A 54,616-nucleotide genomic window follows, 5' to 3' on the forward strand; every position below is an offset into this window, starting at 1 on the left:
CGGTCCTGCTCGCCGAGGGTCTGCTGGCCCGCTACGAGGTGCTGGCCTACAGCGCCGGCTTCCGGTCCCCCACCACCGCGCTCCCCGAGGGCGTGCCCTACGCCCGGGGCGCGGCCGCCGACCGTCCCCCGGGCGCCTACCTGGTCTATCTCGACGGCATCGGCAAGCGCCGGGTCCGGGACACCCGGGACGGCGGCCAGCTGGTGAAGGCCGTGATCGCCGGGGCGCCGGAGCTGCGGGTGCTGGGACAGGTGCAGCCCTACTCGCCGCTGGCCGACCCGCTCGCGGACCGTCCGGTGTGGGCGTGGCTGCGCCGGCACATCGGGCTGCTGCTGTTCCTGCACAACGTCATGCAGATCTTCGTGGCCGCCGACCACCGCTACCGCCCCCTGTACAACCGGGCCGTCGGCTCCCAGATCGCCGCCCAGCTGGAGCTGGCCGGCTACCGGCCCGACAGCGGCATCCTGGTGGTGCTGCTCAGCTACAGCGGCGGCGCCCAGGTCGCCACGGGAGCGGTGGACGAACTGCACACCCGGTTGCGCTGCCCGGTCGTGGTGATCACGCTCGGCGGGTTCCACAACGGAGCCAACGACCTCACCCATGCCGAGCAGGTGCACCAGCTCACCAGCGCGTACGACCGGATCGAACGGGTCGGCACCTGGATCTTCCCGCAGCGCTGGCGGCTGCTGCGCCGCAGCGGATGGAACCGGGCCCGCCGCGCCGGGAAGATCACCGTGCACCGGCTGGACCCGGCCACCCATCTGGGCCCGCGCAGCTACATCAGCCCTGAGGAACGGCTGCCGGACGGCCGCAGCCACCTCGACCGCACGACCGACACCGTGATCACGCTGATCCGCGCCCGGCGGCACGGGGCGACCGCGACCGCCCCGGCCACCGACCACCCGGCGCCGTGAGGGCACGGTGCGTTACGAGGTCGCTGCGACGCTACGAGGTCGCGGCCCGGTCGTCGTCGAGGCCGGCGACCAGGCCGCGCAGCAGCGGGCCGTACTCCGGGTGGGCGAGGGCGGACGCCATCTGGGCGACCAGGTAGTCGGCCGGGTTGCCGGTGTCGTACCAGCGGCCCTTGATGACCTGCCCGTACACGGCGCGGGTGGCGGCGTAGGCGTTGATGGCGTCGGTCAGGTAGACCTCGCCGGTGCGGTGCTCGTACCAGCGGCGGGTCTGCTCGCGCAGTTCGTCGATGATGCCGGGGGTGACGACATAGCCGCCGATGGCCGCGTACGCCGACGGGGCGGCGGCGGGCTCGGGCTTCTCGACCAGACCGGTGATCCGCAGCTGGCCGTCCCCGAGGTCCTCCTTGACGATGGGCACGCCGTAGCGCTGGGACTCGGTGGGGTCCATCGGCAGCAGGGCCAGTACCGGGCAGCCGGTCTGCTCGTAGGCGCGGATCAGCTGCTGGGCGCGCGGGACCTCGGCCACGAAGACGTCGTCGGGCCACAGCACCAGGACCGGCTCGTCGCCGAAGGAGCGGGCGGCGTTCAGCACGGGGGTGCCGTTGCCGTACGGGCCGTACTGGTCGAGGTAGGTGATGTGGCCCTGTCGGGCCAGTTCCGCGACCTCCTCCACGGCGTCGGCGTAGGCCGTCTTGCCGTCGGCGCGCAGCTGGTCGACGAGGGCGGGGTTGGGCCGGAAGTGGTCCTGGATGAGGCTCTTGCCGCCGGAGACCACGATGGTGATGTCGGTGATGCCGGAGTCCACCAGCTCCCGCACGGTGTGCTCGATGACCGGCTTGTCACCGACCGGCAGCATCTCCTTCGGCGTCGCCTTCGTCAGCGGCAGCAGCCGGGAGCCGAGCCCGGCGGCGGGAATCACGGCCCTGCGAATGGTCGGGGACATCAGATCTCTCTCGGTCGGGGGTCACACCGCGCCGACGGCCACGGCGCAGGGTCGACGCTACCAACGCCTGCGAACGGGGTCTGCCGGGCGGTCGCGGCGCCCTGTGGCGGCGCCCCACCACGCCCGCTTGTAGCCTGGTCGTTCAGAGCTGGAGGACATTCATGCGTGCCGAGGACGACACGGGTTCCCTCGACCGGGCGGCGGAGCAGTTCATGGCGGCGCGCCCTCAGCTGTTCGGCATCGCGTACCGGATCCTCGGCAGTGCGGTGGAGGCCGAGGACATCGTCCAGGAGGCGTGGGTGCGGTGGCAGAGAACCGACCGCGCCGGGATCAAGGAGCCGGCCGCGTTCCTGGCGACCGTCACCTCCCGTCTGGCGATCAACCTCGCCCAGTCCGCCAGGATGCGGCGCGAGTCGTACACCGGTCCCTGGCTGCCGGAGCCGGTCGACACCCGTGCCGATCCGCAGCTGGGCGCCGAACGGGCCGAGGCGCTGGACCTGGCGGTGCTCCTGCTCCTCGAGAAGCTCAACCCCGTGGAACGGGCCGCCTACGTGCTGCGGGAGGCCTTCGACTACCCGTACAAGCGGATCGCGGACATCCTGGAGACGAACGAGGCCCATACCCGCCAGTTGGTGACCCGCGCCCGCAAGCATCTGGCGGCGGAGCGAAGGCAGCCGGTCGGCGACGGCGTTCACCGGCGTCTGCTGGAGGTGTTCCTGGACGCCGCCCGGACCGGCAGCCTGTCGGTGCTGGAGGGTGTCCTCGCGGACGACGTGGTCAGCTACACCGACGGCGGCGGGATGCGCGGGGCGTCCAGGATCCCGGTGGTCGGGCTGCCACGTGTGTCCAAGTACCTCGCCGCCTTCGCCCCGCGGTTCTGGCCTGCGACCGAGGTCCGCTGGGTCGAGGCCAACGGCCGGCCCGCCGTCCTCGTCACGGCCGGGGGCAGCCCGGTGGCCCTGCTCTGCGTCGACGTCTCGGTCCGGGGCATCGAACGCATCATGTGGGTCATGAATCCGGACAAGCTGGCTCCGTACGTGGAGTCGCTGACCGACTGAGTCCACCCGACCGTCGGCGAGCCGGTCGCGCACCCCGCTCGTCGGGCGTAGCGGCTGTCACAAAGCGGGTGACTTGTCGGTCAACCAGCTGTCCCGGCCCGGGGACTCCCCTACGCGGCGAGGTGCATCGACCATGAGCGAGCCGTTCGGGCTTCCCGACCTGTCCACCGAGAAGGACTACGTCGGCGAGGCCTTCGCCCCCATCTACACCACCACGGTCACGGTGAGCGGCGGACCGGCGGGTCACGGGCGGGCCTCGGGGCGGGCGCGCTCGGCCGACGGCGTCCTCGACATCGACCTCCGCATGCCCGCCGAACTGGGTGGGGACGGCCGGGGGACCAACCCCGAGCAGCTGTTCGCGGCCGGCTTCGCCGCCTGCTTCCACGGCGCTCTGAGCCTGGTGGCACGGCAGGAGGAACTCGACCCCGCCCCGATCCGTGTGGCGGCGACCGTGGCCTTCGGCCGGGATCCCGAGGACGGCGGCTACCTGCTGCACATCGACCTGGTGGTCAGGTGGCCGGACATCGACCCGGAGATCGCCGCCCCGCTCCTGGAGCAGGCCGATGCGCTGTGCCCGTACGCGCGGATGGCATGGCGGGGGACCCCGACGACGATCACGCTGGCGACCTGACCGCGCCCCCGTCCCGCCTGCGCCGACGCCGGGCGTACCGCAGGATGAGAAGGCGCGTGGTGCGTGCGTCGGCGACGGACGTTGTCACAGATCCGGCGGTCAACCGGTCGTACTCGGTGACAACCCCGTGATCGGAGTACACCGTGGCTCTCACCGAACAACGTCTGTCCACCATGGTGCTGGTGATCGGCACCGGAGGTGCCGGTCTGCGCGCGGCCATCGAGCTGGCCGAGGCCGGTGTCGACGTCCTCGCGGTCGGCAAACGCCCCAAGGAGGACGCCCACACGGCGCTGGCCGCCGGCGGCATCAACGCGGCGCTGGCCACGATGGACCCCGAGGACAGCTGGCAGCAGCACGCGGCGGACACGATCAAGGAGAGCTATCTGCTCGCCGACCCACGCACCGTGGAGATCGTCACCCAGGGCGCCGCCCGGGGCATCGACGACCTGGAGCGCTACGGCATGGCCTTCGCGCGCGAGGAGGACGGCCGTATCTCCCAGCGGTTCTTCGGCGCGCACAAATTCCGGCGGACCGCCTTCGCCGGCGACTACACCGGTCTGGAGATCCAGCGCACGCTCATCAGGCGCGCCCGGCAGCTCGACATCCCCGTGCTCGACGGGGTCTACATCACCCGGCTGCTGGTGCACGACGGCGCGGTCTTCGGGGCGTACGGCTTCGACCTCGCGAGCGGGCGGCGGTATCTGATCCACGCGGACGCGGTCATCCTGGCCGCGGGCGGCCACACGCGGATCTGGCGGCGCACCTCCTCGCGGCGCGACGAGAACACCGGTGACTCCTTCCGGCTGGCGGTGGAGGCCGGCGCCCGGCTGCGGGACGCCGAGCTGGTCCAGTTCCACCCGTCGGGGATCATCGAGCCGGAGAACGCGGCCGGCACGCTGGTCAGCGAGGCGGCCCGGGGCGAGGGCGGAATCCTGCGCAACGCCCTCGGGGAACGGTTCATGGCCCGCTACGACCCCGATCGCATGGAGCTGTCGACCCGTGACCGGGTGGCCCTGGCCTCCTACACGGAGATCAAGGAGGGCCGTGGCACGCCCAAGGGCGGCGTGTGGCTCGACGTCTCGCATCTGCCCCGTCAGACGATCATGAACCGGCTGCCCCGCGTCTACCAGACGATGCTCGACCTGCAGATGCTGGACATCACCCGCGACCCGATCGAGATCGCACCCACCGCGCACTACTCGATGGGCGGTGTGTGGGTGCGTCCCGAGGACCACAGCACCGATGTTCGAGGGCTGTACGCGATCGGGGAGGCGTCGAGCGGGCTGCACGGGGCCAACCGCCTCGGCGGGAACAGCCTCATCGAGCTGCTGGTCTTCGGCCGTATCACCGGGCGGGCGGCCGCCGCCTACTCGCGGTCCCTGACCGCGCAGCACCGCTCGGCGGCGGCCGTCGCCGAGGCCCGCGCCGAGATCGACGACCTGCTCGCGGCGGACGGGCCGGAGAACGTCCGCGCCCTGCAGCGCGCCATCCGCAACACCATGACCGAGCACGTCGGCGTCGTACGGGACGAGGAGGGCCTGCGCGCGGGGCTGGCGGAGCTCGCGGTGATCGAGAAGCGGATGGCGGACGTCGGCGTCCACCCGGACATCGCCGGATTCCAGGACCTCGCGCACGCCTTCGACCTGAAGTCCGCGGCGCTGGCGGCCCGGGCCACCCTCGAATCGGCTCTGGAGCGCCGCGAGACCCGCGGCTGCCACAACCGCAGCGACCACCCGGAACCGGATCCCGCTCTGCGCGTGAATCTCGTGTGGTCCCCGACCACCGGTGTCACCCGCGAGAGCATCCCGGAAGTTCCGGACGAGATCTCCGCGCTGATGGCGGACATCTCGACCGAAGGAAAACTCGTCGAATAGCCCCGCCGGGCACCTGTCACAGGCGGAGCCCCTGTCCGGTCTCTCCTGGTGCGGACCGAATCTGTCTCCGAACCGAATCTTTCTCCGAGAGGAATCCGTCATGAAGATCGTAGTGATCGGTGGAACCGGGCTCATCGGCTCGAAGCTGGTCGGCAAGCTCGAAGAGCACGGGCACGAGGCGGTCGCGGCCGCGCCCAACACCGGTGTCAACACCCTGACGGGCGAAGGTCTCGCCGAGGTCCTTGAGGGCGCGTCGGTCGTGGTCGACGTGTCCAACTCGCCCTCGTGGGAGGACGACGCCGTCATGAACTTCTTCCGGACCTCCACGACGAACCTCCTCAAGGCGGAGGCCGAGGCCGGGGTGACACACCATGTGGCGCTGTCCGTGGTCGGCACCGACCGCCTCCAGGAGAGCGGGTACTTCCGGGCCAAGCAGGCCCAGGAGGACCTGATCAAGGAGTCCGGCATGCCCTACTCCATCGTCCACGCCACCCAGTTCTTCGAGTTCATCAAGGGGATCGCGGACATCTCCACCGACGGCGACACCGTGCGGCTGGCCCCGGCGAAGATCCAGCCCATGTACTCCGACGACGTGGCCGCGGCGGTCGGCCGCACCGCGGTCGGCTCGCCGGTGGGCGGCGTGGTGGAGGTCGCGGGCCCCGACGTGTTCCAGCTCGACGAGCTCATCCGCGAGACGCTGGCCGCCAGCGACGACCCGCGCACGGTCGTCACGGACCCGCGGGCGCCGTACTCGGGTGCCGTGCTGCAGGAGACCACCCTCCTGCCGGGGCCGGACGCGCAGATCGCGAAGACCAAGCTGTCGGAGTGGCTCGCGCAGCAGCAGTGAGAAGGGCTGAGATGTGGCCCCTGCCCGTGGGACGGGCAGGGGCCACACCAGATCTCAGTGAGAAGGCGAGAGAAACAGCCGTCGGTGCGCGACCGCGTCCACCGGCTGCCGGCGCCGGTTCGCGGTGAGACGGTCCTGGGCGCGGGAGACCTGCTGCCTCGCGTTGGCCACCGCGATGCCCAGGAACCCGGCGATCCGGTCGTACGGGCAGCCGAACCCCTCCCGCAGGACGTACGCGGCACGCTGGGTCGGCGTCAGCGTCTCCATCAGCAGGCGGACCGCCCGCTCGACGGCGTCGTGCCGCTCGGCCACCGCTTCCGCGGTGGTAGCGAGGTCCGGTGGTTCCGGGAGCCAGGGAGTGACACAGGACTCGCGGCGTTTTCCAGGCGGACTGGACGAGGTTGAGGGCCAGCCGGACGGTTGTCGTCCTGAGCAGCGCCGACGGGTTCATGACCGGCTCCTCCGCTCCGTGGGTCGGCGGCCTGAAAGGCGGCCCGAACCAGCATCGCGCCGGGAGACGGGCGACCGCGCCCTGGGATGCCGTAGGCGACCCCGTGGTCCGCGTGGCCGGTGCGTGGCGGGGCCGACGTGGGCCGCGTCACAATGTTTGCGCCTGCCCGGTCTCCCTTGCAGGAGAGGGAGGGTGCGGTATGGCGAGTGCGGACGACGCGGTGCCGATCGCGGAGCTGCTCGAAGAACGGCGGCATCTGCTGGATGTCGCGTACTGGATGCTGGGCAGCGGCCGTGAGGCCGAGGGCGTCGTCGACGAGGCCTACCGGCGGTGGTTCGAGCTGCCGGAGGCGGAGCGGGCGCGGATGACGGCGCCGCGGTCCTGGCTGGCGAAGGCCGCGGGAGGCATCTGTCTGTCCCGGCTGGCCCTGCCGGGTCGGGACCGTGCTCGGGCCGCACAGGCGGGCACCGGCGGCGAGGTGCCGCGGGGCCTGCCGGCGGAGGAGATCAGCACGGTCCTGCTGGACGCGCTGGACTCGCTGTCCCCGGCCGAGCGAGCGGCGTTCGTCCTGGGCGACGTGTTCGGGATGTCACCGACCGCGGTCGCCGACATCGTCAGGCGGACCGAGCCACAGTGCGGCGAGCTGGCCGACCGGGCCCGTCGCAGTCTGCGGGCACGGCGCGCGCGGCCGACGCCGACCGAGCGGCACGACGAGGTGGCCCGCGCGGTGCGTCAGGCCTGTGTGACGGAGGACGAGGCGCTGCTGGCGTCCCTCCTGGCGGCCGACGCGACGGCGTTCTTCGACGGTGGCGGCAAGGTGCGGGCGCTGATCAGGCCGGTGCACGGCGACATCCGGGTGGCCCGCAGCCTGCTGACCCTGCTGGCCCGGCATCCGCGGACCACCTTGGACACCCATCCCGTCAACGGCCGGACCGGGCTCGTGGTGCGCTACGGCCGTCAGGTCGCCGCGGTCGTCAGCCTCGACGTCGCCGGTCCGCACGTCGTACAGGTCTGGGTCACCCTCAACCCCGACAAGCTACGCGTCTGGAACATCCCCGGCCCCGCTCAGCCCTGAGCACGGGAGCCCGAGCCGAGGAACGCGGCGATCTTGCTCGGGTTGAACACCCACATCAGCTGGTGAATCCCGGCCGGCGAGGCGGCCAACGTCATGAACGTCGCCGGCGAACCGTCCCGGTAGAGCAGCACTCCGCCGCGCCCGTTGGCCTCGACACGGCGGACGTCCGCGCCACTCCAGAACCGCCGTGTGGCGGTCGCGAGGTTCGCCACCCGCGTACGGCCGAGCACCGGGACGCGCGCGGCGCCCCGGATGCCGTTGCCGTCCGACAGGCTGACGGCGTCCGGCGTCAAGAGCGACTCCAGGGAGGCGACGTCCCCGTTCCGCGCCGCGGAGACGAAGGCGTCGAGGAGTTGTCGGTGCGCCACCGTGTCCACGGTCTCCCGCTGGTCGGCCGCGAGATGCCTGCGGGCCCGGCTCACGATCTTGCGGACGTTGACGACGCTGAGCTGAAGGATGTCCGCGATGTCGGCGTAGGCATAGTCGAACGCCTCCCTCAGGACGTACGCCGCCCGCTCGGTGGGGTTCAGCTTCTGCAGCACGAGGAGCAGCGCGAGCTCCAGCGCCTCGGCCCTCTCGGCGCCCACCTCGGGATCGTTGCTGGTGTCGACGGGCTCGGGCAGCCACGGGCCGATGTAGGTCTCGCGGCGCACCCGGGCGGACTGGGCGACGTTGATGGCCAGCCGAGTGGTGGTGCTCGACAGGAAGGCCACCGGGCTGACCACCACCGAGCGGTCGGTCTTCTGCCAGCGCATCCAGACTTCCTGCACCACGTCCTCCGCCTCGACCGCGCTCCCCAGCACCCGGTACGCGATGCCGAAGAGCCGCCGACGGAGCCCTACGAAGACAGAAACGGCGTCGTCCAGGGTGCTTTCCGTGGGGGACGTCTCAAGATGCATGATCCCGCTGTCTCCGTTCCTCCGGTCGTCCACCTCCTTGACCGGACGCCTCCCCGTTCTGTGACAGGGAGGCGTTGCCGAGAACGGCGTCACCCGGCGCGCGGCGGCCGGTCCGGCGCTCAGGCCCAGGCGGTCAGTTGGCGCAGCCGATCGCGATGCGCTTCTCGACCGGGTGCGGTGAGCGCAGGTAGCGGCAGAACCAGCGAAAGGCGTCGGCCTGGACGCTCCTTGGTGTGACTTCGTCGGCTCGGCTCCGCCGGTACCCAGCTCAGCGCGGGCCTCTCCGTCAGCCGAGCCCAGCAGTACGCCCGCGAACACGCCGCGCAGGAAGCCACCGGCATGGACATAACTGCTACCGCCGAGGATCTCGTTCCACTGGGACCATCCCCGCGCGTGCGGGGATGGACGTGTGGATGTCCACCGCATCCGAGGCGTACTGCCCCCTCCAGAGGCCACATCGAACCAGCCTTCGGCCAGCTCGCCCAACCGCCCAGACAGACCATCGCACCGGCAGCACCGCACCACAGCTTCGTGCTTCCGCGAATTACTCCGCTACCGACAGCACCTGGCCACGCGCGGCGGATCCGGGACGCTGCCTGCTGCGTCAGCACCCGATCGGCCTCACGGGCAGAGGCCCAGCATGCGATCTGCCGACCACCGGGTTCGGCGCGCCCGGACCGAAGCGACGAGCGCGTTCCAGCGCGACGGCGACCGGGCAGCAGTGAGAGCGGACGAAGACGGCCTTGCACCGGGTGGGGCCCTAGAGCTGCTGCGGGAGAAGGAACAGCTCGAGCAGGCGGCGACCGCCGTGCAGGCGTGGCAAGCCGGGCAGGAAACGCGGATCGCCGCCGTCTGCAAGCTGACTGAGACGACACCCGGGGGCCGTGCCGGTGTACACAGCACGGGCCCCCTTCTCTCAGCCCCGAACGATGTTCTGCGCCTGCGGTCCTTTCTGCCCCTGACCGATATCGAAGGTCACGTGCTCGCCCTCGGTCAGTTCGCGGTACCCGCTGCCCTTGATTTCGGAGTAGTGCGCGAACACGTCCGGGCCCCCGCCATCCTGCTCAATGAAGCCAAAGCCCTTCTCAGCGTTGAACCACTTCACGGTGCCACTGGCCATGCCGTCAATCCTTCGTTTCTTGCGCGAGAACAGCCCACTTACCGGGCATGCTCCAGCTCCTGCAACCACACGAGCCACAGCCGTTCTACCCCGAACCACTCCGCTTATCCGACGGATGACACACCCGGCTCGCACGCGACGCCGAACTCGGGAGGCCGCACCCCTGACGCGAAGACCGCAAGGCTGCAGGCTGCCGAAGTACCCCCTGTTCCGGCCGGTTACGCCCCAGCGATTCCTGACCACATCGTTTCAACGCCACAAAAGCGGCAACTCCATAAAAATGGACCTAAAAGTGCATGTTAGGGGGCCTGCCGATGTCAACAGGGACACTTCTGGCGATCATCATTCCCATCGCGGTGTTGATCGTCGTGGTAGCCGTAGCGGCCTCATTGATCCGGCGACGCCGGAAGCTGCGCGAGCGCTTCGGTCCGGAGTATGAACGCACCATCGAGGACTCCGACAGCCGTATGGCCGGCGAGCGTGAGCTCAGGTCCCGCGAGAAGCGGCATGACTCGTTGGACATCAAGCCGCTGGACGGCACTGTCAGAGATCGGTACACCAGGGACTGGACCAGCGTGCAGGAGGAGTTCGTGGACCGGCCAGAAGATGCCGTGCACCACGCCGACCGCCTGGTGACTGATCTGATGCACGAGCGTGGCTACCCGACCCAGGACTTCGAGCAACAACTCAAGGACCTCTCGGTTCAGCACAGCCGCACGCTCGAGCACTACCGGGCCGCCCACGATGTCGACGTGCTCAGCACCCGGCACGAAGCGACCACCGAACAACTGCGGGGCGCCATGGTGCACTACCGGGCCCTCTTCGACGAACTTCTCGCCGACGGCGGCGAGCCCCGCCGCACAGCACCGGCCTGAGACAGCCACCCGGTCGGCCGGTCCGGGTAACTGCCCCAGGTCACCGGAAGCGGAGGAACAATGCAGAGCAAAGACACACCAGACAGCGCCGCCGCGAGCGGTCTGTCCACCGATGACATCGCCCAACCTCGCGACAGAATCGCACCTGGCGGTCCGGCGAGCACTCCGAGCGAAGACGCACCCATGTTTCCCGGCGAGAGCACGCCCACACCGAGCCAGAGCGCCGAGGACGAGGCCGCGGTAGCGGGCTCGAGCACCCGGGACGAGATGGTGGAGGCCGACTCCAGCGAACAGTCCCAGGCCACGGGCCAGGACGGCGATGAGGAGGACGAGGCGCCGCGGCTGCTCACTCCGGAAGACGAAGAAGGCTTCCGGACACGCTGGGAGCAGGTGCAGAACAAATTCGTCGACGACCCACGCGACGCCGTGCACACCGCCGACGCCCTCGTCGCCGACGTGATGCAAAAGCTGGCCACCACGTTCGCCGACCACAAGCAGGAGCTGGAAGGGCAGTGGAATCGCGGCGAACAAGCGAACACCGAGGACCTGCGCCAAGCGCTGCGCCACTACCGCTCGTTCTTCAACCGCCTACTGGTCACCTGACCCAACCCACCCGCCCGCGCAGCGCGCAGGCGGTGTGACGCACCGATCTGCCGGAGGCTGTCATGCTTCTCATCGGCGTCATCCTGCTGATTGTCGGCATCATCACCGGCATAGGGATCCTGTGGACAATCGGAATCATCCTCACGGTCATCGGCGCGGTCCTGTGGATCATGGGCTCCATGGGACACGCTGTCGCCGGCCGTCGCCACTATTGGTGACTTCTCTCTGAACCAACGCCTTCGGCGACGCGCCGCCCGCCGAACCGGGCGGCGCCAGCCATGACAGAGAGCTGCAGCGTGCGTACAGACGCTTTTCGCCGCAAGCCGTTCTGCTGACGGACCCTGGCTGTACTCCCAATGATCACAGGCCGAAATGAACGGTGGCGGGCATCTCGCGGTGGGCTGCGGGAGAAGGCGACAGCGCGGCGGGCTCAGCCGTTCACCAGGCTGTCGCCGCGCAGCATGGTGCCGACTCACCCGGCGGCGTTCCCGCAGGATGAGGATCTCCCGACTGGACACCGAGCCTGGGCCGACGGCACCAGAGGCGGGTGCTGCGTCCCCGCCTCACCCGCCCGGAACGTCCTCGCAGGGCTGCGCATTGCGACGGCCACCGGCCCCGCCGGGCGCAAGCTCGTCCTTCACTCCCGCACAACGAGCGCAACGCCGCTAGCGCTGTCGGCCGGACGGAGGGCTGGCCATAAGGCCTTGCTTGCAGGGCATCTGCTCAATGGCTCACAGCGGTCCTATCGCCCCGGCCGCTCAGTCCGCCGGGTGGTTCCGTGCACTGAGTGGATGGGGGATTCCTCGGCGACGTACTGATGGCATTGAGGGTTGTGGCAGGGCCCCGCGACCCAGACCGGCACATACACGCCCATGGTCTTGTGCCGCTCCACAACGGTGTCGACCGGCTGCTTGCATGAGCGACAGACGTGGCCGGGGTTGGACGGCGAGACCTCTGTAGGTTTCCGCTCCTTCATAGCAGGATTTTACGACTGTTTTGCGTTCCTTTGGGAGTATTTTGGGCTGGTGAATCCTCTCAAGCCCACTGGCGGCGACGCCGTCCGGTATGGGTCACCCGATCTAGGAGGGTGGGGTTCTGCTCTGCGGATCGGACGACTCAGGCTCAGCACCACCGGCGGGATTGGAGTCGGCGGAGCGGCCGGCGTCCGCGACGGGTGACGTCTCGGCATCCTCTGGCGGTGGGCGGAGCACGCTGAGTGCGATGGAGACGGTCAGGATGGCGGCGATGACGACGAGGCTGACGGGCGAGGGGATCTCCGGTACGGCCGTGCTGATCGTTTTGTGAGAGGCCTGGAGAATGAGCTTGACGGCGATGAACGACAGGATGAGCGCCAGGCCCTTGCTGAGGTAGTGGAAGCGGTCGAGCAGGCCGGCGAGCATGAAGTACAGAGCGCGCAGTCCCAGGATGGCGAAGGCGTTGCTGGTGTAGACGATGAAGGCGTCGCTGCTGACGGCCAGGACGGCAGGCACGCTGTCAACGGCGAAGACCAGGTCGGCGGCCTCGATGGCAGCGACGACAGCGAGCAGCGGTGTGGCGACCCGTCTCCCGGCTTCCTTGACGAAGAAGTGGGTGCCCACGTACTCGTCCCGCACCGGGATGGCCTTGCGGAGCAGCTTGACGGCAATGCTCTTGCCCGGGTCGAAACTGTCGTCCTCCTCCTTGAGGATCTTGTAGGTGCTGTAGAAGAGGATGGCGGCGAACACGAACAGGACGGCGGTGAAACGGCTCACCACCGCCACCCCGGCAGCAAGGAAGATGCCCCGGAAGACCAAGGCGCCCAGGACACCGAGGAAGAGAACACGGTGCTGGTAGGCACGGGGCACCTTGAAGTAGCCGAAGATCAGCGCGAAGACGAAGAGATTGTCGACCGACAGGCTCTTCTCCAGCATCCAGGCGGTGGTGTACTCCACGCCGGCGGTCGTACCGACCACAAGGAAGACAACGGCGCCGAAGACCACGGCCAGGCCCACCCAGACCGCGCTCCAGGCGGCGGCCTCCCGAAAACCGATGACGTGAGCCTGCCGGTGCGCGAGCAGATCCACCGCCAACGACACCAGCACGGTGGCGGCGAACACCATCCACAGCCAAAACGGCACGTCATGCACGGGCCCGACCCCTTGCGCGATCGACGGGCTCCCTCTCTTGAGTCTGAGGCATGCCCAAGGATGCTGTCTCGCGCAGTGCTGCCCAAGTTCCGGACGCATGTGGCCCTCCGTCCGGCGGGCGGACAGCCCCGAACTGGGGGGCGGGCCTGCTGCCGCCTTCCATCCGCCCGTGCGCCGGACGGAGGCTGCGCCAAAACAGCGTCGCGCTCGCTAGCGCCGTCGTTGGCCGCCCTCACCGCTGCGCCGGCAACCGGGTCGCGCCAGATGTCGACCCAGTGCACCTGACGGGCGCGACGGCCCAGCCGGATGCGCGGTCGGATGCAGTATTTGCAGCCTGGCCGCCAGAAGACGACCGGCCGGCCGTCGACCGCGCTGCGGTGCTGTGCCTCCAGCGCGCCGATCGACCTCGGGAAGACCAGAGGCGAGTTCACGCCTGCGAGCAGCACAAGACCAGCAAGAGGACTGCGGCTGTGCCGGGGGTCCCGCTGACGATCAGCCCGGCCGCAAGGACTGAGCCGCAGAGCACCAGCAGCATCGGCAAGATCCAGGCGCGCATCATGAGGATGAAGGCTGTCGATGAGTCGAAACAGGCCTCGCACAAGGCCACCCGCTCCGCATGGATCGACCACACCGGCGAGCTCCCCATCATCGAAGGCGCGCTGATCCGCGTCCAGGTCGGCCGCCTGCTCGGCGGAGGTGACCCGCTCCCGCTCTGACTCGGTCATCCGCCACCGGCCCGAACAGCGAGGACGTCGACGTGCGCTGACACGCGTTCCTGAGGAGCTTCGGCATCGAGCATCCCTTCAGGCTGATGAAACAGACACTCGGACGGACCCGTCCGAAGCCGCGCACCCCCGAGGCCGGCGAGCGCTGGACTTGGCTGATCATCGCCGCGCACACCCAGATCCGCCTTCTGCGCGGGGCAGCCGCCGACTTGCGGCGGCCGTGGGAGAAACCCGTCGAACCCGGCCGGCTCACCCCGGACCGGGCAGGCCACTCGCTCCGAAGAACCGGCGGCCCGCCACCCGCCACGACGTGGGCAAGACCGTGGAACGACCCGAGAGCATCACCGAACGAAACCGACCCAGACCAAACCAAGGGTCGCCATGGCCCGCGTCCAACCGTCGTGAGGCGCCTTCCCACGACATCGGCGCGCCAAGCCACGCTTCACTATCGGACCGTCTGCGCGGCGGCAGCCGCCTGTAGTCAGCGACAGGTCAGCACGAGGTTGCCCCGCATGTGGCGACCGGCCAACTCCGCCGGCGACGCCGGGCCCCTTTCCCTCAGCGTTGGTACTGCTCGTGTACCGCCAGGAGACCAAGAACCCGCTGGCACCCAACGCAGTCCGACCAGGCGCCGGCGTGACCAGACCCGATGACTCCTTCCCCTTGGCCCAGTGCACAACCAGTGCACACCGGGCCGGGAACTCCTGGGAATTCGTGGGAAGTGGACGGAAGTGCTCCGCAACCGACACCACAATTGCCCAGCTCAGCAAGGGTGCAGCTCAGGCCCAGGATGTGACTGGCGTGAACGAGCTGTCCCGCCTGAACAGATCGGTCCCGTTCGACCGCTCCACCCGCAGCTCGTAGTTGTAGTGCCGCAGGTAGTAGCCGGGGTAGTTGTACGACTCGAAGCGGATCGAGCCGCTCGCCGTGCCCGTACGTGCTGTGAACGTGGCGTCCTTGGCGAACGTCGACGTGCCGTCGTTGGTGTCGAAGCGGGCCCGGAAGCCCCAGTGGCGCAGATACCTGCCGGAGGAGTCACGGAAGGAGTAGCCGTTCGCGTCGGCGAGGCCGGCGACGACCGTGAAGGTGGCGGCCTGCTTCTCGGCGGTCGTGCTGGAGCTGGTGACCACCGGGAGGTTGAGCAGGGAGGACTGCACCTGCCAGTGGCGGGTGGTGTAGTTGACCGACCGGAAGGACCGGGTGACGTTCCTCGCGAGGGCCGGGCCGCCCGAGACGGTCTCCTTGATGACCGTGAAGTGACGGGCCGTGCCGGAGACGGCGGGCAGGGCGGCCGGGGCCGACCAGGTGGCGAAGGTGTCGTAGCTGTCGCTGTAGTAGTAGTTGCCGTCGCCGTAGCCGTCGAAGAAGAGCCGCCAGCCGCCGTTGTCGAGCTGGACCAGCGCGGGACCTTCGCGGTAGCTGCCCCAGCCCGCCCAGTCGCCGGTGCGGGAGATCGTGTAGGGGCCGGCGAGGTTCGACGCCGTCGCGTACTCGATGTACTTCGTCGTCTCGTTCTTCGTGAAGGCGTGGTAGGTCGAGCCGATCTTCACGATGAAGGTGTCGATGTGGTTGGCGCCGATGCCGGACAGCGCCACCGGTGAACTCCACGCCGTCAGCGACGAGTTCGTCGCCTTCAGCAGATACGGCGTGAAGATCCACTCGTCGTTGGTGGTCGAGCAGGACACGATGACGTTCACGCTGCCGTCGCTGTCGACGAAGAACTCCGGCGCCCAGGCCCGGGAGAGGTTGGCGATCGGGACCGTGTAGTCGTACAGGAACGTCCAGTTGACCAGGTCGGTGCTGCGCGCGAAGCCGATGGTGGTGCTGGTGTCCTGCCAGGTGTGCGTCGTGTAGGTGATGTAGTAGTAGCCGTTGCTGTGCTTGAAGATGCTCGCGTCGCGGATCCGGTTGCTGGGCGGCGTGTACGCGGAGGCCTTGGCCAGCCGGAAGTCGGTGGCGTCGTCCGACTGGTAGACGTTCACGGTCCCGTCGTTGCTGTTCAGGAACGGCACGATGGTGTAGCGGGTGGCCGAGCCGCTCGGCGGTGCGGCCGCCAGCGCGGTGCCGAGCAGGCCGGGGGCCTCGCCCAGGACCAGTGCCGAGGCGGGCAGGACGGCCATCGCGCGCAGCAGGGTGCGGCGGGACGGGGTGTGGGGACGTCTGGTCACGGGCGGTTCTCCCTCAGCGTTCGCTCGACATAGTGTTCGGAATGTCGAACGCAGTTCGGAACTTCGATCAGAAGGTAGGGGTGAGGCACGAGCCCGTCAATGGTTTGCGCAGCGAGAACCGGGACCCGGGAGAAACCTGTGGTGAACCTGGGAGCCGCACCGGGCGAAACCGTTCCGCAGCCGCCCCCTGGAGGTTACCGTTCGGTAGACAATGTCGTCCCGGAGGTGCTCCGTATGACACCCGACCGTGCCGCAGGCCTCGCCGAGTCCGCCCGAGCGCTGGCTGGCGGGGAGGTGACGTCGCGGGGGCTCGTCGCGGAGGCACTGGCGCGGATCGAGGCGACCCAGGGGTCCCTCAACGCCTTCCGGGTGGTCCGGGCCGAGGCCGCCCTCGCCGAGGCGAAGGCCGCCGACGTGGCACTCGCCGCCGGGGTACGCAAGCCCCTGCTGGGCGTGCCGGTCGCGGTGAAGGACGACATGGACGTGGCGGGCGAGCCGACCGCGTTCGGCTGTTGCGGTGAGTTCCCGCCCGTCGCCGAGGACGGCGAGGCGGTACGGCGGCTGCGCGCGGCCGGCGCGGTGATCGTCGGCAAGACCAACACCTGTGAGCTGGGGCAGTGGCCGTTCACCGAGGGCCCCGCCTTCGGCGCCACCCGCAATCCCTGGCACCCGGACCACACGCCGGGCGGCTCGTCCGGCGGTTCGGCTGCGGCCGTCGCCGCCGGTCTGGTGCCCGCCGCGCTCGGCTCGGACGGCGCCGGTTCGGTGCGGATCCCCGCCTCCTGGACCCATCTGATCGGCATCAAGCCCCAGCGTGGCCGCATCTCCACCTGGCCGCGCGGCGAGTCCTTCCAGGGCATCACCGTCAACGGCACCCTCGCCCGTACGGTGGCCGACGCGGCCCTGCTGCTGGACGCGGCGGCCGGCAACCACGAGTTCGACCCGCACCGCCCGCCGGCGGTCAACGCCTCCGAGGCCGTGGGCCGCGACCCCGGCCGACTGCGCATCGCGCTCTCCCTCAAGCCGCCGTTCACCGCCGTACCCGCCCGTCTCCAGCCGGAGGTGCGGGCCAGGGTGGTCCGACTCGCCGAGAAACTGGGCGCGTTGGGGCACTTCGTCGAGGCGGCCGATCCGCCGTACGGCCAGATCGGGCTGACCTTCGTCCCGCGGGCGACGGCCGGTATCGCCGAGTGGGCGAGCGACGCCCCCTTCCCCGCACTGCTCGACCGGCGCACCCGGAGCTCCGCCCGGCTGGGCCGGCTCCTGCGTGGGGCCCCGCTGCGGGCGGCCCGGCGCGCGGAGGCGGTGCTGCACCGGCGTGTCGGCGCGTTCTACGAGTCCTACGACGTGATCCTCGCGCCCACAACTGCCGCTCCCCCGCCCCGAGTCGGCGCGATGCTCGACCTCGGCGGATTCGCGACCGACCGGGCGATGATCGCGGCTTGCCCGTACGCCTGGCCGTGGAACGTCCTGGGCTGGCCCGGCGTCAACGTCCCCGCCGGGTTCGTGGACGGGCTGCCCGTGGGCGCCCAGCTGCTCGGCCCGGCGAACAGCGAGCCGCTACTGATCTCGCTGGCCGCCCAGCTGGAGGCGGACCTGCGCTGGCACGAACTGTGGCCGCCGCAGCAGGGAGAGACGGTACCGGCCCCCGTCGTCTGATCCGACAGGCCCTAGGGTGCCCCCGTGAGCACGCTTACCGACGAGAACGTCCCGGGCCGCCACGGCCCCACCGCCACCACCGAGGCCGACCCCCGCGCGGTCGGCAAGGTCCGCACCGAGTACTCGCCCGCGCACGACGGCGACCCCGACCCCGGCGAGATCGTCTGGACGTGGGTCCCCTTCGAGGAGAACGACGGCAGGGGCAAGGACCGCCCGGTGCTCGTGGTCGCCCGTGAGCCCGGCGGTACCTTCCTCGCCGTGCAGCTGTCCAGCAAGCGTCATGACGGGGACCGTGAGTGGGTCGCCATCGGCAGTGGGCCGTGGGACCGGACGGGCCGCGACTCCTGGGTGGACGTGGACCGCATCCTGCGGCTGCACGAGCAGGGGATGCGCCGGGAGGCCTGCGCCCTGGACCGTGGGCGGTTCAACCTGGTCAGGCACCGGCTGCACGAGCGCTACGGCTGGACCTGACGCGACGGCTGGGGCCGGCGTTGCGGAAACGCGCGTACGAACGCTGCTCGCACCGGGCTGTCCGGCGTACGGTCCAGGATGCCGAACACCACGTGCTCGAAGGCCCCGGCGAACCGCCCGCCGGGCGCGAGCAGTGCCCGGAACGCACCCGCCACCTGCGCCGGGTCGTTCTGGAACACCCCGCAGCCCCAGGCGCCCAGCACCAGCCGCCGGTACCCGTGCGCCACGGCCGTCTCCAGCACCCGCTCGGCCCGTACGGCCAGCGCGTGCGGCAGCTCGGCCGTGCGCTGCGGGGCCGTACGCCGTACGACACCCGCGTTGGGCGCGGCGGCGGTCAGGAAGCCGACCGGGTACGGCTCGTCCAGCAGTCGGCCCCGGTCGTCGCGGAAGACGGGCACGCCGGGTGAGTGGATGACGCGATCCGTGTAGAACGGGTCGCGGTGGGCTCGGTGGTGGTCGTAGAACGCGCGGGCTTCGAGCAGGCAGGTGTACAGCGCCGAGGCCCGGCACAGGGCCTCTTCCTGGGCCTGGGCCCCGTTCAGGAAACCGCCGCCCGGATTGCGGGCGGAGGCGAAGTTCAGCACGGCGGTGCCGTCGCCGAGCCGGCGGGCCGCCTCCAGGCTGCTCTCGCCGGTGACCTCGAAGAACGTCTCGGCGTCGGAGGTCCGCGGCACCGGCACCGGGTCCGGCCCGTACATCCGGGTGCCTTCCCGGGCGGCCGCGACGGCCGCCGCGATCGACACCTCACGCCCGTCGGACGTGCGGTACGCGCCCGCCTCGACGATCTGCTCCGTCTGCTGTGCGACACCGCGCAGACGCGCGCTCATGGCGCCACCCCCGTGCGCGCCATGAACGCGCTCCGCGCGATCTCCCCCGTCGTGCTCATGCAACGATCCTGGGTGATGCTGGTGATGCGGTGCAACGGAGTTTCCCGGCCCCGCGGCAGAGCGCGAACGGCCGGGAAATCCCCTGCCAACGGCCGGAGAGCAGAGGTTACCGACCCGGAACGTGCCGGTACGCACCCTTGTGCGAAGCGACACGAGCGTCTTGGGTGGGACGAGTGTGCCGGCCCGCCCACAAGATCCGGGCCGGGCGGCATCACGGACTCTCAGGAGGATCCCGACATGTCAGATTCGGTGAGTGACTGTAAGGAGCAGCCTCGCACCGCAGTCACCGAAGCCGAGGTGGAGGCCCTGGTCAAGGGCATCTGCTTCAAGACCGGCCCGCCCCGCACCCTCGGGGTCGAAGTGGAATGGCTCGTCCACGAGCTGCGCGGCCCGCAGCTCCCCGTGACACCCGAACGACTCGAAGCGGCCTACGCCGCACTACGGACCGTGCCCCTGAGGTCGGCGCTCACCGTCGAGCCCGGCGGCCAGCTGGAACTGAGCTCGCCGCCCGCCGCCTCGCTGATGGAGTGCATCGGTACCGTCTCCGCCGACCTGGATGCCGCCCGCTCGGTACTGCGCGAGCACGGTCTCGGTCTGGTCGGCATCGGCAACGACCCCTGGCACCCGCCCCGCCGGTTCCTGCGCCAGCCGCGCTACGACGCGATGGAGGCCTGCCTGGACCGGGCGGGCCCGGCCGGCCGCGCCATGATGTGCACCTCGGCCTCCGTGCAGGTGTGCCTGGACTCCGGATACGAGGAGCCCGGCCCGCTCGGGCACGGACGGCGCTGGTGGCTGGCCCACCAGCTGGGCGCGGTCCTGGTCGCCGCCTTCGCCAACTCCCCGCTGGCCGGGCGTGAGCCCACGGGCTGGCTCTCCACCCGGCAGCTGCTGTGGATGGAGATCGGCGCGGGCCGCGCGGGCGCACCCCCGCTGGACGGTGACCCGCGAGCCGCCTGGGCCCGGCATGTGCTGGACGCGCCGGTGATGTGCGTACGGCGGGACGGTGGCCCGTGGGACGTCCCGGACGGGCTGACGTTCCGGGAGTGGACCCGCTCGGGGGCGCCGAGACCGCCGACGCGGGAGGACCTCGACTACCACCTCACGACGCTGTTCCCGCCGGTCAGGCCCCGTGGCCATCTGGAGCTGCGCATGATCGACGCGCAGCCGGGAGAGGACGGCTGGATCGTGCCGCTGGCCGTGACGGCCGCGCTGTTCGACGACCCGGAGGCCGCCGAGACCGCGTATCGCGCGGTGAAGCCGCTGGCCGAGCGCGCCCTGTCGGTGCCCGCGCCGCACAATCCGCTGTGGATCGACGCGGCCCGCTCGGGCCTCGCCGACCCCGAACTGCGGGAGGTGGCGGACACCTGCTTCGCGGCGGCGCTGGAGGCGCTGCCCCGGCTGGGGGCCACTACCGAGGTGACGGACGCGGTGGCCGCGTACCGGGACCGCTGTGTCAGCAGGGGCCGCTGCCCCGCCGACGATCTGCTGGACGAGCTCTACGGCACGGAACGCACCCTGCACGGGAAGGACGACCGGACATGACCGACCCCGCCCACGACGCCGAGACGCTCCGCGAGCGGGCTCTGACTACCCTGACCACCGCCCGTGCCCGCACCACCCTGCTGACCTCTTGCGTCGAGGACCCCGACCTGACCGCCCAGCACTCTCCGCTGATGTCCCCGCTGGTGTGGGACCTCGCGCACATCGGCAACCAGGAGGAGCAGTGGCTGCTGAGGACGGTCGCGGGACGGGAGGCGATGCGGCCCGAGATCGACGGCATCTACGACGCCTTCGAGCATCCGCGCGCCGAGCGCCCCTCGCTGCCGCTGCTGCCGCCGACCGAGGCCCGGCACTACGCGTCCGAGGTGCGCGGCCGGGTCCTGGACCTGCTGGAGAGCACCGCGTTCCACGGGACGCGGCTGACCGAGGCGGGCTTCGCCTTCGGGATGATCGCCCAGCATGAGCAGCAGCACGACGAGACGATGCTGATCACCCATCAGCTCCGCAAGGGCCCGCAGGCCCTGCACGCCCCGGACCCGGAACCGGCGCCCCTGCTCACGGGGCCGTCGGAAGTGCTGGTCCCCGGCGGCCCGTTCACCATGGGCACCTCGACCGAGCCGTGGGCGCTGGACAACGAGCGTCCGGCACATCGGCGCGAGGTGCCCGCGTTCCACATCGACACCGCCCCGGTGACGAACGCCGCTTACCAGGCGTTCATCGACGACGGCGGTTACGACGACGACCGCTGGTGGGCGCCGGACGGCTGGGCGCACATCCGGCAGCACTCGATCCACGCCCCGCTGTTCTGGCGCCGGGACGGCAGGCAGTGGCTCAGGCGCCGCTTCGGTGTCACCGAGGTGGTGCCGCCCGACGAGCCCGTGCTGCACGTGTGCTGGTACGAGGCCGACGCCTACGCCCGCTGGGCCGGGCGCCGGCTGCCCACCGAGGCCGAGTGGGAGAAGGCCGCCCGTCACGACCCGGCCGGCGACCGCTCGATGCGCTACCCGTGGGGCGACGCCGACCCCGCGCCGGAGCACGCCAACCTCGGTCAGCGGCATCTGCGGCCGGCCCCCGCGGGCAGCTATCCGGAGGGCGAGTCACCGCTCGGTGTACGGCAGTTGATCGGTGACGTGTGGGAGTGGACGGCGAGCGACTTCCTGCCGTACCCGGGGTTCCAGGCGTTCCCGTACAAGGAGTACTCGGAGGTGTTCTTCGGTCCCGAGTACAAGGTGCTGCGCGGCGGTTCGTTCGCCGTGGACACGGTGGCCTGCCGGGGCACCTTCCGCAACTGGGACTATCCGATACGTCGGCAGATCTTCTCCGGCTTCCGCACGGCCCGCTCCGCGGGGGACGCCTGATGTGCCGTCATGTGGCTTATGTGGGCCCCGAGGAGCCGCTCGGCAAGCTCCTCGTGGAGCCCCCGCACGCCCTGTACCGCCAGTCGTGGGCGCCGCGGCGGCAGCGGCACGGGACGGTCAACGCCGACGGTTTCGGGGTGGGTTGGTACGCCGAGGGGGACCCGGTGCCGGCGCGGTACCGCCGGGCCGGGCCCATCTGGGCGGATCTGTCCTTCGCCGATCTGGCCCGGGTGGTGCGGTCCAGCACACTGCTCGCGGCCGTACGGGACGCGACCCTGTCGGGCGCCGACGCCGAGGCCGCGGCGGCGCCGTTCGCCGCGGGTCCCTGGCTGTTCAGCCACAACGGCGCCGTGAAGGGCTGGCCGGACTCGCTGGCGCCGCTCGTGCCGACCCTGCCCGCGGTGGACCTGCTGTCGATGGAGGCCCGCAACGACTCGGCGCTCGTGTGGGCACTGGTCCTCGCGCGGCTGCGTGGTGGGGACGACGAAGCACAGGCGCTGGCCGACACCGTCCTGGAGGTCGCCGAGGCGGCCCCCGGCTCCCGGCTGAACCTGCTGCTCACCAACGGCGAGACGATCACCGCGACCGCCTGGGGCGACACCCTGTGGTATCTGGCCCGGCCCGGCGGCGGCACCGTCGTGGCCTCCGAGCCCTACGACGACGATCCGCACTGGCAGGAGGTCCCCGACCACACCCTCCTCGCGGCGAGCCGCACCGATGTGCTGCTCACCCCGCTCAAGGACCCGAGCGACGACCCGACCACGGCACCCGCACCACCGAAGGAGCCCAGCACGTGAGTCCGTTCCTTCTCACCCGCACCCTGCCCGAGGACGCCACCGACGCGGCTCTGCGCGCCGACGTCCTGAAGGGCCTGACGAGCACGCCGAAGACGCTGCCGCCGAAGTGGTTCTACGACGCGCACGGCAGCGAACTCTTCGAGAAGATCACCGAGTTGCCCGAGTACTACCCGACGCGCGCCGAGCGCGAGATCCTCGTCGGCCGGGCCGGCGAGATCGCCGCGGCCTCCGGCGCCCGCACCCTGGTCGAGCTGGGCTCCGGCTCCTCGGAGAAGACGCGGTACCTCATCGACGCGCTGACCGGGCTGCACACGTACGTCCCCGTCGACGTCAGCGAGAGCGCGCTCACCCAGGCCGGGCAGGCGCTGATCGGGGAGCGGCCGGAGCTGGACGTGCATGCCCTGATCGCCGACTTCACCGGCGGCCTGGTCCTGCCGGACACGCCGGGTCCGCGGCTGGTGGCGTTCCTCGGCGGCACGATCGGCAATCTGCTGCCGGCCGAGCGCGCCGCCTTCCTCGCCTCCGTCCGGGCCCTGCTCTCCCCCGGTGACGCGCTGCTGCTCGGCACGGACCTGGTGAAGGACGAACGGGTGCTGGTCGAGGCGTACGACGACGCGGCCGGGGTGACGGCGGCGTTCAACAAGAACGTACTGACCGTGATCAACCGCGAGTTGGGCGCCGACTTCGACCCCGGCGGGTTCGAGCACGTGGCGCTCTGGGACGCGGACCGGGAGTGGATCGAGATGCGGCTGCGCTCCCGTACGGCGCAGACGGTGAAGGTGCCCGCGCTGGATCTCGCCGTGCACTTCGCCGCCGGTGAGGAGATGCGCACCGAGGTGTCGGCGAAGTTCCGCAGGGACGGCGTCCGCGCGGAGTTGTCGGCGGCCGGCCTTGAGCCGACGCACTGGTGGACGGACGGTGCGGGCCGGTTCGCGCTGTCACTGAGCGTGGCGCGGTGACGGACGGCTCGCGCGTCGCCCCGCCTTGGGGCACCGTGGAGTGACGCGTGTGAGAGGAGCACCCACATGTCGAACCACACCTACCGGGTCACCGATATCGTCGGCACCTCGCCGGAGGGCGTGGACCAGGCCATCCGCAACGGGATCGAGCGTGCCTCGCAGACCCTGCGCAACCTGGACTGGTTCGAGGTGACCGAGGTACGCGGCCAGCTCGAGGAGGGGCAGATCGCGCACTGGCAGGTGACCATGAAGGTCGGCTTCCGCCTGGACGACGCCGGCTAGCGCGCCGACGGGGCCCTCAGGTCCGCCCCTCCCGCTCCTGCGCCTCCTTCAGCGCGGCGGACGGGGCGGTCCAGCGCGCCCGTACGACGGCGAAACCGGCCCGTTCGGCGTCCTCGCAGACCAGTTCGTCGTCGTCCACCAGGACCCGGATCTCCCGGGTGCGGGCGAGGCGGCTGAGGATCTCCAGCTTGGTGCGCCGGGCGGGCCGCCGGTCGTCGTTGCGCCGCATGTACACCCGCCCCTCCGGCAGCCCCTGCGCGGCGAGCCACTCCAGCGTGTCCGGTCGGCAGCGCTCGGGCCGCCCGGTCAGATAGCGGACCTCGCACTCCTTCGCGCTCTCCAGGACCAGCGCGATGCCCTCCGCAAGGGGCGGGTCCTGCGGCGCGGCCGCGAAGAACCCGTTCCAGTCCCGCGGCCTGCTCTCCAGGAAGTGCTGCCGGTGTGCCGTGTCGGCGAGGGTGTTGTCCAGGTCGAACACGGCGAGCGGGCGATTGCTGCTGTCAGTCACACGACTCACCCTAGACGGGCCCCGCACCCCGGCAACCTCCGCCCGCCGGGCGGCCACTGCTGTGCGACATGGCACGCAGACGGAGGCGGGAGGCCCCGATGGGCGGCACAGCGAGCGGTATGCGGTGGACGGCGATCCGGACGGCGGCGGCGATGGTGGGAGCGGCGCTGGTGACGCTGCTGGCCCCGGCGGGCGAGGCGTCCGCCGCGACGACCCTGGTCGTGGCGACCGACGGGAACGACTCGGCCCCGGGCACCCTGGCCCAGCCGCTGCGGACCATCCAGCGGGCCGTGGACCTGGCGCGGCCCGGCGACGTCATCGCCGTACGCGGCGGCACGTACACCCTGACCGACAACATCACCATCGCCGCCTCGGGCACCGCCTCCCAGCCCATCGGCCTCGGCGCGTACCAGGGCGAGCGCGTCGTCGTCGACGGCGAGCGGCTGCCCGCCAGTCACACGCCGGTCGGCGGCAGCATCCCCCGGGCCGAACGCGGGACGATCCACATGGAGGCCTCGCACTGGCGGATCTCCGGCCTGGAGCTGGTGAACGGCCCGTACGGGATCTATTGCGACGGCTGCAACGGCAACATCTTCTCCAGGCTTTCCACACACGACAACTACGAATCCGGTTTCCAGCTCCAGGGTTCCTCCAGTGACAACCTGATCCTGAATCTGGACAGTTACGGCAACCGCGACCCGCGCAAGAACGGCGAGAGCGCCGACGGGCTGGCCGTCAAGGAGGGCAGCGGAACCGGCAATGTGGTGCGGGGTGCCCGATTGTGGAACAACGTGGACGACGGGTTCGACGCCTGGAAGTTCGCCTCGCCGATTCTGATCGAGAACACGGTCGCGTACGGCAACGGCTTCAACCGCTGGGACTTCCCGGACTTCGCGGGTGACGGCAACGGCTTCAAGATGGGCGGCGGCACCCCGGCACCGGCGGTCGGGCACACCCTGCGCAACTCGATCGCGTTCAAGAACGCCGCGCACGGCGTCACGGACAACGGCAATCCCGGCGCGCAGACCCTGACCCGCAACACGACCTGGGCCAACGCCGGTACCGGCTTCGACGCCGACGTCCCGGGCGGCACCGCGACCCTCACCGCCAACCTGTCCGTCGCCGACGGTCGTGCGGCCGCCGTCGGCTCGGGGACGACGGCGAGCGGCAACTCATGGAACCTGGGCGGCACTTGGAACGCCGCCTCGGTGCTCAGCACCGACCCGGGCGCCCTGACGGGCCCACGCTCCGCCGACGGCTCACTGCCGAAGGCCCCGGCCTTCCTCGTGCCCCGCAACGGCGCTGCTGTCGGCGCCCGGTTCTGAACTGCCCGGCCGGGCTGCCCCCTGTGCGTCACATTTGAGACAGCCCGGCCGAAAGAAATGGTCCGGACTATTTCCCGGAGGTCCTTTCCTCGCAGGCCGCACAAGATCGCAGGCTTATCACGAGGGGCGCGAACGCGCCACCGGAGCACGGAAATTCACCTCTGCGGTTGATTGTTCAAAGAGCCCGCTGACATACTCCGGCTTCCGGCTTTCGCCGTCACCGCATCCGTCCCCCCACCAGCCCGCACCCACCAGTGTGTGTTCGGCATGACGCAGCAAAGAAGGTGCGCCTGTGCCCGATTTTTCACCATGGCACGACAATTCGCTCACATACAGCCCGCCGAATAGCGAACCCGCGCCGTCGCGGCGCATATCTGAAGACCCCGAATTTCACTCCCTGCGCCGCGCCCAACGCCGCTTCGGCGTCCGTGCGACGCTCCTCTCGGTAGGCGGGTTCCTCCTGTACGTCCTGCTGTCGCACTCGTTCCCCGGCCTGATGAACCAGCGCCTGCCCGGGAACCTCACGCTCGGCCTCGCCCTGGGGCTCGGGCAGTTCGTCGTGATGGGCGTGACCGCCTGGTGCTACGTCAGGTACATGCGCACCCGGGTCGACCCGCTCGCCCGCGGCCTGGGTTCCCGACTGGAGCAGCACGAGGCCAACTCGCTCCGCACCGCCGCGCCGAACGGCGAGGCCGGACAGGCCTTCCGGCCGGGCAGCGCCAGGGGGTTCCGCACGTGGTGACCGTGTCCGAGGGCATAGTCGACAGGTTCAGCCTGAACCTGACGTTCGTGCTCTTCCTGTCGGTGGTCGTGGTCACCCTGTTCATGGCGCTGCTGACGGCCCCTCAGCGCGACGAGATCAGCGAGTTCTACCTCGGCAACCGCACCATGTCCCCGTTGCGCAACGGCCTCGCCATGTGTGGCGACTACATCTCGGCAGCGACCCTGCTGGGCAGTACCGGACTGGTCGCCCTGACGGGATACGACGGGCTGCTCTACCTCGGCGGCACGGTCGTCGCCTGGATGATGGTGCTGCTCCTGGTCGCCGAACCCCTGCGCCGCGCGGGCAAGTACACCCTCGGCGACACCCTCGCCCTGCGTCTGACCCGGCTCCAGCGGCCGGCCAGGCTCGCCCTCGCGGTGTGCACCCTCGCCATCACCACCCTGTATCTGGTGGCCCAACTCGTCGGCAGCATGGCCCTGCTGACCCAGTTCACCGGCGAGCCCAGCGCCGCGACCCGCACCCTGTGCGTGATCGTGATCGGGACCATCGTCATCGTCTACGCCGCCATCGGCGGGGCGCCCGGCGCCACCGTCATCCAGATCATCAAGGCCGTGATGCTCATCGCGGGCGTGACGGTCACCGCCGTCATGGTGCTGCACCACTACGACTGGAACCCGGGCGCCCTGCTCTCCGCGGCCGCGAACCACAGCGGTACCGGCACCCAGTTCCTCGAACCCGGACTGCGCTACGGCGTCAGCACCACCAGCAAGCTCGACTTCTTCAGCCTGGAACTGGCGATCGTCCTGGGCCTGGCCGCACTCCCCCACGTCCTGATGCGCCTGCTCGCGCCGCGCAAGGTCGACGTGCTGCGCTCCTCTCTGGTGTGGGCGGTCGGCCTGGTCGGCCTGGTCTGCCTCGCGGCCGGCATCCTCGGCCTCGGCGCCACGGCGGTCGTCGGCCGGGAGACCATCGCGGAGACGGACCACAAGGGCGACTCCGCGGTCCTGCTGCTCGCCAACGCCCTCGGCGGCGGCATCCTGACGGCCCTGCTGTCCTGCCTCGCCTTCGTCACCCTGCTCGCCGTCGCGGCCGGCCTCACCCTCGCCGCCGCCTCGTCCCTCGCCCACGACCTCTACGGCGAGGTGATCCGCAAGGGCCGCGCGAGCGAGACCGAGGAACTGATGGTGGCCCGGCTGTCCGCCGCCGTCATCGGCGTCCTCGCCATGATGCTCGCCCTGATCTCCTGGGGTGCCAACACCGCGACGCTCGCCTTCCTCGCCTTCGCCATCGCGGCGTCCGCGATCCTGCCGACGATCGTGTACACCCTCTTCTGGCGCCGCTTCACCGGCGAGGGCGCACTGCTCAGCCTCTGGGGCGGCCTGATCTGCTCGGTCCTGCTGGTGCTGTTCTCCCCCGTGGTCTCCTCCACGTCGGGCTCGTTCTACCCGGACGCCGACTTCGCCTGGTTCCCGCTGCAGAACCCCGGAATCGTCTCCATTCCGGCGGGCTTCTTCCTCGGCTGGCTCGGCACGGTGCTGAGCGAGCGGCAGGGAGCCAAGGGGGATGCCGCCTACGAGGAGTTCGAGGTCCGGATGCTGGTGGGCAGCAAGGAGTAGCTCGAGTTCATCCGGCCGCGGGACGCCCGGCTGCGCGCACGCCGCCGACCCCGCGGCCGGGCAACGACATCACGGCAATTGTTAATGGGATCCATTTTCATGTAGCGTCCTCGGTGTTCACCCACCGAGGAGGTCCGTCATGGCTGTCCCCAAGCGGAAGATGTCCCGCAGCAACACCCGTCACCGCCGCGCCCAGTGGAAGGCGAGCACACCGCAGCTCGTCCCCGTCACCGTCGACGGCGTCAGCCACCTCGTGCCGCAGCACCTGGTGAAGGCGTACGAGCGCGGGCTGCTGCGCCCCGAGGGCTGACGGGGATGCCGTACGAACGTCGACTGCCCGTCACCGTCCTGTCCGGCTTCCTCGGGGCCGGCAAGACGACCCTGCTCAACCACGTCCTCGGCAACCGCGAGGGACTGCGGGTGGCGGTGATCGTCAACGACATGAGCGAGGTCAACATCGACGCCGCCCTGGTGCGCGGCGGCGAGGCCTCCCTGTCGCGGACCGAGGAGCGCCTGGTCGAGATGACCAACGGCTGCATCTGCTGCACCCTGCGCGACGACCTGCTGGAGGAGGTCGACCGGCTGGCTCGCGAGGGCCGCTTCGACCATCTCCTCATCGAGTCGTCCGGCATCTCCGACGAGATGCCTTACTGGATGTACCAATAGGAAGGCCCTGCCCATCCGCCACGGGGGTAACGGACAAGCAGGGCCGGTCAGGATTGAGGTCAGCAGCCGCAGTTGGCGATGCCCCAGGCGACAGCGCCACCAAGGACGACCAGGACAGCGATGTATCCGATCATCAGACGCCGTTCGCGGTTCGTCATCCGTCCTCCTCGCCGACGCGATCAGCGTCGACTTCGATCGGCTCGTGCGGTGAGCGGTCCGCCCCGGCGGGGGAGCCAGGGGCGGACCGCGTACCTCCCGCTACCGGCGCGGTCGGCGTCGCGGCCGGGAGCGGTGCTGGGGTGTCGACGCGAGGACGACAACTCGTTCCGGAGCCGACTGACGCGGCTTCCGCGTGCACCACTGCGGGCAGACGTATATCTCGGAGCCGGGCCCGGAGGCCCCCGGGTTGCTGATCACATCGCAGCGGCCAAGGACGATCGGCCTGTCACAGCGTGCGCAGTTCATCCGTCCCCCTCGCCGCCGGCAGCAGGAGCCACCTCGGCGCGGCTCGCCTCGTACGCCGCAACGTAGACATCGCCGAGCCGCTTGCCCTCGTCGCAGAAGTCGCCGCCGCTCAGGATCCGGTCGTTGCACTGCCGGCAGTCGGACAGGTGAGCGCCGTAGGCCTGGAACGCTGCCTCGGCCCTGGTGGCGGGGGTCACGACGACGCGCTGTCGCCCGGGTGCCGCGCCGCGCCCGCTCTCTGCCCACTGGTGCTCGATGTCGCTCACGCTTCCAGCTCCCCGCCCACCAGGTCGCGCGCGGCGCCGATGAGCCGGCCGACGAGGAGCGGGCTGCACAGGGTGGCGGCCGATTCCATGGGCACCGACCAGTACGAGGCGCGCTGCTGCGGGTCGCACTCCACCGCATCCACCCTCGGCACACCCAGATAGCTGTGACGGCCCAGGCACTCGATGTCGGCCTTGCGCCAGTCGTCCAGCTTCTTCTTGCTGGTTGTCCTGGGGGTGCTGGCGGGCACGAGCGCGTAGTACCGGGTCCCGTGCGGGTCGCAGATGACCGGGCCGCCCTGGAGGACCTGGGCGAGGAAGGCGTCCAGTTCGTCCGCCTCGGTGCTGGCGGTCAGGGCCACCACCAGATACCCGGGAATCCGTATGGCGGAGAACAGGGTGCCGAGGGGCAGCATCGCCACCCCGAGCTCCTGCCACTCCTCACGGGCACGGTCCCGTCCGGCTTCCGGGAGCGTCGACAACAGCCAGTGCTCAGTCGCCAGGCGCCGGTCTGCGGCGGTGTGTACGAGCACGCCGGGCTCAGTCTCGACGGGCCTCCGGGCTCTTGATTCTTGTGCAGCGCTCACAACGGCTCCCCGCATCAGTGATCGGTACATCACTGACCGTAAGGGCGCGTGGTGAGTGCAACGGGTACAGTCCCTACCCCCTTGTTCAGGGGTAGGGTTCCTACCCCCTAAACGATCACAGGGGCACGCCGAGATCGACGGCCAGGGCGCGGGCGTCGTCACGCACCAGGCGCGGCCCGCTCTTCGCCAACTCCGGCAGGACGCTTCGCGTGTGGAGGTTGAACCGGATCGTCTCCAGCGACTCCTGCCGCGCCTTCCCCAGCAGCGATACCGCGGCCACGCTCTCGCCCAGCAGGTTGTAGGCCCGGGCGGTCTCGATCAGGTGGTAGGAGCGGCGCGTTGCCGAGGGAATCTTCCTCAGCTCGAGAGTTTCGGCGACCTCAAGGGCCTTGTTGGGCTGCATCAGGTCGTTGTGGATCGTGATGGCGTAGCCGTCGACGATGCCGCGCCCGAAGATCAGGTAGGGGTGGGCGTAGTTCTTGCCGAGCGTCTTGGCGGCGTCGTCGGCCTTGTCCCAGTACCGCCATGCGTCGCCGGCCTGCCCTGTCTTGGCGTACGACAAGGCCACGGCGAGGTAGAGGAGTCCGCGGCGCGCGATGTGCTCGGCGTCCTCCTGGTCGGCCAGGAGCGCGGCGGCTTGCTCGGCCAGGTCGACTCGTGCCTCGGCGGCCTCGCCGGCGTCCCGGTGAACGTGGTTCACGTACCAGGCGGCGCCTGCAATGGCCTTGGGGCTGTCCGCGTTCTGAGCGGCCGCCATGGCGCGGTCACCGGTGAGGGTGACGAGGTCCGGTACGGGCTGGAAGGACAGGTACAGCTGAACCAGGTGGTACGTCTCGACGAGTGCCACCAGGGCGCGCCGGCGGTCGGCTCCGTCCAGGACGCGAGCGGAGTGCTGAGCGTCCGCCAGGAGCGCTGGAAGGAGGTTCGCGATCCGGGACCGGTGGCCTTCGACCTCGCGGCGTACGGGGTGTTCCTCGTCGCGGGCGTGCCACAGCTTCCACACAGAGCGGACGCGGGCGGCGAGGACGTCGGCGGATTCCGGTTCACGGTCTGCGGGCTGCAGCTGGTAGGTGGTCAGCGCGCGCTTGATGGTCGGCAGGTCGCCGTGGGTGGCCTTGGTGTAGGTAGCCGCGGCGATGCGGTCATCGCCGGTGAGTTCGGTGATGTCCTCGAGGCCGAGGGCTTGTGCGAGCTTGATGAGTTTGGGGAGGCGAGGCATTGCGATACGGCCTGTCTCAATGGCCTTGACCCACTCCACCGACTGGTCGACGACGCTGGCCACGTAGGCCCGCGTCCTGCCGGAACGGTCGCGGGCACGCTTGACGCGCTGGCCAAAGGTGAGGGTGGATGCGGGATCAGTCTGCTCGGGCATACTGGAGCTCCGTTCTGTGGTCGCACTCAGAACGGTACGCCGAGCGGCCCCCGGATTCACCGGGGGCCGTCGTGCTGTTGACGACCAGGGGCACGACAGAAAGCCCCCTGCACGGCCCGTGGGCCGTACAGGGGGCTTCCGTGACTCATGGGGTCAGTGCTTGGTACAGCGCCAGAGCGAGGGCGCCGAGGGCTGTGAGCGCAGCAACGGACGGTAGCGGCCACCGGGAACGCTTCAGAGTCTCGATCTCCGCTCGGAGGTCGATGATGTCCTTGTCGGTGTCCTCGCGCAGCTGCTGGAGGTCCTGTCGGTTGCGGTTGGACTGCTCGACGAGCACGGCCAGGCTTCCCTTGACCTCGGCGAAATTGGTAGCGACCGTGCCACGCAGCCGCTCCAGCTCGACGGCCACGGACGCCTCCGGCACGGTCATCTCGGCTCCTGGCCGTCGAGCTTGGCGCCCAGATACCGCACGAACTCGTCGGCGTCCCGCCGCATCGCCGCCTTGTCCACCCTCAGCCGCAGCGGCACCGTCAGCGGCTTCTCATACGCCGGCGGCCGCGCCCACCCCAGCAGCATCCCGGCAGCCAGCTGCAGGGGCCGCCACGCCATCCGCTCGGCGAGCTCCTCAAGCCCGCGGAAGGCGAGGTAGTAAGCGCCGGCAAGGCCGAGGGTGACGACCGTGACGGCGTCCTCGCTGTCCACGGGGATACCGAGGCGCCCCGTCAGGGACAGGACCGCGCCAGCGGTCAGCGGAACGAGCATCCGCATCGTGGAAATGAACAGGTTCTTCGGCATCAGTCCACCACCTTGAATCCGTGCTTGAACCCGAGCTTGACCAGCGATGCCTTGCCCGGGGTCCCGTCCGCGTCCCGGCCCCGGTAGCCGCACCGGCGCTGCCACTTCGCGTACGCGTGCACGGTGGTCGTGCCGTAGTGCCCGTCGCTGTACGCCTTGGCGAGGAGGCCCTCGTCGACGAGCGCGGCCTCAACCGTCCGCACGCCCGCATACGTGACCGGCTGCCCCTGCGCAGCAGGGTTCGAGCGGGCCGCAGCAACCAGCCGCGACAGATCCACACTCGGCGTCGACGGCGCCGGCGTCGCCTTCGGCGGCTTGACGCCGAGCCGCCTGGCGATCCGCGTACGCATAGCCGTCCAGTCGATGCCACGCGGGTCGACCTTGCCCGGCTGCCAGTCCAGATGCCGGATCACCGACGCGGCCGTCCAGCCGTGATGCCGGCACACCGCGGCCGCCACCCTCTCAATCGCCTCCAGCTGCGCGGCGGGCCACGGGTCCTTGCCGTCGCCGAGGTTCTCGCACTCGAAGCCGTAGAAGTGCCGGTTGCCGTCCGTGCTGGCCTCGTTGTCGGGCGGCAGAGACGTTTCCGCGATGACCGCGCGCAGGACGTCGTCGTCGCCCAGGCCGGCGTGGTTCGCGCGGCCGTAGCCGACCAGGTGCACGCGGCCGTCCTTGGTGATGACGCCGTGGCACAGCGGCCCGGGCAGACCCGAGTAGCCGTCGCGGCAGATCGCCACCGTACGGGCCGCCCCCTTGGTGACCGTGTGATGGAACATCGCCCCGTGAACGGGCCCCCACGGCCCCTTGTGGTTGCGGTTGTGCGTACGCCAGTGCCCGACCTCGACGACGTCCAGGCCCTCGGCCTTGAGCGCGGCCAGGAGCGTCGTGGCGCTCATTGGTTCAGCCATATGGGCCTCCAGACATGCAGAAGCCCCGGCCGGGTGGCGCGGGGCGGAAGAGACGGGGATCAGGCTGCGGCTTCGTAGGTGCCGAAGGCGCGGATGAAGTCGCCGTTGGCCCACGTGAAGGGGGTGGCGGAGTCGATCAGGCCGACGGATGTTGCTGCGCCGTCTGTTGCTCCGCCGCTGGTTTCGATTTCGATGGTGGTGGTGGTCGTCAGGCGTGGCCGCAGGGGTACGCGCAGCGTCGCGCTGGTGTCTTGGCCCTCCCCGAACCCGGCGATGAGCTGGGTGGCGGCCGCGGTCACCGGCGCGCTGAACCGCCAGTTGTCGGACCCCCCGCCTCCGCCGAAATTCGTCGTCGACCCGAATGCGATCTCCAGACGCCAGAACACGGTTCGGGCGGCGACGGCGTAGCGGGCGGTGATCGTCGCGTTCCCGAAGCTCGGTGTGTTGGCCCCGGTGGATGTGGTCCACACGGGTGTCCAGTCCTGCCAAGTCGGGGAGATCGACGCCAGCCGCTCTTCCGTCGCGATCATGCCGGGCTGCCAGACCTCGAACGCCATGGGATGCCCTCCTTCCTCTACAGGGCCACGACAGCCGGGGTGGCCACACGTACCTCGGCGCCGACCGCGTGGGCCTTGACGACGCCGTTCAGCGACCGCTGCACGGTCATCAGCTGCGGGGTGATGACCGTGAAGTCGTCGTACCTGAGCTGCGGGTTGACGTTGGTGTTGGTGTCGAACGCACTGCCGGTGACGCCGACTTGCCCGGAGGCGATGGTGCTGCCGGTGATCGTCTCGTCCTTGTGCCACACCGCGGGCTCGAGTTGCCCGTCCGGCCACACCCGCAGCTGGACGCGCTGGCCCGTGAGCCGGACGCGCACCCAGAACCAGTCGCCCGCGGCGTAGGTGTAGGGCAGCGTGGCCGTGGAGCCGACGGCGGTGGTGTCGCGGGTGATGGAGGCGGACATGGCGCCGCTCAGGCCGAAGTGGACGCGGGCCCGGTAGAAGTTCCCGGTGTCCACGTAGCGCAGCAGGACCGACGGCAGCAGCGCGTTGCCGGTGGCGACCTGGCCGACGCTCATGCGGACGAGGACCTCGGTGTCGGTGAGGCCGGCCACCAGGCGCTGGAAGCGGATGGTGGCCGGGTTCGCCGCCAGCGTGATGACGCCGGCGGTGCCGTTAAGGCTCCGGTCCGAAGCGAGCCCGCCGGTTTCCGCCCAGGTGGACGGGCCGTCGGAGCGGCCCCAGGTGTTGGCCACGACCGCGGAGAACTCCACCTGGTCGGCGTAGGTCACGTCCGTGGCCGGTGGGAAGTCGGGCACCGTCGGGGCGAGGTTGGCGAAAGCGGCCCCCACCGGCGCCGTCGCGGTCAGCGTGAAATGCGTCCAGGTGTCCGCCGTGACGGCCTGGTCGTTGCTGCTGGTGGACAGGTAGCCGCTGTCGGCGTCGAACCAGTTGATGTTCAGCGCCACGTTCCGGCTGGTGGCGCACAGCAGCCACCCGGACAGGTTGTACTGCGAGCCTGCCGTGACCGCGATCATGTCCGAGCCCGCGTTGGGGAACTCGGCGACACCGTCCGGGGTGATCTGCATGGACCACTGCCCGCTGAACGGCGCGGACGCCAGCTCAGGCGTCGCGACACGTTCGAGGGTGGCGCCGCTGCCCGTCCAGCCGTCCAAGTCCTCCTCGAACGTGGGGTTGCTGTTCAGGACGGCCCCGTGGGCCTCCGCCCGGTTGAAGGTGTCCCAGACCGCCGGCGCGTTCGCGATGACGCGGGCTGTCTCCCCGCCGAACCGGATGTCGTACGGGAACTCGGCCGGGTAGGTCGGTGACGGCCCCGCCGAGGTGATCCACGGGGCAGGCCCCATCTGCCCACGGGCGGCTGTGTGTACGACGATCAGGGTGTCGTCGGCATCGGTGGCGACGGCGAGGGTGGAGCCAGACGGGTTGGCGTCGACGCGGCCGCGTTCGCTGTCGCCGACCACGCCCACTGTCCAGGGGCTGGCCGGGGTGCAGTTGAACTGGAAGTCCCAGTCGTTGGGGTGCCCGATCACCTCGGTGTAGCCCTGGACGAGCAGGTCGATCGGGCCGGGCGGCAGCCATGCGGGCGGGTTGGCGATCTGGAGCCGGTCGCCGCTGTCCAGCCCGGTGACCGTGTCGGCGAGGCTCGGGGCGGCGGCCAGATTGATGTTGAGGACCGGGTAACGGGCCTCGTCGACGGTGCCCAGGTGCAGACGCCAGTAGGCGATCGGCTCGGCCTGCGCGTCCTCGTGTAGCGACAGGGTGACGGACTCGTCGTACCGGCCGACACCGTCCGGGGGCGCCTGAACCGACAGCGGCCCTTCCTCGAGGACGGCGCGCCCGGAGGCCCCGCCCTCCCTGGTGACCGTGACATCGTTGCGGACCTTCTGGTCGTCGTCGACGGGTTCGAGGGGTGGCGCGACGTGCCCCGGTTCGGTGTAGTCCAGTTCGACGGAAACCGTCTGGTTGTACAGGGAGGTCCGGTCACGGTAGGTCAGGCCGACCGTGTCGCGCCGCTCGTAGAGGACGCCTCCGTCGGCGGTGGCGGCCTCCTCCAGCAGGGCGAGCAGCGTGTCCGGGAGCTGAGGGCCGACCTGGGTCTGCCGGCTGGGCAGGCTCTGCTGCAGGAGGGGGAGGCCCTCCTCGTCCGCCAGGCGGCTCATGCGTGCCCCGGCGGTTTCCCCGGTCCACGCGTCGATCGCCCCGAGGTAGGCGTCGGTGAGGTCGTTGGGCCACACGGAGACGTGGCCGATGGCCATCCCGTCCAGGTCCGAGGAGTAGCCGTCAGGCGGCGAGGACACGGCCGTAGGGCGGCCGATGGTGCCCGTCAGGGAGTCGTCGAACGTGCCGGCGTCGCCTCCGACGTCGGTCCAGGTGATGCTGTAAAGGACGTTGCTGCCGGACTGGGTGACGGCGAAGGACGCGCGCACCCACTGTCCGAACAGGTCGGTGCCGGTGCCGATGCTGTGGGTGACGACGGTTGCACCCTCGATGTCGAGGCCGATCAGGTTGCTGCCGTCGGTACCGGACTGGATCAGCCACTCGGCGACCGTGCCGCCGGCGGCACGGATCCGCATGAACGTACGCCGCGTCGCCGGGCCGTTGTCGATGCGGTACACCCACTGCACGTGCCAGCCGGTGAGTGCCGTCGACGGGGCGGGTACGCGGCCGAGCATCACCGGTAGGTTGCTGCCGCTGGACGCCAGCACCGGCAGTGGGTTGCTGCTGGCGAGGCTGCTGGCGCTGGCCCAGTTGACCCGGGTGAGGGACAGCGGGGCAACGCCGTCGAGGGGCGAGTACGCCTGCGTGGCGGCGGCGCCGTCCTCCATGGGCCAGTACGCCAATGGCCCGAACGAGGGGATGCGCCGGCGCAGCGTGGACTCCAATGCCTTCGCGCCCTGCCCGAGACGGCGCAGGATGCCCGCGGCTTCGATGGGCACGCGGACGTCGTTGCCGGACACGTCCCAGCGCGACGGCCAGCTGGACACCTCGCCGATGAAGCGGACGTTGCGGTCGGTGATCTCCGCGGTCCCGGCCAGCGTCCACGTACGGCCGGCCGAGTCGGCGAAGCTGGTGGTGCCTGCGCTCTGCGCGCTGAAGTCGGGTGCCGCCACGACGGTGCCATCGATGCCACTGCGGACTTCGGCGGCGTAGACGCGGCCGGCCACCGGGCTGCGCGGCGGGCTGGAGTCCAGCTGCTCCGGAGCGATGGACAACGCTCCAGTGCCGCTGAAGATCGTTGCCGTGCCGCCGGTGGTGACGAGGTCCTCACCGATCTGCTCCCACGGGCCAGCGAGAGTTTCGGCCCAGTACAGGCGGATAGTCCAGCCGCCGGCGCCGTTGTCAGCGTCCAGGGTTCCACGGACAGCGGCATGACGTGGCAGCTGCGGCAGCGGCCTGAACCCCCACAATCCGACAGTCCCGTCCGTGCTGAAGTGCAGGTAGAGGCTCCCGTCCTGCAGCCGCAGATTGTAGGAGCGCACCCCCGACTCCCCCCACTTGCCGATGAGGATCTGCGAGCCGGGCGCGTACCAGTCGGCCTCACCCTCCCACCGGATGTCGAGGTCGCCGGTGATGTCGAGGTCGGCATGGTCGGGGGTGGAGGCGTTGTTCGCCGCGTCACCGTCCAGTTCGAGACGGGTGTCGGTGCCGGGCACCGACACCCGGATCGGTGTGTTGCGGCCGATCAGCTCGAAGTAGTCCGACAGGGGGTTGCGCGGCGAGTACTTGCCGAGCCGGTTGTTCAGGGTCAGCGTGCACTTGCCCGGGTCCACGCGTGCGCCCTCGTCGGCGCGGCCGCGGGTGATGACGATCTTCTCGGCCGCGTACACGTCCGCGGTGATGTCGACCCACGCGCCGGAGATCATCAGTTCGACGAGGACGTCGAGCGGGGTGTCGGGAAACGCCACGGCGCGGGCCCTCCTTACTGCCCGAAGGCGGTCTGTACGTTGCCGCGGCCTTTGACGCGGGTGAGCTTGCGCATGAAGCGGTGGAAGTCGTCCTCGGCGCCGGAGAGTTCGAAGCGGACCAGGACAGCGCCGCCGGCGGTGGCGGCTCCCATGGACGGGGCCATGCCGGTGGTCAGCGGTGTGGTGGGGCGGGCCACCTCGGGGTCGATCAGCTTGCCCAGGCCCCGGTTCATGGCGGGCGCCGCGTCTTGGGCGCCCTGGAGGATGCCGGGTGGCAGCCAGCGCCCGACGACGTTGGCCATGACCTTCGAGGGGCTGCCGATGCCGAGGGCGTCCGCGATGGGTCCCGGGATCATGTTCTTCGCGAAGCCGATCAGCTGGTTGTACAGCCAGCTGCCCATGGACTTGATGCCGTTCCACAGGCCGCGGATCACGTCCTGGCCCTTGTCCCACAGCAGGCTGCCCAGCCCGCCGATGCCTCTGGAGATCCGGCCGGGAAGGCCGTTCATCCAGGTGACGAGGGACAGGGCCTTTCTGACCGCTGCGTCCTTCATGTTGCCGAACCAGCGGCCGACCCTGCCGGGGATCGCCGACAGCCAGCCGACCCCTTCCAGGATCGACCTGGCGGCTCCCTGCACCTTCTGCCACACCCAGTTCCAGATCTGGCCGGTCCACCGTTTGACGGTGTCCCAGTTCGCGATGATCAGCGCGACCAGGCCGACGATGACGGCGATGACCCACCCGACCGGGCCCATCGCGATCAGCCACTGAGCGGCCATCACCGCGGCCCAGGCGACGGCCTTGACCGCCATGAGGAGGAACTGGGCGGTGGATACGAGGGCGGCGCGGACGACTGCGGCGATCCAGGTCCCGATGGACACCAGGGCCGAACCGGTCCAGGCCGCCGCGGTGGTGAGCGCTGACGTCACGGCGCCGGCGGCGATGCGCAGGTAGGCCATGAGGCCGATGCCCATCATGCGCATCCAGTTACCGATCACGCCCCAGGCGGAGGCGGAGATGATGGCGTTGGCGCCGGCCACGACGGCGGAGATCGCCGAGTAGGTCATCATCGCGCCCTTGACGATGAGGACCGTGGCGGCCAGGCCCATCAGGGTGTAGGTGAGCGGTTCGAAGACGCCTTGGTTGTCCATGGCGAACTGGACGAAGCCGCCGGACACTTCGGCCAGCTTGGTCAGGGCCTTGCGTTTGAACTCCTCCAGCGACGCCGACGCGCTGCCGCCGACGGTGTCGACGAGCTTGTCCGTCGACCCGGTCGCCTTGTCCATGCCCGAGGAGGCGGCCGCGGCGGCCGGATCGAGGGCGAGCAGCGCGTCGCCCATGACGGTGCCCGGGTCGCCGAACAGGGCGGTGGCCGCGTTCAGCCGTACGGTCTCGTCCTTCGTGCCGCGCAGTGCGTCCAGGGTCAGCTGGAGGGCCTCCTGCCCCGACTTGCCGCCCTTCTGGAGCTTGGCCGCGACCATGTCGGAGTCGACCCCGATGGACTTGAAGGCGTCCTGCACGCCTTGGCTCTGGGCCAGGGCCAGCTCGCCGAACTGGCCGAGGGCGTCGGCGACCTGGTCGGAGTCACGGGCGCCGGCGTCGATGGCCTGGTCGATCAGGCCGACAGCCGTCGCACCGTCCAGACCGACCCGTTTGAACTGAACCGAGTACTCGTTGATGGTCTCCAGAAAGTCGTCGGCCTTGTTGGCCGAGGTCTGGAAACCACGGGTGAGGATGTCGAACGCTTCGGTCGCGTCCTTGGCCAGTCCGGTGCGGATGAGCTGGCCCACCGCCGCGGTGGTCGGGCCGACCTCCTGGTCGAACGTCTCGGAGAGAGCGAGGGCCTTGGTGGTGACCCCTTCCAGGCCGCCCTCAACCTGGCTGACGTCACCGATGTTGTCGTAGACCCCCTTGATCGCTTGATTGACGGTCTCGACGCTGTCGCCCCACGCGTTCGAGTAGACCCGTGCCGAGATCTCTGCCAGTTCGGCGGCCTCCTGCGGCCCGACGCCGAGCTGAGCGGCGAGCTTGGCGTTGGCTGCCTCCATGTCCAGGTGGGCGGCGATACCGGCGCCAAGCGCCGCGGCGGCGCCAGCACCGATGCCGGCCGCGGCAGTCTCGAAGTTCTGCTGCGCGGAAGACAGCCCCTGCTCGGTGTTGTCCCTCGCGACGAGGTTGAACACCAGTGACGTATCGCTCACACCACACCCCCTACGGTCAGGGGGTCAGCGCCCCGCACTCTTCAGTTCTGCGCGCGCCTTCTCTTGCGCTTCCTGGTACGCGTCCAGCCAGTTGAGGTAGGCGTCCGTCTCCTCGACGGTGAACGTGTCCCAGTCCCTGGCCTTGATGCCGAGCAGGTGTGCCGCGTCCCCGAGGCGCCTCACTCGGCGACGGGCAGACTCGCTTTTCCCTCGTCGTCGGGGTCCTCGACGGCCTCGGCGATCTGCTCGTCCAGCTTGGCCAGGATCGCCGCGCGCTGCTCGCCGGAGGCGGCGTCGGCGGCCGCCTGGCGGAGCTGGATCAGCTCGCCCTTGGAGTACTCCAGGCTCAGCTCGTCCCAGGCGAAATCGACGTCGTCGAACTTCACGGCCGACGGGTGATCACGCTTGAGGAACGTGAAGAGCAGCGCGCGCCGGCACAGGCTGCTGCCGGCGACGACCTCCTTGGTGAACTCCGACCAGTTGCGGCCGGTGAGCCGCTCGATGTTCTCCCGCTCCGCGCTCATCATCTTGCGCGGGTTGTAGCGCCACCGGGTCGGCTCTTGGCTGCCCTCGGGCTTGTAGACCAGGAACACGGTCTCTCGCTCTCTATCCGGCCCTCGACGCGATGCGCCGGGCCATGTTCTCCATCGCCTCGTTGACGGCCGCCAGGTACTCGCCCTCGCGGCCCTGGAACGAGTCGTCGAACCAGTCGATCTTTCCTGTCTGGTCGACCCACACTTCGCGGTTGCCGAACACCGGATGCCGCCAGCCACTCGCCCGGTTGGTGCGCTTCGGCGCGTTGGGGAAGTTGCGGACGTTGCGGGTCTTGAAGGCCTTCACCCGGGCACCGGACCAACGGCCGCCCAGCTTCACCTCAGGCCGGATCTTCCGGGCGATCGACGACCTGAGGGCCGGTGCGGTGCGCAGCCCGGCGGAGGACATCGCCATGATGCCGCTCTTGGCCTCAGCGGCACCGGGCCGCAGGGCCGCGCGCAGGTTCTTCGCGAGCTCCTTACGGAGATCCTTGCCGTCCTCCTCGGCGCGGATCGCCCGCACGAGGGCGGCCAGGCCCTCGTGAGTCTCCACCCCCAGGGCGAACGGCGGCCCGTCAGCCACGGCCCCTCCTTAGGCGCAGCCTGTGCCACCATCGGCGCAGCAGGCCGGGGTGGTGCGGGCAGCCCTCCAGAGAGCAATAGGCCGCCCAGCCGGGGGGCAGGGCTAGAACGCTTCGGGCCTGAGCGCTGCTGCGGCTCTCCTGCCGTACCTGGCGCCGTAGGAGCGCAAGGAAGTCGGCATCCGTGCCCCGCAGGTCGACGTGCACGCGGATGGTGCGCGGGGTGTCGGCCATCACGCGGTCGTGCGGGTGACGGCGCCGGACGTCGGATAGGTGACGCTGACCGAGGCCTCGTCACCCACTGAGCCTTCGATGGGGTTCCAGCCCTTGATCAGCACGCTGCCGGAGTAGGCCGGGTTCGATGTGGTCGTGGTGGAGTTGTCGAGCTTCGCTGTGAAGGGAACGACCTGGCCGAGGAGCGACCACATGATCGAGTCGAGTTCGGTGGCGGCGGTGTCCTGGAGGAACTCCAGGCCCAGCTCACCGGACTTCAGACCGCCGAGGAGTTCCTTCCAGCCGAGGCTGGCGTAGTTCGTGACGTCCTTCTCCTCGACCTCGACGGTGAGCTCGATCTTGCGGGCGTACTCGGACAGGTCGTTGGAGTTCAGGGTCAGATGCGCGGCGAGCAGCACCATGAAAGCCATCGGGGGTCTCCCTCGGGTAAGGCTGGGGCGTCAGCGGATGCCGAACGCCACGACGAACAGGAACGACGGATTGGTGCCGGACACCGTCCAGGTGGGCCGGTACCAGGTGTCGGCGTGAGCGGTGCCGTCCGTGCGCAGGATCTGCCCGCCGCGCGCGGTCGCCGCGTCGAACGACAGCCGCGTCTCAGGCGTGCCGCCGAAGTCCTCCTGTGAATCGGACTCGATCTCGACGGTGATCGTCGGGGTGCTCGTCCCCGACACACTCAGCACGTGCACGGCCGCGTACAGCCGCTGCCCCGCTGTGAGGGCGCCGAGCTGCTGCGCGGTGCCGTCACCGGTCGACGTCCGCGCGGTGCCGGGCGGGTGGGCGAACACACCGCGCACCAGCGGCCAGCTGCTCTTCGCTGTGCCCGACCAGGGGGCGATTTCACCGACGGCGTCGCCGAGGGCGTAGTCCGCGCGCATCGCCTTCATGAAGTAGGCCAGGTCTCCGACCACAGCATCCGCCGGCGACGCGGACCAGGCGGTGTTGCCGCCGAGCTGCGCCCACGAGGAGTCGTCGACCATGCCGGAGTCGCCGGCCTCCCACTGCCCTTCCCCGGCCATCTCCGCCGAGGCGAGGCCGCCGCGGACCTCCTTCCAGCCGTCGGAGCGGTAGTTGGTGGCGTTCTTCTCCTCGATCTCCGACGTGATCTCGATCTTGTTGGAGTTGCCGGACAGATCGGCGCCGCCGGCGAACAGGCGAGCATCCAGCAGGACTGTCTTGGACATCAGCCGCTCCCGATGACTTTGATGATCAACTCGGCTCCCACGTACTGAGTGCCGGCGTGCTCGTACCAGCGGTAGCCCTGCACCCGCATGAGGTGCAGGTCGTCGGCTGCACCGTCGAGGGCGTGTTCACCAGGGGCGCCGCGTGCGGCCTCGATCGCGGCCTTCAGCGACGAGGGGCCGGATCCGGACAGCAGAGCGTCGAGGATCTGCTGCGAACTCCTGTCGTCCGCCCGCCCGACCAGGACTCGGCAGGTGAACTCCAGTACGTCCAGCTGCCGTCCGTACGCCTTGTCGAAGGTGACCTCCACCTCACCGACGAAGAAGTGCGGTTCGGTCACCGAGTCCGGCACGTAGCCGGTGCACGTCAGCGACTTCGCCCCTGTCGGCATGACCACCACCGAGGCCGCCTCGGCGATCTTCGTGCGAACCGTCGAGATCTGCACTGCGCTGCCCCCTCTTCTACGCCAGGCCCGGAAGGATGTAGCTCTTGATCAGCTCGTACACGTCCGGGTCCGTGCGGGACAGACGGATCACGCCCCACTCCGAGGAGCCGAGTACGCCCTCGGGGCTGTCCTTCCGCTTGAAGAGACGGGCGGCCAGGATCCGCGTCGCCTCGGCCACGCCGTCCGGGACGGCCGGCCACCCCCAGCGGGCCGTCACGCGCACCCGCCTGCCCGCCCCGGCCGGCCACGCCCCGCCGACCCTCAGCAAAGACGTCACCGGCTTCAGCTCGCCGAGGGCGTCGAGGGGCTCGGCCTCGACCTGGGCGGTGACGTCTGTCCACGCGCCGGTGCGGCCGACCTCGACGACCAGGCCGTCGACGTCGCCGATGTCGGGGACGAGCAGGTGCCAGCCGTCCTCGTCCTGCACCAGCCTCCGAGTCGGGTTGATGACCCGGGCCGACGCCGTGGCGTCGAGGTAGAAGCGACGGGGCGCGCCACAGGTGTTGTCGATGCTGCGTGACGCGGCCGCGATCTTCTCGACGAGCATGCTGTCGCGGTCGGAGTCAGTGACCGTGATCATGCTCTTCAGCTGAGCGAGCGTCGCGTACACCGGCAGCGAGGTGACGTACACCTCGATCTCGACCTCGACCGGCTCACCGCCCGACGTCCCCTCGAGCGTCGCGGTGTAGGAGGCCTGCGCCTGCGAGGACGACACCTGCCACACGTACGTGTAGGTGGTGCCGTCCACGCCCAGGCCGTCCGCCGTGGGCCCGACCACCGCGGCGCCCCCGGCCGTGGGGGCGATCGTCACCATCGGACTCGTGAGGACGGCGCCGGCCTCGAAGACGAGGGCGACGTCGTCACCGGCCGCTGCCGTGATCATGTCGCCACCGCCGATCGCACCGCCCGGGCCACGCCCTCCTCAAGGGAGACACGCGGCCGGTAGATCTCGAAGAACCGGGCCGGGTCTCCTACCCGGTACGCCACACCCGTCGGAGCCTTCGGCTCGTACGCCACCCAGGGCTGATAGCCGCTCTCGGCGACGATCAAGTTGGAGAGTTCCTTCATCGACGCCCCGCGCCCGGTGCACAGGTTGACCGGGGCGCGGACGTCCGCGTCGACGACGGCCAGGGCGCCGGCGACGACGTCGTCGATGTGGATCCAGTCGCGGACCTGGTCGCCGCTGCCCCAGATCGTGAACGGGTCTTCACGGCGCCGTGCCCGGCCCAGGAACGCGCCGAAGGGGAAGGACTCGCCCTGGTCCTCGCCATAGCCGGAGAACGGGCGTACGACGTGCACGGCCAGGCCCTCGGCGGCGGCCGCGGCCGCCATCTGCTCCCCCGTCAGCTTCGTCCACCCGTACCCGGCATCAGGCATGCCGACGGTGTACCGGCCGAAGCTGATGTCCTCTTCGCACAGCGGCCGAGCCAGCGCGAAGTCCTGCTGCAGATCGGTCGGGTACGCGGCCGAGCTGGACAGGTACAGCACGCGCCGCTGCCCGGTGTGCAGCGCCCACTCGAACATCGCCGAGTCCAACTGCAGGTTGTACGCCATCGTGGCCGGGCGGCCGTCGATCGCTGCCCTGTGCGGGGCCCGGGCGGCCGCGTGCACGACCAGGTCGAACACGCGGTCGCCGTGCCGGAAGACGTCGAGGCAGTTGATCGGATGGTCCGGGTTGGCGATGTCGCAGCCGACCACGTCCCAGCCGCGCTCGCGCAGGGCCTGTGTCATGTGCCGGCCGACGAACCCCCACGAGCCGGTGACGAGAGCGGTCTTCATCGCACCCCCCAGATACCGAAGCAGTACGGCAGGCCCGAGGGCCGGAAGTCGACGGCGGTGTAGACGTGCAGGTTCCACCCGGCGGCGGTGAGCATCTCCTCGACGTCCTCGCGGGACCAGGCCCAGTAATGCTCCGGGTTGGTGTCCTCCCACGCGTCGACCGGCGTGGACAGCACCAGTTGCCGGGCGCGGCCGCGGATCCCGGCGAGGACGGCGTCCGGGTCGTCGACGTGCTCGAGAGTCTCGGCGCAGATGAACAGGTCGACGTCGTGCGGGAGCTCGGCGAGCGTCTTCCCGATCGGTCCTTCGAACTCGTGGCCCGGCGCGAAGTCACCGGCCAGCTTGCGCCGTGCCGGCACCTCGTTGAGGATCGCCCCGTTCCCGCACGAGAGGTCCGCGGCCGAGGCCACACCGTTGCGCGCCATCCACCGGGCGACCTGCGTGGTGACGCTGACACGCAGGTGGTGATCGGGCCAGCGCCGGTGGTCGTGCGGGGTGCGGTACAGCTGCCGCAGCTCGGCGTCGCTGTACGCCGGCCGCAGCCGCTTGCGGGTCACGAGACGACTCCCGCGACGGACTGACGGACAGCGAGGATGTCGCGCTCCTGGTGCTCAGCCCAGTAGGCGGCGTACGCGGCGCGGTCGCGGTCGTACAGCTCGGGCCGGTTGACGCGGCGGTGGCCGTCGTCCCACTCCGTCTTCCCGGCGATCGGGTGGACGTGCTCGACGACGACGTCGGGCAGGTACGTCAGGCAGCCGGTGGCGCGGCCGAGGTCGCGCCAGTAGTTGTCGACGTACAGGTGCGTGAGCTCCGGGGGCGCCATGATGTGCCCGAGGGCGCGTACCACGCGGGCCGATATGGCGCACTGGGTGGGCAGGTTGGCGCCCTGGAGGAGGTCGTTGCCGTAGACGATGCCGGGCAGCGAGGTGAGGGCGTCGAGGTAGGCACGGTCCCACCCTTGGGTGCGGGGCCGGTGGTCGTCGCCCATGAACCCGATGGCATCTGGCACGGCTGGCCCGGGGGCGGCGAGCAGGCATCGGGCCGCGTGGTTGAGGGCCGTCACCATGGATCCGCTTGGCTGGGCGACGAGTTGCACGCGCAGGCCTCCGGCGGAGGCCTCGCTGACGGCGTCCCGGTACGCCTGGTAGTGCGGATCGTCCTCGTCGACGGCGAAGAGCAGCCAGGTCCGCTCGGTGCAGGTGTGGGCGAAGGCTACGGCGAGCTCGGCGACGGTGTGGGGGCGGCCGCGGGACGGCACGATGGCGGTGAGGCTATCCATGGGCGGCCGCCGTCTGCGGCTGGCTCCCGTCGGGGACGGGCTCGTGGGCGGGGACGGGTGCGTCGGCGGGCGGGGTGTAGTCGTCCTCGCCGCACCAGAACTGCTTGTGGTGGGTGGTCTTGACTCCGCTGTGGACGAACACGGGGATTTGCAGGGTCGACAGCCGCCAGCAGAACGACAGATCTTCGGACACCCAGCGGCCGTCGGGGTACTTGACCCGGTCGAACCAGATGTCGCCGTGCTCGGCGCGGATCTTCTCGGCGGCGGTGCGGTGGATGAGCAGGCAGGCGGCGCCGGTGCCGGCGACCTGCATGACGGTGTTCTTCGGGTAGTGCCAGCGGGTCGAGAAGCCGACGCGGCCTTCGGCGTCGTGGGCGGGCATGTAGATGGTCGGGGCGGGGCGCAGGCGCCGTCCGCCCATGCCGTCGTAGGAGACTTCCTGCACGCCGAAGCAAAGGGCGCCGATGACGGGGCGTTCGACGGGGTCGGCGGCGGCCAGGAGCCGGTCGACGGTGTCGGGGGCGAAGCCCATGTCGGTGTCGACGAACCACAGCCACTCGTGCGGGGTGTCGTCGAGCCACTGCCGTACGACCTTGTTGCGGGCTTCGACCAGGCCGCCGGTGGAGCAGGCCATCATGAACGGGCCGCCGGTGCCGAGGAGCCGGCCGTCGTGCATCTGGTCCCACACGGTCAGCCGCATCACGGACTCGTGGAAGCTGTGGGAGACGGTGTGGGGGTGCAGGTAGGCCATCTGCACCAGGCCGTCACCGCTCGGGGCGGGCGTCGGCTCAGTCACTGCTGCTGCCCTTCGCACCGGTGCCGCCCGCCTTGCTGGCGCCGGCCGTCTTGCCGGTGGGCTTGGCGCGGGGGGTGGTGCGCTTCTCGCCCGGGACTGCGGTTGCCCGCTCGATGGTGGGGGCGGAGGAAAGCTCGGCGTCGGGTGCCTCGTCGCTGAAGAGGTCCGGCCGCTCCAGGACCAGGGGGTGATCGTCGTCGGCGGACTTGCCGCGCTTGAGCTGGGTGGTTCCCTGCGACCAGCGGACGTTGCCGGTCACGAGTGCGTACTTCATGGGGGTCTCCTCTCACGCTGGAGATAAGGGATCCGGGCCGCGGCGCAGCGTGAGTACGCCACGGCCCGGAGAGTGGGGACCGAGCGGCTCAGGCGCTGCGGTCGACGAGCAGACGGAAGGCGTTGTCGTTGACGACGTCGGCGCCGACACGCGCCCACGCGAACCAGCCGCGCTGGCCGGTCGGGCGGTTGTTCGTGACGTCGAACAGCATCGGCAGGAACTCCACCTGCATGCCCGCACGCTGGGCGACCAGGTAGTTCTGGAAGTCGCCCACGATGAGCAGCGGATCGGTGGAGGTGCCGGCCGCGAAGTCGGCCATGTAGTCGTTCATCGGGTACTCACGCCCGAACAGCCGCGGGATCGCCTCCTGGGTGATGTCCACGGTGAAGTTCGGGTCGGTCGTACCGAGCTGACGGATGGTGTTCTGCACGCTGGTCGACGACAGCCACGCCGACGTCATCCGGCGCCGGTACTTCTGCGGCAGCGCGTTCCACAGGCCGTAGACGTCCGAGGCCTGGAAGACGGACGCCGAGGCGAGCTCGATGTTCGCTGGGTTCGTGACCGCGTCCAGCGCGGTCACCAGACCGGTCGGCTCGTCCGAGCCGGAACCCAGCGTCAGCTTGTCGGCGAGGAGCTCGTCGTACCCGGCCGCCAGGAGCATGGACATCTGCTCGGCGAAGCCCGGCCAGTCCATACCGATCTCGATCGAGAACGGGATGAAGCCGTCGGCACGGTGCGTGGGCACCTCGGGCTGCGCGATCGTCGGCGAGTTGTCCGTCGACGCGGACGCCTCGGCCTGGAACTGCCAGGACACGCCAGCCGTGGACAGGCCCTTCCAGGTGTCGTTCGTGATCGTCTCCACCCGGGCCAGGCGCAGGATGTCGTTCTCGCTGCCCTGCTGGGTGAGGATGATCGTCGGGTCGATCAGCACCGGCACCGCGAAACCGCCACCGGAGTTGGATCCGACGCTCATCGCACGCTTGATCAGCGCGACCTGCTCGATCGCGCGGGACTCCTCCGGCGTGAACACCGGAGCCGTCGACGCGGCGATCTTCTGGAACGCGGACCGGTAGTGCGGGTTCTCCGTGGCCAGCAGCATCTGGCCGATCAGCTGGCCGTTGGTGTCGCCGGTGTTCGTGCGCAGCAGCTTCTGAACGCGCGCCTTCTGGCCCGGCTCCAGGTGGCGGCCGCCCTCGCTGGAGTCGACGACGGCCATCGACCGGTCGTACGTGGCCCGCTCGTTCAGGGTCCGCGGGTCCTCGCTGAACGGGTCCGCCTGCGGGGAGAACCGTGTGGAGCTCCACCGCTCGCGCGACTGCCGCAGCCGCTCCGCCCGCATCAGCGCCTTGTGCTCGCCCTCGCGGAACCGCAGCTCCGCCTCGAGGTCGTCCCACGAGCGCTGAGCGTCGTCGTCCAGCTGGTCGCCGGCCGCCTCGCTGTCGATGACGCCCATCTCCTCGTGGATCTGGGCGATGCGCTCCTCAGCGGCCTCGACGTTCTCGGACCGCTGGTACTCGTTCGGCTCGTCTTCCTTGTTCGGGGGCATCCCGGTTCACCTCTTCACACCAAGCAGGGACAGGCGGCGCTGTCGTTGCGCCGCGGTGAGTCCGCGTGCGTGGCGGGCCGGCTCGATGCCGGGTGCCGGGGCCTGCGGTTCGGGCACCGGCGGAGCGGCGGGCCCCTCCTTGGAGGGGGTGCCGAGTCCGTGCAGTGCCCGGAAAGCTGCGAACGATCGTACGAGTTCCTGATACTGGTCGCCATCGCGTTCGGCCAGCTCAGCCATCAGCCAGTCCATCCCGGACCGCAGCCCGGCGGTGGCATCAGGGTTGGCCGGCCACGTGACGGGACCGGCCTCGAACAGCTTCACCTCGGTGATGGTCCGCTCCGGCAGACCCTCGGGGTTGTGGTCGGCCTGGCCCGGCTCGCGGTTCCAGGACTCCCCGATCACCTCGAACATGAACGACGACCCGTACGCGCCGGCCTCAAGGCCGGGGACCAGGTCGCGGTTGTAGGACGTGTCCAGAAGCGGCACCTCCATGTACGGCGAGGTGTCCCGCTCCTCCAGGATCGACGCCACACCGAGGACCTTCTGGTGGATCTGCATGTCCCGGCCGTGGTTGAACAGGACCTTCACCCCGGCCGCACCCTGGCTCTTGATGGTCCGCTTGAACGCGCCCTTCTTGGTGCGCTCCAGGAAGCGGCCCTCCCACCAGGAGTCGATCTCGTACCAGGAGTCGAAGCGGGAGAACTCGACGGTCATGACGGGCATCTCACCGTCGGCCGCCACGGTGTCGTCGCCCTCGGCGCGCAGCCGGGGACGTGGGGCGAGGGCGGGCGCCATGGCGCCGCCACGGATCAGGTGCAGACCGCGGATCGCGGGCATGGCTACTCCTCAGGCTCAGGGTCTTGGGCGGCCGGGTCGTCGACGGGGACAGCGGCGGGCGGCGACGTCGGCGTATCGCCCCAGGAGACCGGCTCCAGCTCTTCCTTCTCGCGGACCTCGTTGACGGTCTTCCACTGCGCGCTCAGGGCGGAGGCGTGGGCGAGGTAGCGCTGCATCGTGTTGGTCTCCAGCAGCGCGTCCCGGTTGTAGCGGGCGTACTGCGGTCGCGGCAGGAACTGGAACCAGATCCGTTCCATGCGGCGGATCCACCGGCCGATCGAGTACTTGAGCAGCGTCAGTTCGCGGTCCTGAATGTTCGCGTACGTCATCGTGCCGCCGGTCTCGTAGCCGAGGATCTCGGCGATACCGGGCCCGAAGATCCGCGCGCACTCGGCGGCCGAGTAGCCCTGCGTCGCCAGGAACTGGGACTCCTCGGCGGTGAGCTGGATCGGCTTGTAGTCCCAGCCCTTGCCCATGACCAGCGGCTCACGGCGGCCGCGCAGCGTGGCAAGGAACCGGTCCTTCACGCCGCGGGCCTGGCCCTCGTCGATCGTCGCCTCGGAGTTGACGAGGAGAGCTGTTGGGTGGGCGCCGTCCTGGAACCACTGAAGCCCGAACTTGCTGGCGGTCAGCGACAGGCCGATCGTGCCGGCGTGCATCTGGATCGGCGACAGCCCCTCGACGTACTCGGGGATCGGGTTGACGCGGCGGTGGTAGATCCGGCTGTCCGGCACGTGCTGCCCGTTGTGCAGGTAGACGGGCTTGCCCTCGACGAGGGAGCCGCTCACCAGGTCGGGGTGGAACAGGTCGACCTGCTGCAGGAAGCCGGCGTTCGACCGCTGGAGGATGTCCCCGTAAACGTTGCCGCGCATCAGCCACGAGTACACGGACCGGTACGTCCAATCCTCCGCCCCCTGCCCGCTGCCGTCCGGGTCCTCCATGTAGCCCGGCGTCCTGAGCTTCACCGGCACGTCGCCGGTGTCCCGGTAGACGTCCAGGGGGAGTTCGGAGACGACCGAGGCGATCAGGTCGACGGCCGACCACACCGCGACCGACTGCAGCGAGGACTCCGCCGAGGACAGATCCACGTCGGAGTAGGACCGGGTCATCAGCGAGGAGATCGCCTGCTCGAGGCTGGCCTCGGGCCAGCGCGAGCGCTGCTCACGCTTCGGCTCCCGGCGGCGGGACCACCACACGCTCACGGCATCCTCCGATCCGCCCACAGCAGGAATCCGCCGAGCACCAGGTAGCCGAGCGGCGCCCAGGCCAGCCAGCTGCCATAGGCGACCAGGAGCGGGCCGGCCACCCCCGGGAGTGCGCGCAGGCTGAATCCCGCGGCCGCGGCCGCGGCGCCGGCCGCCGAGGACGACCGTCCGCGCAGCTTCGTACGCGCGGCCCGCCAGCGTTCAGCCAGCCGCGCGCGTCGTGTCCTGCCCAATGCCCTGCTCCTCACCACACGTTGGCCACGGGGTCGTAGTCGTCCTGCACCAGCGGCCCGCGCGTCAGCAGCGCCCACCGCGCCAGCGTCACGCCGACGAGCGGCGAGACGTCCGCGAGGGACGCCGTACGGTCCAGCGCCCACGCATCCCCCACCCGTCGCGTCCGCGCGCCGTTCACGGCGGCCGTCAGCTGCGCCTGGTCGCGGTGCACGATGCCGCCCTGCCGCATCGCGTCCGCGATCTGCCCGCAGGCCTCGACGAAGTCGTTCGTCCGCGCGACGACCAGGTGCCCGCGGTGCGGGGTGTCCTTCTTCTCCGGCACCGTGATGCCGGCCGCGACGACGTCATCGATGAGCGAGCCGGCCGGTGTGCCGGACGAACCGATCGCGATGGCGGCCGGACGCCACACGGTGTTCAGCCGCTGGAGCGCCGGCACCACCCAGTCCGTGCCCGGGCGGCAGTCGACGACTTCCAGGTGCGTGCGGCCGTCCTCCCGCAGGGACGCCATGCTGATCCACGCGGTGGACCGGTCCTGCGAGACGTCGACCGCGAAGGCCTTCTCCCCCTCGGGCATCGCCGCTTTGTCGGCGAGCCCGGGCCAGGTGCTCCGGGGGATGTTGGGGTCCGGCGGCGGTGACGCCTTCCGTGTCCGGTTGAGGTACGCGCGGTCGAACTCTCCGGCTTCCATCGTGTCCAGCTCGTGCTGGATCACTTCCTCGGTGACCGTGAACCCCAGCGCGGGCAGCGTTGCCCGCCAGGTAGCCGGGTCCGCCCGGTCCATGTCGTCCGGCGCGTACCACTCGAAGTAGGCGCCGTGGGGGAACACTCCGGTCTTCCACAGCTGCTCGATCATCTCGCGGCCGGCCTTGCGCTTCTTGTTCAGCGGGACGGACTTCTCGGTGCCACCCGCCGAGGCCCACCACAGTTGCGCTGCGGGCCGGGTCAGCATGGCCGGGCTGAAAGCCTGCTCGAGGCGGTCATCCTCGTGCGCGAAGTACTCGTCCATGACGCCGAGATCGAGCGGCGGACCGTGGCCCGCCTTCTCGGTGTTCGCGGTGATGCCGATCTTCGATCGGGTCTGCCGAGCGATGATCGCCTCGTGGCCGTTGGCCTTGCGGATGACGAAGCGGCGCGCGAGCCGGGAGACCTCGATCGTCGCCCAGAACTCGTCTTCCCACCGCTCCCTGGCCATGCTGCGGGTCTGGGCGGCGTAGACGATCCGCTGCCGCTTCCAGGCCTGGGCGCGGTGGACCTTCACCGCCAGGAGCCCTTGGGTCTTGCCCTGCTGCCGAGGCACCGACAGACCGACGTGCCTGTACCAGGGCATCATCGTGGCCGGGTTCAGTTCGAGGGAGACGTCCCACACGTAGCGCTGCCACGGCATCGGCTTGTACCCGAGCCGCTCCATGACCTTCGCGACCTTGCCGCCGAGCGTGGGGAACTGCGGCCGGCGGGGCGTGCCCCACATCGGCGGGCACTCCAGCCCGTACAGCTCGCGGCACTGGTCGACGAACTCAGTCGGGGGACGCCAGATCGTCGAGGTCGTCGTCATCGTCCGGCTCCTCAGGCGCGAGGGAGCGCAACTCGGCGAGGACCTGGCGCAGCTCCTTGGACATCGAGTGCAGGGAGTTGCCGAGGGAAGCCGGGGCGTCGATCTCCCGGGCGAGACGTACGGCCACCGCGGCGAGCGTCGGGGCCGTGGCGTCCAGGTCCTCGAGGTCGCCGAGCGACTCGATGTCCTCCACTACCCGCGCCGTGACCGTGCCGGGCCCGGCGGCATCCTCGAACGGGTCCGCTGGTTTGTCGCGCGCCTCCTCGTCCTCGCCGGGCAGCAGCAGGGAGACCCGTACGCCGAGCGCGGCGGCGAGCGCGACCAGGTCGTCGACGTCGACGCGCCGCGCGGCCGACTCGATCTTGCCGAGGACGGAGGAGCTCATCGGGCGGCCGGCGGCGGTGACGAGCTCGGCCAGGTGGCTCTGGTCCCATCCGTGGCGCTGGCGGTGTCTGGCGACGGCCGCGGCGACGTGTCCGCCGGCTTCGCCGATCTGGATGGTGCGAGCCGCCATGATCGCCTCCCCTATACGCCGGGCGTCCGGCCGCGATCATGGCGGGCCCTTGGGCGGCCCGGGGAGAGAAAAAAGAAAGCTGGGCGCGGGGTTGAGAAGATGATCTTCCCCAAAAATCCGAGGGCTTCGGAGCCGGAACGATCTCGATCAGGTCGATTTGATCGACTCGAATGTCCTTTGACCTGCACATTCATCGCGCGATCGATCGGTCGATGATCTCGATGCCGAAGCGGTCGCCCGACTCGGAGCGCCAGTGCCGCAGCTCACCTCCACTGCGTGCCGCCCTGCACGCGGTCCTCGCGGCGCAGCAGGGTGCGGAACCAGTCGGGGTTCAGGCGGGCCTCACGCCTGATGATCTTGATCACGGCATCGTGGCGTTCCCGGGCGGTGAGGTCGACGGGCTGTCCGTCGTCCGGTGGCGTCCAGCCGAGGGCGACGAGGAGACCGGCGGTGGCGGCGGGGATGTGGGCCTGCACGTCGCCCTCGACGACCGCGGTGTCGATGAGTAGGTCCAGGGTGAGCTGGTGCCGGTGGCCGACCTCGCCGGTGAGGGTGAAGCCGCGGACGGCGTCGCTCACGTCATGGCCGTCGATCTCGATGGTGGCGAGGCCGGGTTCGTTCAGGCGGAGGCGGGCGGTGCGTGGGTCAGTCATCGATGCTCTCCACGTCGGACCAGACGGGTTCCAGTGGGGGCACGAGGACGGCGGCGACGCGCGCCCAGGCGCGGGCGAACGCCATGGCCCGGTCTGCCTCAGCACGGTGGGCGTTCGCGATGCGTGGCCAGCCTTCGGTATGGCGCTCGTTCGTCATGACGTTGTCCGCTGCGGTCTCGGCCAGCTCGGCGCGCGTCATCCAGCTGAAGGCGTTGGCCTGCGCCTGGGAGTGCCGGCCTGCTGCCTCCATCGATGCGGCCTGATCGGGTGTGACGGCCATGTATTCCTCCTTATGGTCCGGCGTACCAGTCGACGGACGTCACCAAGCGCGTGACCTCGGACAGGAGCTTGTCGCCCTTGTCGTTGTTGCACTTGCGGCCGCAGGTGGGGCAGCCGATGACGCCGTGGATCGGGGCGAGGTTGCCGGGGTCTTTGCGGGGGCCGCCGCGGGCGACGGGGACGAGGTGGTCGACGGCGTCGGCGGCGGCGTGGCCGCACATGATGCAGACGTCGGAGGCGGCGAGGATGCGGGCCCGTACCTTGCGGTACTCGTACTCGGTGAGTTCGGAGCGTTCGGCCACGGTCTACTCCGTCGTGCCGGCTGTCCTGAGGTCGTTCAGGTGCGCGTGGCCGAGGCGTGCGGCGTCGGCGGTGGGGACGGTGCCGGTGTCGAAGCCGCAGCTGCATTGGGCGCGTGCGGTGCCGGTGTGCTCGCGCTCGCGCCAGTTTTGCTGGGTGGGGATGGGCTTGTCCTGGACGTCGCGTTCCAGGCTGAGGATGTGCTTCATGGTGTCCCCTTCTGGGTGTCGGGACGCGGGGGGTCGGGTGCTTTGGAGCGGCTCACGCCCCTCTACCCCCCCATCTGGTGGGTGGGTGGGGGGGGGGGGGGATCCGGGG

At 70.2% G+C, this 54,616-nt stretch carries 59 protein-coding genes and 3 pseudogenes (1 of these 62 running past the window's edge); 22 read left to right on the top strand and 40 right to left on the bottom strand.

Annotated features, from left to right (window positions below; translation table 11 throughout):
• Positions 1–914: the 3' portion of a hypothetical protein gene (locus ACZ4UU_RS42560; RefSeq protein ID WP_471908804.1), read on the top strand. Its footprint begins 37 nt before the window's first position; the window shows 914 of its 951 coding nt (coding positions 38–951); its start codon lies off the left edge, out of view; its stop codon occupies positions 912–914.
• 31 nt (positions 915–945) lie between these two features.
• Here the strand turns inward: ACZ4UU_RS42560 and ACZ4UU_RS42565 are convergent, their stop codons facing one another.
• Positions 946–1,857 carry a UTP--glucose-1-phosphate uridylyltransferase gene (locus ACZ4UU_RS42565; protein WP_471908805.1) on the bottom strand — a complete coding sequence of 304 codons (912 nt, stop codon included), beginning with the start codon at positions 1,855–1,857 and terminating at the stop codon, positions 946–948.
• Between the two features lie 161 nt (positions 1,858–2,018).
• Here ACZ4UU_RS42565 and ACZ4UU_RS42570 point away from each other — a divergent pair, with 161 nt between their 5' ends.
• The 4 genes from ACZ4UU_RS42570 (at position 2,019) to ACZ4UU_RS42585 (ending at position 6,267) form a co-directional block, all read left to right on the top strand.
• Positions 2,019–2,915: an RNA polymerase sigma-70 factor gene (locus ACZ4UU_RS42570; protein WP_471908806.1), complete on the top strand. Its 897-nt coding sequence runs from the start codon at positions 2,019–2,021 to the stop codon at positions 2,913–2,915.
• 133 nt (positions 2,916–3,048) lie between these two features.
• Positions 3,049–3,546, top strand: coding sequence for an Ohr family peroxiredoxin (locus ACZ4UU_RS42575; protein ID WP_471908807.1), 498 nt, complete (start codon positions 3,049–3,051; stop codon positions 3,544–3,546).
• A gap of 173 nt (positions 3,547–3,719) precedes the next feature.
• Positions 3,720–5,420 (top strand): L-aspartate oxidase, encoded by a 1,701-nt coding sequence (locus ACZ4UU_RS42580; protein WP_471908862.1) that lies wholly within the window; start codon positions 3,720–3,722, stop codon positions 5,418–5,420.
• Between the two features lie 100 nt (positions 5,421–5,520).
• Positions 5,521–6,267 (top strand): SDR family oxidoreductase, encoded by a 747-nt coding sequence (locus ACZ4UU_RS42585; protein WP_471908808.1) that lies wholly within the window; start codon positions 5,521–5,523, stop codon positions 6,265–6,267.
• Positions 6,268–6,321: 54 nt separating this feature from the next.
• Here the strand turns inward: ACZ4UU_RS42585 and ACZ4UU_RS42590 are convergent, their stop codons facing one another.
• A complete protein-coding gene (locus tag ACZ4UU_RS42590) occupies positions 6,322–6,579 on the bottom strand; it encodes a sigma factor-like helix-turn-helix DNA-binding protein (RefSeq protein ID WP_471908809.1) in 258 nt (85 codons plus the stop codon).
• Between the two features lie 338 nt (positions 6,580–6,917).
• Here ACZ4UU_RS42590 and ACZ4UU_RS42595 point away from each other — a divergent pair, with 338 nt between their 5' ends.
• Positions 6,918–7,793 carry a sigma-70 family RNA polymerase sigma factor family protein gene (locus ACZ4UU_RS42595; protein ID WP_471908810.1) on the top strand — a complete coding sequence of 292 codons (876 nt, stop codon included), beginning with the start codon at positions 6,918–6,920 and terminating at the stop codon, positions 7,791–7,793.
• On the opposite strand, the gene ACZ4UU_RS42600 is transcribed toward ACZ4UU_RS42595, so the two are convergent.
• Positions 7,784–8,692, bottom strand: coding sequence for a sigma-70 family RNA polymerase sigma factor (locus ACZ4UU_RS42600; protein WP_471908811.1), 909 nt, complete (start codon positions 8,690–8,692; stop codon positions 7,784–7,786). The two genes, ACZ4UU_RS42595 and ACZ4UU_RS42600, sit on opposite strands and share 10 nt — an antisense overlap.
• 916 nt (positions 8,693–9,608) lie before the next feature.
• On the bottom strand, positions 9,609–9,812 hold the full coding sequence (locus ACZ4UU_RS42605; RefSeq protein WP_055711351.1) for a cold-shock protein: 204 nt from the start codon (positions 9,810–9,812) through the stop codon (positions 9,609–9,611).
• 314 nt (positions 9,813–10,126) lie between these two features.
• Between ACZ4UU_RS42605 and ACZ4UU_RS42610 the strand changes: the two genes are divergently transcribed.
• The 3 genes from ACZ4UU_RS42610 (at position 10,127) to ACZ4UU_RS42620 (ending at position 11,508) form a co-directional block, all read left to right on the top strand.
• Positions 10,127–10,687 carry a hypothetical protein gene (locus ACZ4UU_RS42610; RefSeq protein ID WP_471908812.1) on the top strand — a complete coding sequence of 187 codons (561 nt, stop codon included), beginning with the start codon at positions 10,127–10,129 and terminating at the stop codon, positions 10,685–10,687.
• 60 nt (positions 10,688–10,747) lie between these two features.
• Positions 10,748–11,290: a hypothetical protein gene (locus ACZ4UU_RS42615; protein WP_471908813.1), complete on the top strand. Its 543-nt coding sequence runs from the start codon at positions 10,748–10,750 to the stop codon at positions 11,288–11,290.
• A gap of 62 nt (positions 11,291–11,352) precedes the next feature.
• Positions 11,353–11,508 carry a DUF6131 family protein gene (locus tag ACZ4UU_RS42620; RefSeq protein WP_471908814.1) on the top strand — a complete coding sequence of 52 codons (156 nt, stop codon included), beginning with the start codon at positions 11,353–11,355 and terminating at the stop codon, positions 11,506–11,508.
• An 861-nt stretch (positions 11,509–12,369) separates the two neighbouring features.
• On the opposite strand, the gene ACZ4UU_RS42625 is transcribed toward ACZ4UU_RS42620, so the two are convergent.
• Entirely contained in the window at positions 12,370–13,416 is a 1,047-nt protein-coding gene (locus ACZ4UU_RS42625) for a TerC/Alx family metal homeostasis membrane protein (protein ID WP_471908815.1), read from the bottom strand.
• Between the two features lie 215 nt (positions 13,417–13,631).
• Positions 13,632–13,975 (bottom strand): annotated as a pseudogene (locus tag ACZ4UU_RS42630) (thioredoxin domain-containing protein); the annotation flags it as partial.
• Between the two features lie 46 nt (positions 13,976–14,021).
• Here ACZ4UU_RS42630 and ACZ4UU_RS42635 point away from each other — a divergent pair.
• Positions 14,022–14,508: pseudogene (locus tag ACZ4UU_RS42635) on the top strand (NF041680 family putative transposase); the annotation flags it as partial.
• 412 nt (positions 14,509–14,920) lie between these two features.
• Here the strand turns inward: ACZ4UU_RS42635 and ACZ4UU_RS42640 are convergent.
• Complete coding sequence (locus ACZ4UU_RS42640) at positions 14,921–16,309, bottom strand: glycoside hydrolase family 43 protein (protein WP_471908816.1); 1,389 nt, start codon at positions 16,307–16,309, stop codon at positions 14,921–14,923.
• Between the two features lie 234 nt (positions 16,310–16,543).
• Between ACZ4UU_RS42640 and ACZ4UU_RS42645 the strand changes: the two genes are divergently transcribed.
• Together ACZ4UU_RS42645 and ACZ4UU_RS42650 are read left to right on the top strand one after the other, a co-directional pair.
• Entirely contained in the window at positions 16,544–17,968 is a 1,425-nt protein-coding gene (locus tag ACZ4UU_RS42645) for an amidase (protein WP_471908817.1), read from the top strand.
• Between the two features lie 24 nt (positions 17,969–17,992).
• Positions 17,993–18,439, top strand: coding sequence for a type II toxin-antitoxin system PemK/MazF family toxin (locus ACZ4UU_RS42650; protein WP_062715981.1), 447 nt, complete (start codon positions 17,993–17,995; stop codon positions 18,437–18,439).
• Here the strand turns inward: ACZ4UU_RS42650 and ACZ4UU_RS42655 are convergent.
• Positions 18,424–19,266, bottom strand: coding sequence for a TIGR02452 family protein (locus ACZ4UU_RS42655; RefSeq protein WP_471908818.1), 843 nt, complete (start codon positions 19,264–19,266; stop codon positions 18,424–18,426). The two genes, ACZ4UU_RS42650 and ACZ4UU_RS42655, sit on opposite strands and share 16 nt — an antisense overlap.
• A 297-nt stretch (positions 19,267–19,563) precedes the next feature.
• On the opposite strand from ACZ4UU_RS42655, the gene egtA reads away from it, so the two are divergent.
• The 5 genes from egtA (at position 19,564) to ACZ4UU_RS42680 (ending at position 24,222) form a co-directional block, all read left to right on the top strand.
• Entirely contained in the window at positions 19,564–20,868 is a 1,305-nt protein-coding gene (gene egtA, locus ACZ4UU_RS42660) for an ergothioneine biosynthesis glutamate--cysteine ligase EgtA (protein ID WP_471908819.1), read from the top strand.
• Complete coding sequence (gene egtB, locus ACZ4UU_RS42665; RefSeq protein WP_471908820.1) at positions 20,865–22,184, top strand: ergothioneine biosynthesis protein EgtB; 1,320 nt, start codon at positions 20,865–20,867, stop codon at positions 22,182–22,184. Before egtA ends, egtB begins: the two co-directional genes overlap by 4 nt.
• A complete protein-coding gene (gene egtC / locus ACZ4UU_RS42670; protein WP_471908821.1) occupies positions 22,184–22,981 on the top strand; it encodes an ergothioneine biosynthesis protein EgtC in 798 nt (265 codons plus the stop codon). The genes egtB and egtC overlap by 1 nt, the downstream gene beginning before the upstream one ends.
• Positions 22,978–23,940 (top strand): L-histidine N(alpha)-methyltransferase, encoded by a 963-nt coding sequence (gene egtD / locus ACZ4UU_RS42675; protein WP_471908822.1) that lies wholly within the window; start codon positions 22,978–22,980, stop codon positions 23,938–23,940. The genes egtC and egtD overlap by 4 nt, the downstream gene beginning before the upstream one ends.
• Positions 23,941–24,006: 66 nt before the next feature.
• Positions 24,007–24,222, top strand: a complete 216-nt coding sequence (locus ACZ4UU_RS42680; RefSeq protein ID WP_030052884.1) for a dodecin — start codon at positions 24,007–24,009, stop codon at positions 24,220–24,222.
• 16 nt (positions 24,223–24,238) lie between these two features.
• Here ACZ4UU_RS42680 and ACZ4UU_RS42685 read toward each other — a convergent pair whose 3' ends face one another.
• Positions 24,239–24,730, bottom strand: a complete 492-nt coding sequence (locus ACZ4UU_RS42685) for a phosphatase domain-containing protein (protein WP_471908823.1) — start codon at positions 24,728–24,730, stop codon at positions 24,239–24,241.
• Positions 24,731–24,828: 98 nt separating this feature from the next.
• Between ACZ4UU_RS42685 and ACZ4UU_RS42690 the strand changes: the two genes are divergently transcribed.
• The 5 genes and pseudogenes from ACZ4UU_RS42690 to ACZ4UU_RS42710 all read left to right on the top strand — a co-directional run.
• Positions 24,829–26,055 (top strand): right-handed parallel beta-helix repeat-containing protein, encoded by a 1,227-nt coding sequence (locus ACZ4UU_RS42690; RefSeq protein ID WP_471908824.1) that lies wholly within the window; start codon positions 24,829–24,831, stop codon positions 26,053–26,055.
• A gap of 292 nt (positions 26,056–26,347) precedes the next feature.
• Positions 26,348–26,797: a DUF485 domain-containing protein gene (locus ACZ4UU_RS42695; protein ID WP_471908825.1), complete on the top strand. Its 450-nt coding sequence runs from the start codon at positions 26,348–26,350 to the stop codon at positions 26,795–26,797.
• Positions 26,791–28,395 carry a solute symporter family protein gene (locus ACZ4UU_RS42700; protein WP_471908826.1) on the top strand — a complete coding sequence of 535 codons (1,605 nt, stop codon included), beginning with the start codon at positions 26,791–26,793 and terminating at the stop codon, positions 28,393–28,395. The genes ACZ4UU_RS42695 and ACZ4UU_RS42700 overlap by 7 nt, the downstream gene beginning before the upstream one ends.
• Positions 28,396–28,534: 139 nt before the next feature.
• Entirely contained in the window at positions 28,535–28,705 is a 171-nt protein-coding gene (gene rpmF, locus ACZ4UU_RS42705) for a 50S ribosomal protein L32 (RefSeq protein ID WP_062716000.1), read from the top strand.
• 5 nt (positions 28,706–28,710) lie between these two features.
• Positions 28,711–29,043: pseudogene (locus tag ACZ4UU_RS42710) on the top strand (GTP-binding protein); the annotation flags it as partial.
• Between the two features lie 479 nt (positions 29,044–29,522).
• Here the strand turns inward: ACZ4UU_RS42710 and ACZ4UU_RS42715 are convergent.
• From ACZ4UU_RS42715 to ACZ4UU_RS42865, 31 genes are all read right to left on the bottom strand, one after another.
• Complete coding sequence (locus ACZ4UU_RS42715; RefSeq protein WP_471908827.1) at positions 29,523–29,792, bottom strand: hypothetical protein; 270 nt, start codon at positions 29,790–29,792, stop codon at positions 29,523–29,525.
• Positions 29,789–30,322, bottom strand: coding sequence for a hypothetical protein (locus ACZ4UU_RS42720; RefSeq protein ID WP_471908828.1), 534 nt, complete (start codon positions 30,320–30,322; stop codon positions 29,789–29,791). Before ACZ4UU_RS42720 ends, ACZ4UU_RS42715 begins: the two co-directional genes overlap by 4 nt.
• A 169-nt stretch (positions 30,323–30,491) precedes the next feature.
• The gene (locus ACZ4UU_RS42725) at positions 30,492–31,748 is read right to left on the bottom strand and encodes a helix-turn-helix domain-containing protein (RefSeq protein WP_471908829.1); all 1,257 of its coding nucleotides are present in this window, start codon (positions 31,746–31,748) and stop codon (positions 30,492–30,494) included.
• A gap of 145 nt (positions 31,749–31,893) precedes the next feature.
• Positions 31,894–32,178: a hypothetical protein gene (locus ACZ4UU_RS42730; protein ID WP_471908830.1), complete on the bottom strand. Its 285-nt coding sequence runs from the start codon at positions 32,176–32,178 to the stop codon at positions 31,894–31,896.
• Positions 32,175–32,543: a hypothetical protein gene (locus ACZ4UU_RS42735; protein ID WP_471908831.1), complete on the bottom strand. Its 369-nt coding sequence runs from the start codon at positions 32,541–32,543 to the stop codon at positions 32,175–32,177. The genes ACZ4UU_RS42730 and ACZ4UU_RS42735 overlap by 4 nt, the downstream gene beginning before the upstream one ends.
• Complete coding sequence (locus tag ACZ4UU_RS42740; RefSeq protein WP_471908832.1) at positions 32,543–33,451, bottom strand: N-acetylmuramoyl-L-alanine amidase; 909 nt, start codon at positions 33,449–33,451, stop codon at positions 32,543–32,545. Before ACZ4UU_RS42740 ends, ACZ4UU_RS42735 begins: the two co-directional genes overlap by 1 nt.
• Before the next feature lie 59 nt (positions 33,452–33,510).
• A complete protein-coding gene (locus tag ACZ4UU_RS42745; protein ID WP_471908833.1) occupies positions 33,511–34,008 on the bottom strand; it encodes a hypothetical protein in 498 nt (165 codons plus the stop codon).
• Positions 34,009–34,025: 17 nt separating this feature from the next.
• Complete coding sequence (locus ACZ4UU_RS42750) at positions 34,026–37,877, bottom strand: hypothetical protein (RefSeq protein ID WP_471908834.1); 3,852 nt, start codon at positions 37,875–37,877, stop codon at positions 34,026–34,028.
• Positions 37,878–37,891: 14 nt separating this feature from the next.
• Positions 37,892–40,078 carry a phage tail tape measure protein gene (locus ACZ4UU_RS42755; protein ID WP_471908835.1) on the bottom strand — a complete coding sequence of 729 codons (2,187 nt, stop codon included), beginning with the start codon at positions 40,076–40,078 and terminating at the stop codon, positions 37,892–37,894.
• A gap of 24 nt (positions 40,079–40,102) precedes the next feature.
• Complete coding sequence (locus ACZ4UU_RS42760; RefSeq protein WP_471908836.1) at positions 40,103–40,261, bottom strand: hypothetical protein; 159 nt, start codon at positions 40,259–40,261, stop codon at positions 40,103–40,105.
• Complete coding sequence (locus ACZ4UU_RS42765) at positions 40,258–40,671, bottom strand: hypothetical protein (RefSeq protein ID WP_471908837.1); 414 nt, start codon at positions 40,669–40,671, stop codon at positions 40,258–40,260. The genes ACZ4UU_RS42760 and ACZ4UU_RS42765 overlap by 4 nt, the downstream gene beginning before the upstream one ends.
• A gap of 13 nt (positions 40,672–40,684) precedes the next feature.
• Positions 40,685–41,194 carry a hypothetical protein gene (locus tag ACZ4UU_RS42770; RefSeq protein ID WP_471908838.1) on the bottom strand — a complete coding sequence of 170 codons (510 nt, stop codon included), beginning with the start codon at positions 41,192–41,194 and terminating at the stop codon, positions 40,685–40,687.
• 231 nt (positions 41,195–41,425) lie between these two features.
• Entirely contained in the window at positions 41,426–41,836 is a 411-nt protein-coding gene (locus ACZ4UU_RS42775; RefSeq protein WP_471908839.1) for a phage tail protein, read from the bottom strand.
• Between the two features lie 30 nt (positions 41,837–41,866).
• Positions 41,867–42,607: a hypothetical protein gene (locus tag ACZ4UU_RS42780; RefSeq protein ID WP_471908840.1), complete on the bottom strand. Its 741-nt coding sequence runs from the start codon at positions 42,605–42,607 to the stop codon at positions 41,867–41,869.
• Positions 42,607–43,050: a hypothetical protein gene (locus ACZ4UU_RS42785; RefSeq protein WP_471908841.1), complete on the bottom strand. Its 444-nt coding sequence runs from the start codon at positions 43,048–43,050 to the stop codon at positions 42,607–42,609. The genes ACZ4UU_RS42780 and ACZ4UU_RS42785 overlap by 1 nt, the downstream gene beginning before the upstream one ends.
• Before the next feature lie 16 nt (positions 43,051–43,066).
• Positions 43,067–43,933 (bottom strand): head-tail connector protein, encoded by an 867-nt coding sequence (locus ACZ4UU_RS42790; protein ID WP_471908842.1) that lies wholly within the window; start codon positions 43,931–43,933, stop codon positions 43,067–43,069.
• The gene (locus ACZ4UU_RS42795; protein ID WP_471908843.1) at positions 43,930–44,829 is read right to left on the bottom strand and encodes an NAD-dependent epimerase/dehydratase family protein; all 900 of its coding nucleotides are present in this window, start codon (positions 44,827–44,829) and stop codon (positions 43,930–43,932) included. Before ACZ4UU_RS42795 ends, ACZ4UU_RS42790 begins: the two co-directional genes overlap by 4 nt.
• Positions 44,826–45,386: a hypothetical protein gene (locus ACZ4UU_RS42800; protein ID WP_471908844.1), complete on the bottom strand. Its 561-nt coding sequence runs from the start codon at positions 45,384–45,386 to the stop codon at positions 44,826–44,828. Before ACZ4UU_RS42800 ends, ACZ4UU_RS42795 begins: the two co-directional genes overlap by 4 nt.
• Positions 45,383–46,108, bottom strand: coding sequence for a hypothetical protein (locus ACZ4UU_RS42805; protein WP_471908845.1), 726 nt, complete (start codon positions 46,106–46,108; stop codon positions 45,383–45,385). The genes ACZ4UU_RS42800 and ACZ4UU_RS42805 overlap by 4 nt, the downstream gene beginning before the upstream one ends.
• Positions 46,101–46,904, bottom strand: coding sequence for a hypothetical protein (locus ACZ4UU_RS42810; RefSeq protein WP_471908846.1), 804 nt, complete (start codon positions 46,902–46,904; stop codon positions 46,101–46,103). Before ACZ4UU_RS42810 ends, ACZ4UU_RS42805 begins: the two co-directional genes overlap by 8 nt.
• A complete protein-coding gene (locus ACZ4UU_RS42815; protein WP_471908847.1) occupies positions 46,897–47,178 on the bottom strand; it encodes a hypothetical protein in 282 nt (93 codons plus the stop codon). Before ACZ4UU_RS42815 ends, ACZ4UU_RS42810 begins: the two co-directional genes overlap by 8 nt.
• Positions 47,179–47,266: 88 nt before the next feature.
• On the bottom strand, positions 47,267–48,724 hold the full coding sequence (locus tag ACZ4UU_RS42820) for a phage major capsid protein (protein WP_471908848.1): 1,458 nt from the start codon (positions 48,722–48,724) through the stop codon (positions 47,267–47,269).
• Between the two features lie 6 nt (positions 48,725–48,730).
• Positions 48,731–49,561: an HK97 family phage prohead protease gene (locus ACZ4UU_RS42825; RefSeq protein WP_471908849.1), complete on the bottom strand. Its 831-nt coding sequence runs from the start codon at positions 49,559–49,561 to the stop codon at positions 48,731–48,733.
• Between the two features lie 2 nt (positions 49,562–49,563).
• Positions 49,564–50,763, bottom strand: a complete 1,200-nt coding sequence (locus ACZ4UU_RS42830) for a phage portal protein (protein WP_471908850.1) — start codon at positions 50,761–50,763, stop codon at positions 49,564–49,566.
• A complete protein-coding gene (locus tag ACZ4UU_RS42835; protein WP_471908851.1) occupies positions 50,760–50,999 on the bottom strand; it encodes a hypothetical protein in 240 nt (79 codons plus the stop codon). Before ACZ4UU_RS42835 ends, ACZ4UU_RS42830 begins: the two co-directional genes overlap by 4 nt.
• Positions 51,000–51,010: 11 nt before the next feature.
• Complete coding sequence (locus ACZ4UU_RS42840; RefSeq protein ID WP_471908852.1) at positions 51,011–52,552, bottom strand: terminase large subunit domain-containing protein; 1,542 nt, start codon at positions 52,550–52,552, stop codon at positions 51,011–51,013.
• Entirely contained in the window at positions 52,515–53,066 is a 552-nt protein-coding gene (locus ACZ4UU_RS42845; protein ID WP_471908853.1) for a helix-turn-helix domain-containing protein, read from the bottom strand. Before ACZ4UU_RS42845 ends, ACZ4UU_RS42840 begins: the two co-directional genes overlap by 38 nt.
• A 263-nt stretch (positions 53,067–53,329) precedes the next feature.
• On the bottom strand, positions 53,330–53,719 hold the full coding sequence (locus ACZ4UU_RS42850; RefSeq protein WP_471908854.1) for a hypothetical protein: 390 nt from the start codon (positions 53,717–53,719) through the stop codon (positions 53,330–53,332).
• The gene (locus tag ACZ4UU_RS42855) at positions 53,712–53,999 is read right to left on the bottom strand and encodes a hypothetical protein (RefSeq protein WP_471908855.1); all 288 of its coding nucleotides are present in this window, start codon (positions 53,997–53,999) and stop codon (positions 53,712–53,714) included. The genes ACZ4UU_RS42850 and ACZ4UU_RS42855 overlap by 8 nt, the downstream gene beginning before the upstream one ends.
• A gap of 10 nt (positions 54,000–54,009) precedes the next feature.
• Complete coding sequence (locus tag ACZ4UU_RS42860) at positions 54,010–54,300, bottom strand: HNH endonuclease (protein ID WP_471908856.1); 291 nt, start codon at positions 54,298–54,300, stop codon at positions 54,010–54,012.
• 3 nt (positions 54,301–54,303) lie between these two features.
• Positions 54,304–54,507 (bottom strand): hypothetical protein, encoded by a 204-nt coding sequence (locus tag ACZ4UU_RS42865; RefSeq protein ID WP_471908857.1) that lies wholly within the window; start codon positions 54,505–54,507, stop codon positions 54,304–54,306.
• Between the last annotated feature and the right edge of the window lie 109 nt (positions 54,508–54,616).

The sequence above is a fragment of the Streptomyces sp. NPDC028907 genome, assembly GCF_055564995.1.

Bases quoted from the DNA above. Each gene is read 5' to 3' on its own strand.
- ACZ4UU_RS42655 (WP_471908818.1), bottom strand. From the start codon at position 19,266: ATGAGCGCGCGTCTGCGCGGTGTCGCACAGCAGACGGAGCAGATCGTC.
- ACZ4UU_RS42745 (WP_471908833.1), bottom strand. From the start codon at position 34,008: ATGGCGTTCGAGGTCTGGCAGCCCGGCATGATCGCGACGGAAGAGCGG.
- ACZ4UU_RS42575 (WP_471908807.1), top strand. From the start codon at position 3,049: ATGAGCGAGCCGTTCGGGCTTCCCGACCTGTCCACCGAGAAGGACTAC.
- ACZ4UU_RS42775 (WP_471908839.1), bottom strand. From the start codon at position 41,836: ATGGCTTTCATGGTGCTGCTCGCCGCGCATCTGACCCTGAACTCCAAC.
- ACZ4UU_RS42645 (WP_471908817.1), top strand. From the start codon at position 16,544: ATGACACCCGACCGTGCCGCAGGCCTCGCCGAGTCCGCCCGAGCGCTG.
- ACZ4UU_RS42620 (WP_471908814.1), top strand. From the start codon at position 11,353: ATGCTTCTCATCGGCGTCATCCTGCTGATTGTCGGCATCATCACCGGC.
- ACZ4UU_RS42730 (WP_471908830.1), bottom strand. From the start codon at position 32,178: ATGACCGTGCCGGAGGCGTCCGTGGCCGTCGAGCTGGAGCGGCTGCGT.
- ACZ4UU_RS42600 (WP_471908811.1), bottom strand. From the start codon at position 8,692: ATGCATCTTGAGACGTCCCCCACGGAAAGCACCCTGGACGACGCCGTT.
- egtB (WP_471908820.1), top strand. From the start codon at position 20,865: ATGACCGACCCCGCCCACGACGCCGAGACGCTCCGCGAGCGGGCTCTG.
- ACZ4UU_RS42815 (WP_471908847.1), bottom strand. From the start codon at position 47,178: ATGAAGTACGCACTCGTGACCGGCAACGTCCGCTGGTCGCAGGGAACC.
- ACZ4UU_RS42790 (WP_471908842.1), bottom strand. From the start codon at position 43,933: ATGATCACGGCAGCGGCCGGTGACGACGTCGCCCTCGTCTTCGAGGCC.
- egtC (WP_471908821.1), top strand. From the start codon at position 22,184: ATGTGCCGTCATGTGGCTTATGTGGGCCCCGAGGAGCCGCTCGGCAAG.
- ACZ4UU_RS42680 (WP_030052884.1), top strand. From the start codon at position 24,007: ATGTCGAACCACACCTACCGGGTCACCGATATCGTCGGCACCTCGCCG.
- ACZ4UU_RS42585 (WP_471908808.1), top strand. From the start codon at position 5,521: ATGAAGATCGTAGTGATCGGTGGAACCGGGCTCATCGGCTCGAAGCTG.
- ACZ4UU_RS42780 (WP_471908840.1), bottom strand. From the start codon at position 42,607: ATGTCCAAGACAGTCCTGCTGGATGCTCGCCTGTTCGCCGGCGGCGCC.
- ACZ4UU_RS42725 (WP_471908829.1), bottom strand. From the start codon at position 31,748: ATGCCCGAGCAGACTGATCCCGCATCCACCCTCACCTTTGGCCAGCGC.
- ACZ4UU_RS42840 (WP_471908852.1), bottom strand. From the start codon at position 52,552: ATGACGACGACCTCGACGATCTGGCGTCCCCCGACTGAGTTCGTCGAC.
- ACZ4UU_RS42865 (WP_471908857.1), bottom strand. From the start codon at position 54,507: ATGAAGCACATCCTCAGCCTGGAACGCGACGTCCAGGACAAGCCCATC.
- ACZ4UU_RS42825 (WP_471908849.1), bottom strand. From the start codon at position 49,561: ATGCCCGCGATCCGCGGTCTGCACCTGATCCGTGGCGGCGCCATGGCG.
- ACZ4UU_RS42565 (WP_471908805.1), bottom strand. From the start codon at position 1,857: ATGTCCCCGACCATTCGCAGGGCCGTGATTCCCGCCGCCGGGCTCGGC.
- ACZ4UU_RS42820 (WP_471908848.1), bottom strand. From the start codon at position 48,724: ATGCCCCCGAACAAGGAAGACGAGCCGAACGAGTACCAGCGGTCCGAG.
- ACZ4UU_RS42580 (WP_471908862.1), top strand. From the start codon at position 3,720: ATGGTGCTGGTGATCGGCACCGGAGGTGCCGGTCTGCGCGCGGCCATC.
- ACZ4UU_RS42735 (WP_471908831.1), bottom strand. From the start codon at position 32,543: ATGCCGAAGAACCTGTTCATTTCCACGATGCGGATGCTCGTTCCGCTG.
- ACZ4UU_RS42570 (WP_471908806.1), top strand. From the start codon at position 2,019: ATGCGTGCCGAGGACGACACGGGTTCCCTCGACCGGGCGGCGGAGCAG.
- ACZ4UU_RS42605 (WP_055711351.1), bottom strand. From the start codon at position 9,812: ATGGCCAGTGGCACCGTGAAGTGGTTCAACGCTGAGAAGGGCTTTGGC.
- ACZ4UU_RS42805 (WP_471908845.1), bottom strand. From the start codon at position 46,108: ATGGATAGCCTCACCGCCATCGTGCCGTCCCGCGGCCGCCCCCACACC.
- ACZ4UU_RS42595 (WP_471908810.1), top strand. From the start codon at position 6,918: ATGGCGAGTGCGGACGACGCGGTGCCGATCGCGGAGCTGCTCGAAGAA.
- ACZ4UU_RS42855 (WP_471908855.1), bottom strand. From the start codon at position 53,999: ATGGCCGTCACACCCGATCAGGCCGCATCGATGGAGGCAGCAGGCCGG.
- rpmF (WP_062716000.1), top strand. From the start codon at position 28,535: ATGGCTGTCCCCAAGCGGAAGATGTCCCGCAGCAACACCCGTCACCGC.
- ACZ4UU_RS42690 (WP_471908824.1), top strand. From the start codon at position 24,829: ATGGGCGGCACAGCGAGCGGTATGCGGTGGACGGCGATCCGGACGGCG.
- ACZ4UU_RS42845 (WP_471908853.1), bottom strand. From the start codon at position 53,066: ATGGCGGCTCGCACCATCCAGATCGGCGAAGCCGGCGGACACGTCGCC.
- egtA (WP_471908819.1), top strand. From the start codon at position 19,564: ATGTCAGATTCGGTGAGTGACTGTAAGGAGCAGCCTCGCACCGCAGTC.
- ACZ4UU_RS42615 (WP_471908813.1), top strand. From the start codon at position 10,748: ATGCAGAGCAAAGACACACCAGACAGCGCCGCCGCGAGCGGTCTGTCC.
- ACZ4UU_RS42740 (WP_471908832.1), bottom strand. From the start codon at position 33,451: ATGGCTGAACCAATGAGCGCCACGACGCTCCTGGCCGCGCTCAAGGCC.
- ACZ4UU_RS42795 (WP_471908843.1), bottom strand. From the start codon at position 44,829: ATGAAGACCGCTCTCGTCACCGGCTCGTGGGGGTTCGTCGGCCGGCAC.
- ACZ4UU_RS42610 (WP_471908812.1), top strand. From the start codon at position 10,127: ATGTCAACAGGGACACTTCTGGCGATCATCATTCCCATCGCGGTGTTG.
- ACZ4UU_RS42850 (WP_471908854.1), bottom strand. From the start codon at position 53,719: ATGACTGACCCACGCACCGCCCGCCTCCGCCTGAACGAACCCGGCCTC.